General features: G+C 73.6%; 55 protein-coding genes, 1 tRNA gene and 1 pseudogene (1 of these 57 only partly in view). 25 read left to right on the forward strand and 32 right to left on the reverse strand.

Going from position 1 to position 57,032, the window contains the following annotated elements; genetic code table 11:
* Positions 1-272: the beginning of a prephenate dehydratase gene (gene pheA, locus AB0J24_RS12340; RefSeq protein WP_358679574.1), read on the reverse strand. The gene continues 721 nt to the left of window position 1, outside the view; 272 of the gene's 993 nt are visible here — the first part of the coding sequence; its start codon is at positions 270-272; its stop codon lies beyond the left edge, outside the window.
* A gap of 3 nt (positions 273-275) precedes the next feature.
* Complete coding sequence (locus AB0J24_RS12345; protein ID WP_358680015.1) at positions 276-1,184, reverse strand: hypothetical protein; 909 nt, start codon at positions 1,182-1,184, stop codon at positions 276-278.
* A 138-nt stretch (positions 1,185-1,322) separates the two neighbouring features.
* Between AB0J24_RS12345 and AB0J24_RS12350 the strand changes: the two genes are divergently transcribed.
* Positions 1,323-2,105 carry a DUF2470 domain-containing protein gene (locus AB0J24_RS12350; RefSeq protein WP_358679577.1) on the forward strand — a complete coding sequence of 261 codons (783 nt, stop codon included), beginning with the start codon at positions 1,323-1,325 and terminating at the stop codon, positions 2,103-2,105.
* A 9-nt stretch (positions 2,106-2,114) separates the two neighbouring features.
* Here AB0J24_RS12350 and AB0J24_RS12355 read toward each other — a convergent pair whose 3' ends face one another.
* Both AB0J24_RS12355 and AB0J24_RS12360 read right to left on the reverse strand, forming a co-directional pair.
* The gene (locus AB0J24_RS12355; RefSeq protein ID WP_358679580.1) at positions 2,115-2,438 is read right to left on the reverse strand and encodes a DUF3817 domain-containing protein; all 324 of its coding nucleotides are present in this window, start codon (positions 2,436-2,438) and stop codon (positions 2,115-2,117) included.
* Positions 2,435-3,013: a hypothetical protein gene (locus AB0J24_RS12360; RefSeq protein WP_358679583.1), complete on the reverse strand. Its 579-nt coding sequence runs from the start codon at positions 3,011-3,013 to the stop codon at positions 2,435-2,437. The genes AB0J24_RS12355 and AB0J24_RS12360 overlap by 4 nt, the downstream gene beginning before the upstream one ends.
* 57 nt (positions 3,014-3,070) lie before the next feature.
* Here AB0J24_RS12360 and AB0J24_RS12365 point away from each other — a divergent pair, with 57 nt between their 5' ends.
* Together AB0J24_RS12365 and AB0J24_RS12370 are read left to right on the forward strand one after the other, a co-directional pair.
* Complete coding sequence (locus AB0J24_RS12365) at positions 3,071-3,895, forward strand: CPBP family intramembrane glutamic endopeptidase (RefSeq protein ID WP_358679586.1); 825 nt, start codon at positions 3,071-3,073, stop codon at positions 3,893-3,895.
* Positions 3,896-3,901: 6 nt separating this feature from the next.
* Positions 3,902-4,447: a hypothetical protein gene (locus tag AB0J24_RS12370; RefSeq protein ID WP_358679588.1), complete on the forward strand. Its 546-nt coding sequence runs from the start codon at positions 3,902-3,904 to the stop codon at positions 4,445-4,447.
* On the opposite strand, the gene AB0J24_RS12375 is transcribed toward AB0J24_RS12370, so the two are convergent.
* Positions 4,345-5,226, reverse strand: coding sequence for a pyridoxal-phosphate dependent enzyme (locus AB0J24_RS12375; protein WP_358679591.1), 882 nt, complete (start codon positions 5,224-5,226; stop codon positions 4,345-4,347). The genes AB0J24_RS12370 and AB0J24_RS12375 overlap by 103 nt on opposite strands.
* A gap of 72 nt (positions 5,227-5,298) precedes the next feature.
* Between AB0J24_RS12375 and AB0J24_RS12380 the strand changes: the two genes are divergently transcribed.
* The gene (locus tag AB0J24_RS12380) at positions 5,299-5,787 is read left to right on the forward strand and encodes a hypothetical protein (protein WP_358679593.1); all 489 of its coding nucleotides are present in this window, start codon (positions 5,299-5,301) and stop codon (positions 5,785-5,787) included.
* A 73-nt stretch (positions 5,788-5,860) separates the two neighbouring features.
* Entirely contained in the window at positions 5,861-6,397 is a 537-nt protein-coding gene (locus AB0J24_RS12385; protein WP_358679596.1) for a ferritin, read from the forward strand.
* A gap of 62 nt (positions 6,398-6,459) precedes the next feature.
* On the opposite strand, the gene AB0J24_RS12390 is transcribed toward AB0J24_RS12385, so the two are convergent.
* The gene (locus AB0J24_RS12390) at positions 6,460-7,392 is read right to left on the reverse strand and encodes a DUF5926 family protein (protein WP_358679599.1); all 933 of its coding nucleotides are present in this window, start codon (positions 7,390-7,392) and stop codon (positions 6,460-6,462) included.
* 21 nt (positions 7,393-7,413) lie between these two features.
* Here AB0J24_RS12390 and AB0J24_RS12395 point away from each other — a divergent pair, with 21 nt between their 5' ends.
* The 3 genes from AB0J24_RS12395 (at position 7,414) to AB0J24_RS12405 (ending at position 10,044) form a co-directional block, all read left to right on the forward strand.
* On the forward strand, positions 7,414-8,703 hold the full coding sequence (locus AB0J24_RS12395; RefSeq protein ID WP_358679602.1) for a cytochrome P450: 1,290 nt from the start codon (positions 7,414-7,416) through the stop codon (positions 8,701-8,703).
* A gap of 148 nt (positions 8,704-8,851) precedes the next feature.
* Entirely contained in the window at positions 8,852-9,472 is a 621-nt protein-coding gene (locus AB0J24_RS12400) for a hypothetical protein (protein WP_358679604.1), read from the forward strand.
* 143 nt (positions 9,473-9,615) lie between these two features.
* Positions 9,616-10,044, forward strand: a complete 429-nt coding sequence (locus tag AB0J24_RS12405) for a hypothetical protein (protein ID WP_358679607.1) — start codon at positions 9,616-9,618, stop codon at positions 10,042-10,044.
* A 941-nt stretch (positions 10,045-10,985) separates the two neighbouring features.
* Here AB0J24_RS12405 and AB0J24_RS12410 read toward each other — a convergent pair.
* The 13 genes and pseudogenes from AB0J24_RS12410 to AB0J24_RS12470 all read right to left on the reverse strand — a co-directional run bounded on the left by AB0J24_RS12410 (position 10,986) and on the right by AB0J24_RS12470 (position 25,059).
* Positions 10,986-12,023, reverse strand: a complete 1,038-nt coding sequence (locus tag AB0J24_RS12410) for a DUF4328 domain-containing protein (protein WP_358679610.1) — start codon at positions 12,021-12,023, stop codon at positions 10,986-10,988.
* Between the two features lie 4 nt (positions 12,024-12,027).
* Positions 12,028-12,357 carry a rhodanese-like domain-containing protein gene (locus AB0J24_RS12415; protein WP_358679613.1) on the reverse strand — a complete coding sequence of 110 codons (330 nt, stop codon included), beginning with the start codon at positions 12,355-12,357 and terminating at the stop codon, positions 12,028-12,030.
* Positions 12,358-12,758: 401 nt separating this feature from the next.
* Positions 12,759-14,336: pseudogene (locus AB0J24_RS12420) on the reverse strand (cation acetate symporter); the annotation flags it as partial.
* An 11-nt stretch (positions 14,337-14,347) separates the two neighbouring features.
* The gene (locus tag AB0J24_RS12425) at positions 14,348-14,704 is read right to left on the reverse strand and encodes a DUF485 domain-containing protein (RefSeq protein WP_358679616.1); all 357 of its coding nucleotides are present in this window, start codon (positions 14,702-14,704) and stop codon (positions 14,348-14,350) included.
* A 203-nt stretch (positions 14,705-14,907) separates the two neighbouring features.
* Positions 14,908-16,665, reverse strand: coding sequence for a cation acetate symporter (locus tag AB0J24_RS12430; protein WP_358679619.1), 1,758 nt, complete (start codon positions 16,663-16,665; stop codon positions 14,908-14,910).
* Entirely contained in the window at positions 16,662-17,870 is a 1,209-nt protein-coding gene (locus AB0J24_RS12435; RefSeq protein WP_358679622.1) for a hypothetical protein, read from the reverse strand. The genes AB0J24_RS12430 and AB0J24_RS12435 overlap by 4 nt, the downstream gene beginning before the upstream one ends.
* Positions 17,871-19,078: 1,208 nt before the next feature.
* On the reverse strand, positions 19,079-19,924 hold the full coding sequence (locus AB0J24_RS12440) for a LytTR family DNA-binding domain-containing protein (protein WP_358679624.1): 846 nt from the start codon (positions 19,922-19,924) through the stop codon (positions 19,079-19,081).
* A 171-nt stretch (positions 19,925-20,095) separates the two neighbouring features.
* Positions 20,096-20,992, reverse strand: coding sequence for a S49 family peptidase (locus AB0J24_RS12445; protein WP_358679626.1), 897 nt, complete (start codon positions 20,990-20,992; stop codon positions 20,096-20,098).
* Between the two features lie 101 nt (positions 20,993-21,093).
* On the reverse strand, positions 21,094-22,344 hold the full coding sequence (locus tag AB0J24_RS12450) for a histidine kinase (protein ID WP_358679628.1): 1,251 nt from the start codon (positions 22,342-22,344) through the stop codon (positions 21,094-21,096).
* A 21-nt stretch (positions 22,345-22,365) separates the two neighbouring features.
* Positions 22,366-23,241, reverse strand: coding sequence for a DNA-formamidopyrimidine glycosylase family protein (locus tag AB0J24_RS12455; protein WP_358679630.1), 876 nt, complete (start codon positions 23,239-23,241; stop codon positions 22,366-22,368).
* Positions 23,242-23,251: 10 nt separating this feature from the next.
* Entirely contained in the window at positions 23,252-23,692 is a 441-nt protein-coding gene (locus AB0J24_RS12460) for a hypothetical protein (protein WP_358679632.1), read from the reverse strand.
* A 104-nt stretch (positions 23,693-23,796) separates the two neighbouring features.
* Entirely contained in the window at positions 23,797-24,390 is a 594-nt protein-coding gene (locus AB0J24_RS12465) for an N-acetyltransferase (RefSeq protein ID WP_358679634.1), read from the reverse strand.
* 54 nt (positions 24,391-24,444) lie between these two features.
* Complete coding sequence (locus AB0J24_RS12470; RefSeq protein WP_358679636.1) at positions 24,445-25,059, reverse strand: cupin domain-containing protein; 615 nt, start codon at positions 25,057-25,059, stop codon at positions 24,445-24,447.
* Between the two features lie 434 nt (positions 25,060-25,493).
* On the opposite strand from AB0J24_RS12470, the gene AB0J24_RS12475 reads away from it, so the two are divergent.
* Entirely contained in the window at positions 25,494-26,192 is a 699-nt protein-coding gene (locus tag AB0J24_RS12475; protein ID WP_358679639.1) for an alpha/beta hydrolase, read from the forward strand.
* Positions 26,193-26,400: 208 nt separating this feature from the next.
* Here AB0J24_RS12475 and AB0J24_RS12480 read toward each other — a convergent pair whose 3' ends face one another.
* Positions 26,401-28,206 carry a gamma-glutamyltransferase gene (locus AB0J24_RS12480; protein ID WP_358679641.1) on the reverse strand — a complete coding sequence of 602 codons (1,806 nt, stop codon included), beginning with the start codon at positions 28,204-28,206 and terminating at the stop codon, positions 26,401-26,403.
* A gap of 10 nt (positions 28,207-28,216) precedes the next feature.
* The gene (locus AB0J24_RS12485; protein ID WP_358679644.1) at positions 28,217-29,953 is read right to left on the reverse strand and encodes a TM0106 family RecB-like putative nuclease; all 1,737 of its coding nucleotides are present in this window, start codon (positions 29,951-29,953) and stop codon (positions 28,217-28,219) included.
* Positions 29,954-30,120: 167 nt separating this feature from the next.
* Between AB0J24_RS12485 and AB0J24_RS12490 the strand changes: the two genes are divergently transcribed.
* Positions 30,121-31,008, forward strand: a complete 888-nt coding sequence (locus AB0J24_RS12490; protein WP_358679647.1) for a DUF6474 family protein — start codon at positions 30,121-30,123, stop codon at positions 31,006-31,008.
* Between the two features lie 6 nt (positions 31,009-31,014).
* Here AB0J24_RS12490 and AB0J24_RS12495 read toward each other — a convergent pair whose 3' ends face one another.
* Genes AB0J24_RS12495 through AB0J24_RS12505 form a run of 3 tightly spaced genes read right to left on the reverse strand, consistent with a single transcriptional unit; the run spans position 31,015 to position 33,608 of the window.
* Entirely contained in the window at positions 31,015-32,436 is a 1,422-nt protein-coding gene (locus tag AB0J24_RS12495; protein ID WP_358679649.1) for an NAD(P)/FAD-dependent oxidoreductase, read from the reverse strand.
* 31 nt (positions 32,437-32,467) lie between these two features.
* Positions 32,468-33,130, reverse strand: a complete 663-nt coding sequence (locus AB0J24_RS12500; protein ID WP_358679652.1) for an NAD(P)H-binding protein — start codon at positions 33,128-33,130, stop codon at positions 32,468-32,470.
* A gap of 25 nt (positions 33,131-33,155) precedes the next feature.
* Complete coding sequence (locus tag AB0J24_RS12505; RefSeq protein WP_358679655.1) at positions 33,156-33,608, reverse strand: DUF4442 domain-containing protein; 453 nt, start codon at positions 33,606-33,608, stop codon at positions 33,156-33,158.
* Between the two features lie 237 nt (positions 33,609-33,845).
* Between AB0J24_RS12505 and AB0J24_RS12510 the strand changes: the two genes are divergently transcribed.
* The 3 genes from AB0J24_RS12510 (at position 33,846) to AB0J24_RS12520 (ending at position 36,795) form a co-directional block, all read left to right on the forward strand.
* Positions 33,846-34,874, forward strand: coding sequence for an NAD(P)-dependent alcohol dehydrogenase (locus tag AB0J24_RS12510; protein WP_358679657.1), 1,029 nt, complete (start codon positions 33,846-33,848; stop codon positions 34,872-34,874).
* Positions 34,875-34,954: 80 nt separating this feature from the next.
* Positions 34,955-36,022, forward strand: coding sequence for an amidohydrolase family protein (locus AB0J24_RS12515; protein WP_358679660.1), 1,068 nt, complete (start codon positions 34,955-34,957; stop codon positions 36,020-36,022).
* Positions 36,022-36,795 (forward strand): iron-sulfur cluster assembly protein, encoded by a 774-nt coding sequence (locus tag AB0J24_RS12520; RefSeq protein WP_358679663.1) that lies wholly within the window; start codon positions 36,022-36,024, stop codon positions 36,793-36,795. The genes AB0J24_RS12515 and AB0J24_RS12520 overlap by 1 nt, the downstream gene beginning before the upstream one ends.
* A 178-nt stretch (positions 36,796-36,973) precedes the next feature.
* Here the strand turns inward: AB0J24_RS12520 and AB0J24_RS12525 are convergent, their stop codons facing one another.
* From AB0J24_RS12525 to AB0J24_RS12540, 4 genes are all read right to left on the reverse strand, one after another.
* On the reverse strand, positions 36,974-37,741 hold the full coding sequence (locus AB0J24_RS12525) for a class I SAM-dependent methyltransferase (RefSeq protein WP_358679666.1): 768 nt from the start codon (positions 37,739-37,741) through the stop codon (positions 36,974-36,976).
* 34 nt (positions 37,742-37,775) lie between these two features.
* On the reverse strand, positions 37,776-38,117 hold the full coding sequence (locus tag AB0J24_RS12530; protein WP_358679669.1) for a TfoX/Sxy family protein: 342 nt from the start codon (positions 38,115-38,117) through the stop codon (positions 37,776-37,778).
* A gap of 39 nt (positions 38,118-38,156) precedes the next feature.
* Complete coding sequence (locus AB0J24_RS12535; protein ID WP_358679672.1) at positions 38,157-39,329, reverse strand: 5-methyltetrahydropteroyltriglutamate--homocysteine S-methyltransferase; 1,173 nt, start codon at positions 39,327-39,329, stop codon at positions 38,157-38,159.
* Between the two features lie 86 nt (positions 39,330-39,415).
* Entirely contained in the window at positions 39,416-40,198 is a 783-nt protein-coding gene (locus AB0J24_RS12540) for an IclR family transcriptional regulator C-terminal domain-containing protein (protein WP_358679674.1), read from the reverse strand.
* 51 nt (positions 40,199-40,249) lie between these two features.
* Between AB0J24_RS12540 and AB0J24_RS12545 the strand changes: the two genes are divergently transcribed.
* Positions 40,250-40,876, forward strand: coding sequence for a uridine kinase (locus AB0J24_RS12545; RefSeq protein ID WP_358679677.1), 627 nt, complete (start codon positions 40,250-40,252; stop codon positions 40,874-40,876).
* A 156-nt stretch (positions 40,877-41,032) separates the two neighbouring features.
* On the opposite strand, the gene AB0J24_RS12550 is transcribed toward AB0J24_RS12545, so the two are convergent.
* Positions 41,033-41,115 (reverse strand) — tRNA-Leu (locus tag AB0J24_RS12550).
* Between the two features lie 218 nt (positions 41,116-41,333).
* Here AB0J24_RS12550 and AB0J24_RS12555 point away from each other — a divergent pair.
* From AB0J24_RS12555 to crgA, 9 genes are all read left to right on the forward strand, one after another.
* Positions 41,334-42,668, forward strand: a complete 1,335-nt coding sequence (locus tag AB0J24_RS12555; protein ID WP_358679679.1) for a DUF3662 and FHA domain-containing protein — start codon at positions 41,334-41,336, stop codon at positions 42,666-42,668.
* Positions 42,669-42,779: 111 nt separating this feature from the next.
* Positions 42,780-43,250, forward strand: a complete 471-nt coding sequence (locus AB0J24_RS12560; protein ID WP_358679682.1) for an FHA domain-containing protein — start codon at positions 42,780-42,782, stop codon at positions 43,248-43,250.
* A gap of 137 nt (positions 43,251-43,387) precedes the next feature.
* Positions 43,388-44,737: a PP2C family serine/threonine-protein phosphatase gene (locus tag AB0J24_RS12565; protein ID WP_358679685.1), complete on the forward strand. Its 1,350-nt coding sequence runs from the start codon at positions 43,388-43,390 to the stop codon at positions 44,735-44,737.
* On the forward strand, positions 44,737-46,206 hold the full coding sequence (locus AB0J24_RS12570) for an FtsW/RodA/SpoVE family cell cycle protein (RefSeq protein WP_358679687.1): 1,470 nt from the start codon (positions 44,737-44,739) through the stop codon (positions 46,204-46,206). Before AB0J24_RS12565 ends, AB0J24_RS12570 begins: the two co-directional genes overlap by 1 nt.
* Complete coding sequence (locus AB0J24_RS12575) at positions 46,203-47,672, forward strand: penicillin-binding protein 2 (protein ID WP_358679690.1); 1,470 nt, start codon at positions 46,203-46,205, stop codon at positions 47,670-47,672. Before AB0J24_RS12570 ends, AB0J24_RS12575 begins: the two co-directional genes overlap by 4 nt.
* 49 nt (positions 47,673-47,721) lie before the next feature.
* The gene (locus AB0J24_RS12580) at positions 47,722-49,317 is read left to right on the forward strand and encodes a protein kinase (protein WP_358679693.1); all 1,596 of its coding nucleotides are present in this window, start codon (positions 47,722-47,724) and stop codon (positions 49,315-49,317) included.
* Between the two features lie 163 nt (positions 49,318-49,480).
* Positions 49,481-51,460 carry a Stk1 family PASTA domain-containing Ser/Thr kinase gene (pknB, locus tag AB0J24_RS12585; RefSeq protein ID WP_358679696.1) on the forward strand — a complete coding sequence of 660 codons (1,980 nt, stop codon included), beginning with the start codon at positions 49,481-49,483 and terminating at the stop codon, positions 51,458-51,460.
* A 28-nt stretch (positions 51,461-51,488) separates the two neighbouring features.
* Positions 51,489-52,124, forward strand: coding sequence for an aminodeoxychorismate/anthranilate synthase component II (locus AB0J24_RS12590; protein WP_358679699.1), 636 nt, complete (start codon positions 51,489-51,491; stop codon positions 52,122-52,124).
* 188 nt (positions 52,125-52,312) lie between these two features.
* Positions 52,313-52,573, forward strand: coding sequence for a cell division protein CrgA (crgA, locus tag AB0J24_RS12595; RefSeq protein ID WP_085914109.1), 261 nt, complete (start codon positions 52,313-52,315; stop codon positions 52,571-52,573).
* 118 nt (positions 52,574-52,691) lie between these two features.
* On the opposite strand, the gene AB0J24_RS12600 is transcribed toward crgA, so the two are convergent.
* Both AB0J24_RS12600 and AB0J24_RS12605 read right to left on the reverse strand, forming a co-directional pair.
* Positions 52,692-53,423 (reverse strand): rhomboid family intramembrane serine protease, encoded by a 732-nt coding sequence (locus tag AB0J24_RS12600; protein ID WP_358679703.1) that lies wholly within the window; start codon positions 53,421-53,423, stop codon positions 52,692-52,694.
* Between the two features lie 319 nt (positions 53,424-53,742).
* Complete coding sequence (locus AB0J24_RS12605; protein ID WP_358679706.1) at positions 53,743-54,288, reverse strand: peptidylprolyl isomerase; 546 nt, start codon at positions 54,286-54,288, stop codon at positions 53,743-53,745.
* Between the two features lie 41 nt (positions 54,289-54,329).
* Between AB0J24_RS12605 and AB0J24_RS12610 the strand changes: the two genes are divergently transcribed.
* A complete protein-coding gene (locus AB0J24_RS12610; protein ID WP_358679709.1) occupies positions 54,330-54,692 on the forward strand; it encodes a hypothetical protein in 363 nt (120 codons plus the stop codon).
* A 12-nt stretch (positions 54,693-54,704) separates the two neighbouring features.
* Here AB0J24_RS12610 and AB0J24_RS12615 read toward each other — a convergent pair whose 3' ends face one another.
* On the reverse strand, positions 54,705-55,850 hold the full coding sequence (locus AB0J24_RS12615; protein WP_358679712.1) for an alpha/beta fold hydrolase: 1,146 nt from the start codon (positions 55,848-55,850) through the stop codon (positions 54,705-54,707).
* Positions 55,851-56,087: 237 nt separating this feature from the next.
* On the opposite strand from AB0J24_RS12615, the gene AB0J24_RS12620 reads away from it, so the two are divergent.
* Positions 56,088-56,921 carry a hypothetical protein gene (locus AB0J24_RS12620; RefSeq protein WP_358679715.1) on the forward strand — a complete coding sequence of 278 codons (834 nt, stop codon included), beginning with the start codon at positions 56,088-56,090 and terminating at the stop codon, positions 56,919-56,921.
* The last annotated feature ends 111 nt before the right edge of the window (positions 56,922-57,032 follow it).

The following is a 57,032-nucleotide window of genomic DNA, read 5'->3' on the forward strand; positions in this document are numbered from 1 at the left end:
TCCCGGGTGACGACCAGCGGCGGGTCGGCGACCAGGCCGTCGAGCACCGGGGGCACCGCGCCCTCGACGGTGTTCTCGATCGGGACGCAACCGGCGTCGACCGAACCGTCGCGGACGGCGGCGAGCACCGCCGGTGCGCCGGGGAGCGGCACCAGTTCGGCGTCCCGGGACTCGGGCAGGGTGTGCAGGGCCTGCTCGGTGAAGGTGGCGTGCGGGCCGAGGAACCCGATCCGCAACGGAGTCGGCTGCTGGGTCGGCTGCTGGGGCGACACTGCTCAGTCCAGCAGCCCGAGGGCGACGAGATCGGCGATCGGCACCGGGTCCGGGTCGACGCCGCACCGCGGCAGAACGCTGCGGACCTGCTCGACGGCGGCCGGGGGCAGCTCGTCCAGCTCGCGGGCGAGCTTCTCGCCGTCGGTGCACTCCAGTGCGTCCGGCACCGGATCGGGCGAGGCGCTGACACCGGTCATCCGGGCGACCGCCGCGATCAGGTTGAGCAGACCGTGCCTGCCCCGGGTGAACGTGCCGGACGGTTCCTCGCGGACGATCCGGTCGACACCCTGCGCCGAGATCCCGCCGGCACCGCTCTCCAGACCCGCCTGCAGGAAGGCGTACACGTCCTCGACCTCGGGCACGTCCGACGGCCGCGGGCCGCCCATCCTGATCTTCGGCGTGCAGCCGTGCTCGGCGACCTTGCGGACCGCCGCCAGCCAGGCGACCGTGCCCTCCGCGTCACCGTCGACCGGGCGGCGCGGTTCGACGACCGGGGTGACCTCGTCGGGGACGAACTCGGAGACGCGTTCCAGCCAGATCCCGTCGACGTCCGGCGGGGCGGCGCACTCGACGGTGCTCGGTGTGAGCAGGCTGGACCGGGAGAACACCGTGGACAGGGCCTTGGGGACCGCGCCGAGTCCGGTGTCCACGACGAGCGCGAGCTCGGCGGGTCGGTTCGGGGCGGACCGGGCCAGCTCGGTGACCACGGCGGGCAGCTGCGAGGCCGGGCAGACCAGCCGGCCGACGAGGCCTCCGTAGTGACCGTCGCGAGCGGCCAGGTAGCGCGACACCACGGCGTCGACACCCGGTGCGACGGCCCGCGGCTGCAGCAGGCTGGTGTCGTCGACCAGCGCAGCCAGCAGCGGACGGATCGGCCACGGGTCGGCAGCGGAACCCGAGGGCACGGTCATCACGCCGACAGACGCTAACGGTCGGGTCACGACGGGTAGACAACGGGGGTTTGCGGCCCGGCCCAACGGCACCTCACCCAGCACTGGACAGGGAACACTCACACCTGATTAGGTAAGGGTTACCTAATGGAGGTGAGAGTGGGAACCACCCGCACGCGACGCCCGCCGACGCCAGCCGTCGCCGAGCGCGCCCGCAGCCTGGTCACCCGCGGCGGTCGCGCCGCACTCGTCGGGACCGGCGAACCGGAACCGTGCGCGCCACTGATGCACCACACGTGGCCGGACGGCACGACCGACCTGTTGCTGCCCGACGACCACCCGGTCCGTGAACAGACCCGGCTCGCCGTCGACGGCCTGCCGGTGATGCTGGAGCTGACCGGCGCGACGCCGGTCCCGCTGCCCGAGCCCGTGCGCGAGCTGCTCTGGCTGCTGGGACACCTGCGCGAGCCCGACCCGAGGACGGGGCGGGACCGCGCGCTGCGGCTGGCCGAGCGGGCGCCGCACCCGAACCTGCTCGACGCCGGGCGGGGCGCGACGTTGCTGCGGCTGCACCCGTCGTCGGTGGTGTACTCCGACGCCGAGGGCTGCGCACCCGTCTCACCGGTCGAGCTGTCGGCCGCTGAACCGGACCCGTTCTGCCGGGTCGAGCAGGCGTGGCTGGAGCACCTGGACCGGGCGCACCCCGACATGCTGACCGCGCTGCGCAGGCACCTGCCCCCCGCGCTGCGGTCCCCGGGCGGTGCGACCGGGCGGATCCGGCCGATCGGCGTCGACCGGTTCGGGCTGCGGGTGCGGGTTCCCACGACGGGAAACGGCACGCAGGACGTCCGGCTGGCGTTCTCGGCCGAGGCGACCACCCCGGCCGAGCTGCAGAAGCGGTTCACCGAGCTGGTCGGCTGCCCGGTGGCGCACCAGCCCTGAGCCGGGGCGTCAGGTGTTCGCTGCGGCGAGGTGCTCGGCCTGCACCTTGCGGGTCACGTGCCGCTCCGCGACGAACGACGCCACCGGCACGGTCCCGGCCGCCAGGACGACCACGGCGAACACCGGCTTCCAGCGGCACCGCTCGGCCAGTACCAGGGTGCACACGATGTAGATCATGTACAGGAAGCCGTGCACCATGCCGATCAACGCGACCGGCCGCGGGTCGCCGAAGACGTACTTCGCCGGCATCGCGTAGAAGGTCAGCAGCAGCAGGCCCACCCCGGTGATCCAGGCCGAGATCCGGAAGGCCTTCAGCGCGGTCGCGACGGTCACGGGGTGGCCTCCTCGTGCTGGGCCGCGAGGCGGGCCAGCTCCTCGTTGTAGGCCCGCAGCTGGGGATCCGCGGGCGGGGGTGCGGTCACGCCGGCGGGCCGCGCGGTGAAGGGCGAGGGCCGGGGTGCGGGAGCGGCTGTGGCCGGCGCCGTGGCCCGCTCGGCCACAGCGGTGGCCGGCCCACCGGCGGCACGCTCAGTGGTGACCGGCCCGGCGGTCGCCCGCTCGGCGGCGGGCTGCGTGCCCGAGGTCCGCTCGGCGGTGACCGGATCGGTCGCCGCCCGCTCGGGCGCCCCCGCGGCGGGGACGGACGCCGGCGGATCGGCTGCGGCCTCCTCGACCGCCTGGGCCGCCCTCAGGTCGTTGATCTCCAGCCGCAGGAACCGCCACCACATGATGCCGAAGAACAGGGCGAACAGCGGCCACTGCAGGCCGTACCCGATGTTCAGGGCGGAGCCCATCGCCGAACCGGCCCGGCCCCACTGCCAGGCGGCCAGCCAGCCGCAGGTGACCATGGCACCGAGCGTGAGCACGTGCCAGGCCATCCACTTCGGGGACAGCAGCAACCGCAACACGCCCCCAGGGTACGCACCGCCGCGGGGCGGAGCACCGGGCCTGCGAGGATCACCACCGTGACGAGGGCACCGGCCACCGCGGGTGGTCTGCGCGGATGGCTGCGCCCGGCGGCGCCGGCGGACCCGGCCGTCGTCACCGACCGCCGGGAACGACGGTTGATCGGCCTGGAGATCGCCGTCGTGCTGACGGTGACACTGGGGCTCTCCGGGCTGCGCAGCGCCCTGTCCCTGCTGGAGGCGCTGCTCGCCCCGGAGCCGTTGACCGACCAGCAGGTCGCGCTGAACGCGCCCGCCTCCACCGACGCCTGGATCGACCTGGCGTTCCAGCTGGTCCGGGCGCTGCAGCTGGCCGGGTGGGGTGCGCTGGCCGCGTACCTGCTGCTGCGCGCCGGGTTCGCGCTGCGCCGGGTCGGACTGGACGGACGCCGGCCGGGACGCGACACGCTGCACTCGTTCGGGCTGGCCGCTCTGATCGGGATCCCCGGGCTCGGACTCTACCTGGTGGGCCGGGCCGCCGGGATCACCCTGGACGTCGCACCCAGCACGCTGGCCGACGACTGGTGGCGGATCCCGATGCTGATCCTCTCGGCGGCCGCGAACTCCTGGGCCGAGGAGGTGGTCATGATCGGCTACCTGCTCACCCGGTTCCGGCAGCTCGGCTGGTCGGAGAACCGGTCCGCGCTGGTGGCCGCCGTCGTCCGCGGGTGCTACCACCTGTATCAGGGGGTCGGGGCGTTCGTCGGGAACGTCGTGATGGGTCTGGTCTTCGCCCGGTACTGGCAGCGGACCAACCGGCTGTGGCCGCTCGTCGGGGCGCACCTGGTGATCGACATCGTGGCGTTCGTCGGTTACGCGCTGCTGGCGGACGTGCTGCCGTTCTGACCGCGGGTGTGGCTGCTGAAACTGAGCACGGCCGCCGCTGCGGCGGCCCCGGTGGCCGGCCCCGGCCGGGACCGTCCGTCGCTCTCCCCGGTGGCCGACCTCCGCGGCGCCTGGACCAGCCGCTACGGCTACCCGAGCACCAGCCGGGGTGAGGACTTCGAGTCGGTGCACGTGGTCGATGTGGACAACCGGGACGGTCGACTGGTCGCGACGAGCCGGCAGGACGGGTCGGGCGGCACTCTGACCCTGTCACTGGGGACCGAAGGCGCCCTCGTCACCGGGACCTGGCGGGAACGGACCTCACCCACGGGCCACTACCGCGCCGCCACCTACCACGGTGTCGCCCAGTTCGTGCTCGATCCGACCGGTACCACGCTCACCGGCCGCTGGCTCGGCATCTCCAAGCGGCACACGATCAAGACCGGGCCGTGGGAGCTGACGCGGCTGGTTCAGCCCGCCCCGGGGCCGGACACGATCGCCACGACCGTCTCACCGTCGAACTCTCCTGCACCGGTGAGCACCGACAGCCCGAGCAGTGCCTTCCCGACGTAGACCGGGTCCGGTGCCCAACCGTGCCGATCGCCGAACCGGGCCAGGAAGGTGTCGAGTCGGGCGTCCCGCCGGGCGAAGCCGCCGCAGTGGAACCGGTGGTCGATCGTCCAGTTGTCCAGCGGGTGACCGAGCACCGACCGGTGCAGCGCCGCCACCTCGGCATCGAGCGACCACGCTCCGCGCAGCACGCTGATGCCGATCGCCCGCCGGCCCGCCGGCAACGCCGCCGCGATTCCGGCGAGGGTGCCACCGGTCCCGACGGCGCACACGACCGCGTCGTAGGGCCGGTCGAACTCGTTCACCAGTTCGGCGAGCCCGGGGAACGCCAACGGTGTCGTCCCGCCCTCCGGCACCACGTACGCCCCGCCGAACCGGTCGTGCAGTGCCGCCAGCACGTCCGGGTCGCTCTTGCGCCGATAGGTCGCCCGGTCCAGGTAGTGCAGCGTCATGCCGCGCTCCTGGGCGCGACGAAGACCGGGGTTCGTCGGCCGTTCCTCGCCGCGGATGACGCCGACCGTCCGGAAGCCGAGCCGCTCCCCCAGGGCCGCGACGGCCCGGACGTGGTTGGAACGGGCTCCGCCGAAGGTGAGCAGGGTGTCGGCCCCACGGTCGCGCGCGTCCCGTACGAGGTACTTGAGCTTGCGCCACTTGTTCCCCGGCACGTCGGGATGGATCAGGTCGTCGCGCTTGAGCAGCACCCGGCAGGTGCCGAACAGCGGATCGCGCAGCTCGACCAGCGGCGTCGGCAACCGCAGTTCCGCCTCCCACACCCGGTCCACGTTCCGAAGGGTAGGCGCCCGATGTCCGGCCGATCGTTGCGCTGGGGAACGCTACCCGCCACGATCATCGGCATGGGGCCTCGGGAGTGGTGGCGGTTCCGGTCCTCGGGGCTCAGCGGCGTGTGGCTCAGCCGGTACGCCTACGTCAGCACGTCGATGGGGCCGATCGACCGCTGCCACCACGTCGTCGTGCGGTCCCGTGGCGTCCGGGTGGAGATCAGGAGCATCCCGGGATCGAACGACTCGCGTCTCGAGCTCCGGCTGACCCGGGACGGTCGGGCCCTCACCGGCACCTGGACCGAGTACACCGCTGTCGACGGTCACTACCGCGGCGCCCGCTACCACGGCGCGATCCAGCTCGTCGTCGATCCGACGGGTCGCTCCGCGCGGGGCCGCTGGGTGGGTTACGACCGGTCGGGCGAGGTGGACTCCGGCCCCTGGGAACTCACCCTCCTGACGACCGGTTCCGGGCCCGGCGTGGTCCGCGAACACGCCCGCCCGGCGACCCCGCGCAGCTCAGGCGATGCATCACGAAAGGGCCCCTCACCTGGAGAAAGGTGAACCTTTCCAACTGAGACAGACCTCAAATCTGGAATGCCTCAAGACAAGGTGGATCGGCGCTAATCTGGATCTCATGACCGACGAGACCAAGTTCCACGCCCTGCTGCGCGACCAGATCCGCAGCGAGTTCACCGCCAGCCAGCAGTACACCGCGATCGCCGTGTGGCTCGACGACCAGGACCTCCCGCAGCTGGCCGCGCACTTCTACGCGCAGGCCATCGAGGAGCGCAACCACGCGATGAGCATGGTCCAGTACATGCTGGACAACGACCTGAAGGCCACCATCCCCGGCGTCGACGCGGTCAACAACGACTTCGCCTCGGTCGAGGACGTGGTGTCGCTCGCGCTGACCCAGGAGAAGCACGTCACCGAGCAGATCACCACGCTCGCCCGGACCGCCCGCGACGAGGGCGACTACCTCGGCGAGCAGTTCATGCAGTGGTTCCTCAAGGAGCAGGTCGAGGAGGTCGCCTCGATGACCACGCTGCTGACCATCGTCCGGCGCGCCGGTGACGACCTGTTCCACATCGAGGACTTCGTCGCCCGCGAGCTCGCCAAGGGCGAGCCGGCCGACCCCACCGCTCCGGCCGTCGCCGGCGGCCGCCTCTGACGGACTCCCCGTCGGTCCGCAGCGACTCCGGTGCCGCTCGGGCACCGGAGTCCGCTGCCCTGCTACCGCAGCGTGATCTGCTTCCCGGCGAGCACGTCGCGCGCCCGGTGTTCGGCGTCGGTCAGCGGCTTCTCGGCCAGCCCCGCCAGCGCCTCGTCCAACCGCTTGGCGAAGTCGCCGGCGGGACCCGCCCACTCCGACGAGTGCATGTCGCGGTCGACGTCCCAGACCGGCACCAGCAGGCCGTGCGCCCGGAACGACCCGGCATAGCGGGACCCCTCGCCCAGCTCCAGACCGCCCTGGTCGGACAGCCGGGCCAGTGCCGCCATCAGCTGCGTCTCGTCCTCGGTCCGCACCCAGCGGACGTGCGCCTTCGATCCGGTGTCCACCCAGTACGCGCCCCGCACGCCCGGCGCGACGACCGCCTCGGTCGGCATGATCACCGAGTTGGCGCGCTCCAGCATCGCCGCCGCCTCCGGGTCCGGGCTCTCCCCGGGCAGCCACCACGCGAAGTCGGTGTGCACCGTCGGCTCCAGCGGGGTCTCCGGCTCGAGCACGTCCTGCAGCCGCTCCCCGGTCCGGCGGTCCGGCCCGACCACCGGAAGCGACGAACCGGGCTCCGCGGAGCGGGCCCAGGCCAGCGCACCGGCGAGATCGGCGGACAGGTCCCCGGACCGGGTCTGCACCTGCATCCCGAGCAGGATCTCGCCGTTGTCCCGGACCAGCGCCGCCGAGGCGCCGGGCAGCACCGACGCCAGCGTGACCGGCCCGCCTTCGCGCACCGGCAGCGCGGCGGTCGCCGAGGGAAGGAACTCGCGCATCGCGACGAGATCGGGCTCGGCGGCCAGCCCTTCGAACGGCCGGACGACGATCATGTCGTCACCGGCGCCGTGGCAGGCCTTGTACCGCTTCCCCGAGCCGCACGGACACGGCCGGCGCGGGTTGTCGGCGGCCGCCTCGGAACGGTTGGCACGGTTACGCGTCTTCTTGCCCATCACCCGGCAAGGTAGCGGGTGATGCATGCGTCCGACTCGCCAGACCCCCGGTCCGGCCCCGCCCCGTCGCCGTTCGACACCGCGGACCCGGACTTCCTCGACGATCCCTATCCCGACTACGCCGCGCTCCGCGCCGCCGGCCCGGTGCACGATCACCCCGGGCTCGGCCTGCCGGTCGCGGTCACCCACGCGGCCTGCTCCGCGGTGTTGCGCGACCGCGGTCTCGGCCGGGTCTGGACCGACGCCCGCCCCGAGGCCGAGCTGGCCGCGTTCAACCTGCTGCACCGCAACTCATTGCTGGAGCGGGAGGGCGAACCGCACACCCGGTTACGCCGGCTGGTGGCCGCCGCGTTCGCCCGCGGGCACACCAGGCGGCTCGCCCCGCTGGTGCGCGCCCGCGCCACCGCACTCGTCGAGGAACTCGTCACCCGGGTGCGCGACGGCGAACCGGCCGACCTGGTCACGCTGGTCGCGGAGCCGCTGCCGGTCCAGGTCATCGCCGACCTGCTCGGCGTGCCGGAGAACCGGCGTGCGCCGCTGCGCGAGTGGTCGGACGCGATCGTCGCGATGTACGAGCCCGATCCCGGGCCGGACGCGCGCCGTGCGGCCGAACGGGCGGCCGCGGAGTTCGTCGTGATGCTGCGTGACCTGGTCGCCGAACGCACCCGGCACGGATCCGGGGCCGGGCCGGACCGGACGGCGGAGGGCACCGGCGACCTCATCGGCGACCTGCTGGTCGTCCGCGACTCCGGGGACCGGATCGGTGCCGACGAGCTCGTCGGCACCGCAGCGCTGCTGTTGATGGCCGGGCACGAGGCGACCGTCAACGTGATCGGCAACGGGGTGCACGCGCTGCTGCGGCACCCGGCTCAGTGGCGACGCCTGCTCGCCGATCCGGGGCTGATCGGTACGGCCGTCGAGGAACTCATCCGGTTCGACGCCCCGCTGCAGCTGTTCGAGCGGACCGCGGTGGTGGACACGACGGTCGCCGGGTACCCGGTCGCGGCCGGCGGCCGGATCGGGGCGCTGCTCGGCGCGGCCGGCCGGGACCCCGCCGTCTTCGGTGCCGACGCCGACCGGCTCGACGTCGGCCGGTCGCCGAACCCGCACCTGGGCTTCGGCGCGGGTGTGCACTACTGCCTCGGGGCCCCGTTGGCCCGCCTCGAGATCGCCGAGGTGCTGCGCGCGCTGCTGTTCCTGCTCCCCGACGCGGCACCGGACGGTGCCCCGGTCCGCAGGCCCCGGTTCGTCATGCGCGGCTGGTCGGAACTGCGGCTCACCACCTCGACCGAACGGCCCTCGTCGTGCTGAGCCGAACGAATCATCGTCGAGCGCCATCCGAAGAATTGCGTTGAGCGCACCCGAAATGACCCCGAGGGTGGTTCGAAGAATTGCCGGTGCGCCGTCGACCACATCCGGCGGGCGTGCTGGAATCACCCCGGTGGAATCGTGGTCGGAAGTGCTCAGGGACGCACTCGACGCACCCGGTGTCCGGTATGCCTGCGTGGCCGACCCGGGCACCGGACAGGTCGTGGCCGCACACGTGGCGGCGGCGACCGTCGCGCGCACCCCGGCCGACGGCTCGGCGCCGGCCGTCGAGGCCGCGGGGCCGGCCGAGGGTGTCCCGGGAGGGGTCGCGGTGGTACTCGGCTGGGCCGGCGCGGAGACCGCGACGCCGGCCGGCGCGCGCTTCGAGGACGCCGTGATCACCACCGGCGCGACCTACCACCTGGTGCGCACGTTGCACCGCGACGGCGCGACCCTACTGGCGTATCTGCAGGTGGACCGGGTGCGCGGCAACCTCGCGCTGGCCCGGCGAGCGCTGCTGGCGCTCCCGTCGAATCCGACGACGGTGCCGGTGCAGGGCTCCGCCCCGGCTGCCGAGCGGATCCCACCGGCCGCGATCCCGCTCCCCCGCCGGGCCCCGGCCGGGCAGCCCCCACCGGCGCCGGCCCCGACGAGCACCGCGACCGAACCACCGGACCGGCCGGGCAGTCGCTGGTCCGACGACCTGCGCACGATGGCGCGGATCCTCACCGGGCTGCGACGCCTCGACCGGCCGTCCGCGACGGAGAGTTGACGTATCGTGATTCAGGGTTATTGTTATGCACTCGCCGGGACATTTCGATGACGATCTTTCCGTTCCTCGCGGAGAGCTTCCCGGTGCCCGCTCCCTGATCATTGAACACGGCCGCGTCGATGCGCCGTGCGGAGGCAGACCACATGAACAACATCGATCGTTCACTGGACATGGCGGCCAACATCAAGGGCGCCTTCGCGGTCGCGATCGTCGACTACGACAGCGGCATGACGCTGGGGTCGCGCGGCGGCAGCCCGGAGTTCGACCTGGACGTCGCCGCACCCGGCAACTCCGAGGTCGTGCGCACCAAGCTCGAGGTCATGCAGAAGCTCGGGCTCCGGGAGGGCATCGAGGACATCCTGATCACGCTGGACAGCCAGTACCACCTGATCCGGATCATCCGCGGCACCGACGAGCAGCTGTTCTTCTACCTGGTGCTCAACCGCGCCCAGGCCAACCTGGCGATGGCCCGGCGCGACCTGCGCGTCATCGAGCAGCAGTTCACGATGTCGTCGCCGCAGGCGGCCCCGCAGCAGTCGGGCCAGGCGTTCTTCCCCGCGCAGCAGCGCTGAGCCGCCCGACCGCGTGGGACGTCACTGGCATTCGGTCACGGTCCGGACCGACGGCCTCGCCGCGGTGCTCGGGCCGCTGCTCACCGACCCCCGGATCCGGTCCGCCGCGTTGATCGACGTCGACAGCGGGATGGTGCTCGACGTGTGCGGGCCGGACACTTCGGCCGGTCGGTTCGGGCTGGGCAGGCCCGCCGAGCACGACCACCGCGACGAGGTCCGCGGGGCCGCGCACGCCGAGCTGGTCCGGATCGGGCTCGCGCTGGCGCCCGGTTCCGGCGGGTTGATCACGCTGGTGCTGGAGGCCGGGCCGGACCGGCACGTCCTGCACACCGTGGCCGATCCGCACGGCGGCCGGCTCGCGCTGTCGGTCGTCGTGCGCGGGTCGGACCGGACGGTCGCAAAGGTGCGCAAGCGGCTGCGCGCGATCTCGGAGACCGCCCTCACCGCGGGGCCGTCGGTCGCCGTGCGACCGGGCTCCGCGGGGTGGCGGGTGCCCGGTCGGGCGGGCACCGCTCCGGTGGACCCGGGAAGCGCCGGCCCCGGCCGGCCGGGTGCGGCACCCGCCCCCGGCCGGACCGGTGCAGGTCCGGCAGCACCCGACCGGGCCGGCCCGCGACCGGGCGGCCCCGACCTGGCCGGCCCGGGATCGGCGGGACCCGGATCGGCCGGCCCGGGATCGGCGGGACCCGGGCCGGGGAACTCCGGCCCGGTGACGTCGGGGCGGGCCGGACGAGGGTCGGCCGGGCCCGGCGAACCCACGCTGGGCGGCCCGCCCCCGGGGCCGGGCGCACCCGGGTACACCGGAGCACCGGCCGTCGCGCTCCCCGCGCCGCGCTACGCCGGGCGACCCCCGGTGCACGCCGACCCGGCCTCACCGGGCACCGGGGCGTCGACGACAGGCGCCCGGCCCGAACCCCGATCCGAGGGCGGTCACGCCGAGGTCACCATGCCGTCCCGCCCGATCGTCCCCGCCAGCCCGGCCGCAGCACCGGGCCCGACGCCGGATCCGGCTCGGGCCGCTGCGGCGTCGACGCTGCCGGAGCGCCCGGACCCGGCCGCACGAGAATCTCCCGAGGACCACGCGGCCCCGGCTCCAGCAGACCGGTGATCCACCGGACGACACGGATCGTCCGGTACGCGGTCACCGCGGCGAACGCGTCCGCCCAGGCGTGCAGCACCACCCCGTCGGCGAGCGCCTGGGTGCCGCTCCGGAAGCGGCCGAGGAACGCGAGCGCGGCGAGCAGCACGCAGACACCCCACAGCACCCACCAGACCAGGATCTCCCGCGACGGGGTGGGCCGCCGGTCGGCGGGCAGCCCCAGCGCGGCGTGTTCGGTCTCGGCGAGCAGGGAGCCGGGTGCCGTGAGGTTCCACCCGGGCACCACCCAGCCCGCGACGATCCGGCGTCGGCTGCGCCACGGCCGCAGTCCTGCCTGCTCGGCGGCGGCCCGGCAGGACCAGAGACTCCACGAGATCACCAGCACCCCGGCTGCGATCACCGCCGCCACCGCGGACCAGCCGCCGAACCAGACCATCGCGTCCGACCAGGCCACGACACCCGGGGACAGCGCGTCCGACCGGCTCTCCAGGAGAAGGGCGTACCGCCAGATCTCGGCGGCGGCCGCGACCGCGCTCATCACGACGACCACCCACAGCACCGGGATGAGCTGCCCGGCCAGCCAGCGGACCCGGTCGAGCGGGCCAGGCGGGTCGGCCGCGCCGGCCGGCGGCCGCCACGGCCCGACCGGGAGACCCCAGCGGGGCACCGATCGGTAGCGCGGCGGCCCGGTGTAGCGGACCGGGGCCGGCTCCGGGCCGCGGGGGCGCAACGAGTCCGGCAGGACCGCCGGATCCGGTGGCGTCGCCACCCAGTCCAGTGCCGCCAGGTAGCGGCCGCACCAGGGGCAGAAGGCGCCGCTGCCCGGCCCGGCCTGCCGGCCGCACCGTGGGCAGGGCGGCGGTGCCGCTGGGGACGCCAAGGCCTCAGGCGATCCGGGGCGCGCTGCCGTCGTCGGTGATCACGTCGCGACCGGCGGCGGCCCAGTCCTGCATGCCGCCCGCGACGTTCACCGCGGGGAAGCCCTGCTGGTTGAGGTACGCGACCACCCTGGCGGAACGACCGCCGGAACGGCACACGACGTAGAGCGGATCATCGCCCGGAACCTCGGCCACCCGGCCCGCCAGCTCGGACATCGGGAGGTGACGGGCGGACGGGGCGTGTCCGGCCGTCCACTCGTCGAGCTCACGGACGTCCAGCATCGGGGCGTCGGCAGGAAGGTCGGACACGCTGACGGTGGGCACCGGCTCGGACATGCCCGCCATCCTGCCACGCCGCACCGTCAACCCCCGGTGAGCCGGGACCGCTCAGCGCACGCCCGGCGGCGTCACGACCGGGGGTCGTCGCGGTAGAGCGACCCGTGCGGGATCGTCATCTCATTGGCGTCCAGCGGCGGTTCGCCCGGCCCGGTGCTCGCCGGGGCCGGACGCTGCTCGCTCGTCCCGCGGATGCCTGACGGCGGCCGGTACGCACCGGTCACACCGGACCCGCCGAACAGGTCCCCGGCCTGCCTGCCGGTCGGCTGCCGACGATCCGGCGCCGGGGTGGTCGGCGCCCATCCGGGACGGGTGCTGCGGTCACCGCGGTAGGCCGGGACGGCGCCGACCGACGTGGTGGTCACGGGCGGCCGCTTCGGCTGCTCCTTCGGGGCGGTCGTGGCACGGACCGCGCCCGCGCCGGTCAGCGACCGGACCTCCATCTCCGCGTAGCGGGCGGCGCCGAACCGCTCGGTGCCACCGAGGAACGTGCCGACGGCCCCGAGCAGGAACGAGGCCGGGATCGAGACCAGTCCCGGGTTCGACAGCGGGAAGACGGCGAAGTCGGCACCGGGGATCATCGAGTTCGGCGAACCGGACACCGCGGGCGAGACCACGATCAGGCCCACGCAGATGAGCACACCACCGTAGATGCTGCACAGCGCCCCGGTGGTGTTGAACCGCTTCCAGAACAGCGAGAACAGGATGGTCGGCAGGTTCGCCGAGGCCGCGACGGCGAACGCCAGCGCGACGAGGAACGCCACGTTCTGACCGTTGGCGACGATGCCGCCACCGATCGCGACCAACCCGATCACCAGCGCGGTGGTGCGGGCGACCCGTACCTCGGCGTCCGGCGTGGCGTTGCCCCGGCGGAGCACGCCCGCGTACACGTCGTGCGCGAACGAGGCGGACGCGGTGATCGTCAACCCGGCGACGACGGCGAGGATCGTCGCGAACGCGACGGCCGCGATCAGACCGAGCATGATCTCGCCACCGAGCGCGTAGGCCAGCAGCGGCGCCGCGTCGTTCTGGTTCTCCCTGGTGACCGCGCCGGGCGGGAGCAACGCCATGGCGCCGTACCCGAGCACCAGCGTGAACAGGTAGAACGTGCCGATCAGCCAGATCGCCCAGACCACCGAGCGGCGGGCTTCCTTGGCCGAGGGCACCGTGTAGAAGCGCATCAGGATGTGCGGCAGGCCGGCGGTGCCGAGCACCAGCGCCAGCCCCAGCGAGATGAAGTCGACCTTGTTCGTGTACTGCAGGCCCGGTTCGAGCACCGCCTCGCCGTGCTCGGAGTTCTCGGTCGCGCGGTCCATCACCGTGGACAGGTCGAAGCCGTACCGGCCGAGCACCCAGGTCGTCATCACGGCGGACCCGACGAGCAGCAGGCCGGCCTTGATGATCTGTACCCAGGTGGTGCCCTTCATCCCGCCGAACAGCACGTAGACGACCATCAGCCCGCCCACGACGACGATCACCATCGCCTGCGAGAACGAGTCGTCCTTCGGGATCTGCAGCAGCAGCGAGATCAACCCGCCGGCGCCCGCCATCTGGGCCACCAGGTAGAACAGCGACACGACCAGGGTGGACGTCGCGGCGGCCGCGCGGACCGGGCGCTGGCGCATCCGGAAGGCCAGCACGTCACCCATCGTGAAACGGCCGGTGTTGCGGAGCAGCTCGGCGACCAGCAGCAGCGCCATCAGCCAGCCGACCAGGAAGCCGATCGAGTAGAGGAACCCGTCGTAGCCGTAGAGCGCGATCGCACCGGCGATCCCGAGGAACGACGCGGCGGACAGGAAGTCCCCGGCGATCGCGGTGCCGTTCTGCGGGCCGGTGAAGGCGTGCCCACCGGTGTAGTAGTCGGCGCGGGTCGCGTTGGTGCGGCTGACCCGCAGCACGATCAGCAGCGTCACGATCACGAACAGCAGGAAGAACCCGAGATTGGCCGTGACGCTGCCGACGGACTCGGCCTGGGCCAGCGCGGCGCCGGTCACGCCCGCACCTCCGTCGTCCCGGCGAGACCGGTCTCCACCCGGGCCCGCAGCTCCGCGGCCGGCCCGTCGATCTCCCGCTCGGCGAACCGCACGTACAGCGTGGTGATCACGAAGGTGCTGACGAACTGACCGAGGCCGATCAGCAGGCCGATCGTGACCGTGTCACCGACGCGGATCGACATGAAGCCGGGGGCGTAGCTGGCGAGTACGACGAAGGCCAGGTACCAGGCCAGGAAGATCGCGGTCATGGGGAACACGTACCGGCGCAGCCGGGTACGGAACGCCCGGAACTCGGGGCTGGCCTGGACCTGTTGGTACACGGTCCCGGCCGGCCCCCCTGCAGGGCTGCTCATGGCGCCGTTCACCGGCCTTTCGCATCGTGCTGAAGGGGGTGCGGGGCGCCGCGGCCGGTGAGCCGCGGGACACCCTTACCCCGCACAACGACGACGGGCGCCAGGAGCGACGATCGAACGTCCCGAACGGCGGAAAGTTGCCCGGTCCGGACCAACCGTTCGGCCGATCCGGTTACTCAAGGTAGTTGCTTTGCGGGCCTATATCAGGTCCGGTCGTCGAGCCTGTCACGCATAAGGCCCAACCTCTCGGGTGCGTGGAGTCGCAGCATCACCTGGCCCGCGTCCTCCGGCCTGCGGGACCGGGTGAGCAGCGAGAGGGCGACCATCGTGGCGAACGCGAGCGGCACGCTCACGATCGCCGGGCGGTACAACAGCATCTCGACCCAGCCGGCGGCCGGCCCGAGGAAGGCGGTGTCGAGCCGAGCGAGGGCGGCCACCACGGCCGCGGCCGACGTGACCCCGCCGACCAGGACGCCGCCGATCGCGCCGACGTCGGTGAGACCGCGCCACCAGATGCCGAGCACGAGCAGCGGACAGAAGGTCGACGCGGCCACCGCGAAGACGAGCGCGACGGCCTCGGCGAAGTTCAGCCCGGTCGGGATGAGTGCCACCACGGTCGGCGGCAACCCGGCGATCACGGTGGCCAGCGGGAACTGCCGGGTCACCCGTCCCTTGCCGGGCAGCACGTCGGTGGACACGACGCTGGCCAGGCTCACCAGCAGGCCGGACGCGGTCGAGAGGAACGCGGCCCACGCCCCGGCCGCGACCAGCCCGGCGACCAGCGCACCGAGCAGCCCACTGCCCAGGATGGCGGTGGGCAGCAGCAGCACCGCGGCGTCCGACCGCCCGGTGACCAGCAACTGCGGGGTGTACACCCGGGCCAGCACACCCATCAGCGTCACCAGGATGTAGAAGCCGCCGAGCATGGCCAGTACGACGACCGCGCTGCGCCGGGCCGCCCGCCCGTCGGAGTTGGTGTAGAAGCGGCCCAGCACGTGCGGCAGGCCCATCGTGCCGAGGAAGGTGGCCAGGATCAGCGAGTAGGTGCCGAGCAGCTGATGCTCCCCGGAGCCCGCGAAGGGACGCAACCAGCTCTCGTCGTCGGTGGGCGCACCGCTGGTGACCGGCACCGGGTCACCGGCCGCGAAGGCCAGCTCGGTGCCGGCTGCGACGTCGTGCGAGGACCCGGCGACCCAGCGCAGCGGACCGTCGACCGGTACCCCGTTCACGATGCCGCGGGCCGTCACGTCGACCGAGAGCCGGACGTCCAGCGTCACCGGCGTCGTCACCGAGACGGTCGTCGGCTCACGGAACTCGGGCGGCTCGTCGCGGGAGAACGTGTGGCCGTCGCCGAACCAGATCACCAGACCGATCACCGCGGGGACGGCCAGCGCGGTCAGCTTGAACCAGTACTGGAACGCCTGTACGAACGTCACCGAGCGCATGCCGCCGAGCGCGACGGTGGCCAGCACGACGACGCCCGCGCCGGCCGAGCCGATCCAGTCCGGCAGGCCGGTGACGATGCCCAGGGTCAGTCCGGCCCCCTGCAGCTGCGGCAGCAGGTAGAGCCAGCAGATCACGATGACGACGGCCGCGCAGACCCGGCGCAGAGCCGGCGAGGCGAGCCGGGCGTCGGCGAAGTCGGGCACCGTGTAGGCGCCGGAGCGGCGCAGCGGGGCCGCCACGAACAGCAGGAGCAGCAGATAACCCGCGGTGTAGCCGACGGCGTACCAGAGCCCGTCGACACCCTCCACCAGGATCAGCCCGGCGATGCCGAGGAACGACGCCGCGGACAGGTACTCGCCCGAGATCGCCCCCGCGTTCAACCGGGACGGCACGGTACGCGAAGCGACCAGGAAGTCCGAGGTCAGCCGGGTACGGTGGGCGATCGAGCCGATGACCGCGGACACCACGGCCACCAGGACGATCGCGACCAGCGACGCGACGGCCGTAGCGCTCACCGATCCGCCACGTCGTCGGCGAAGTCCTGCTCGACCGACTCGGCCGAGCGCACGTACCACCAGCCCAGACCGAGCAGGAACGGGTAGACGAGCAGGCCGAGCAGCAGCCAGGGCAGCCGGATCCCGGCCACCTCGATCTCGCCGAGCACCGGCAGCGCCATGAACAGCACCGGCAGCATGCCCAGGGTGAACAGCGCGACCAGGCTCACCCGCAACGCGAGCAGGAGCTGGGTCCGGACCAGCGAGTTGCGCAGCAGCGTGCCGACCGCGCCGGGGTCCTGCACGTCGGACAGTCCGCGCGACGAGTGCGCGGTCGACCGGCGCTCGGACAGCACGATCCGCACGCGGTTGCTGCCCGGGCCGTCGTCGGAGTCGGCGGCCTCCTGCACCGGTACGTCGGTCGGTGGAGCGGCGAACCGGCGGGGCCGGGCACCGGTGTAGGGAGCGAGCGAGGTGGCCAGGAGATCGGCACCCGGCTCCGGGAGCGGGGCCGGGGCGACCGGAGCGTCGAGCCCCGGGGCGCGCCAGATGACCTCGGTGCGCTCGGCGGCGGGGCCGCGCAGCTCGTCGTGCGGATCGCCCGGGTCCTCGTCGTCGTGGGCAGCGTCGTCGTGGGCAGCGTCGTCCGGGGCGTGCTCGTGCAGGTCACCGCCGTACGGGTGATCACCATGCAGGTCACCGCCGGGCAGGTCACCGCCGGGCAGGCCACCGTCCGGGGTGCCCTCGTCCGGGTCGGCGGCATAGCGGCCGCCGTACCGGTCCCGGTTCAGGTCCTCGTGCGAGGCCGTGCCCGCGTCGCCGGACCGGGCGGCCCGCAGGTCCGGGTCCGCGGGATCGGCAGCCCCGGCGGGGGACGCGCTGCCGGCCGGGCCCGCGGGCACCTCGGGTGCGCTGCGGCGCCCCGCCGCGGTCCAGCGGGTCGGGACAGGCTTGGTCTCGGGGTGCTCCTCCACCCCGGTGCCGGCTCCGACGTCGGCCGAGCTCGCGTCGGCAGCGGTCTCGCCGGCCACGCCGAGCAAGGCGCTCCGGTCCGGGGCCCAGCCGCGACGCCACTCCGTCGTCGCACCCGGGATGCGCCGCGGCAGCCCGGCCGCACCGGTGACCGGGGGCCACTGCTTGCCGCTGTCGGTGGGCCCGGCCGCGGCGGACCAGCCACCGGACGCGGCCGGGTCCCGCACGCCGGCCGGGGCGTAGGGGTCCGGCATCAGCGTGGAGCGCGGACGTGGGTGTCCGGAACGCGCCCGGGGCCGCCGCGGCCCGCGAGGGTCGTCGTCGGCCCCCGGGTCGCGTTCCACCTCCGGCCCGTCCCCGGCTCGGGGCCCGTCCTCGGCCCCGGGATCGGACTCGGGTTCGGACGGCCCGTCCTCCTGCGACGGTGACCCGCCCGGGCCCGCGGCAGCGCGGCGCAGCGGCGCAGCATCCGCAACCGCGGGGCGCGGCGGCGCAGCGGCGGGAGGTGGCGTGGCGGCGTCCACAACCGAGGGAGGCGGCGGCGCGACAGGGCCCGCCACCGCGTGAGGCGATGGCGCAGCCGGATCCGCCACCGCGTGAGGCGGCGGCGCGACAGGGTCCGCAACCGCGGGGCGCGGCGGCGGCGCGGGCTCCGCAGCGGCGGAGGGTGGCGCCGCAGACTCGACTCGGGCGTGTCTGCCCGACCCACCGGCGCGGTCCGCGACCCGGCGTGCGATCTCCTGCTGCAGCCAGCCCGGACCCTGGGTCCCGGTCTCGTCGGCTCCGGTCCTCGCCTCGCGCCGGGAGCGGCGTCCCGGCCGGTCCACGGCCGCCGGGGCGGACCCGGCGACCGCACCACCCTCGGCTCCGGCTCCGGCTCCCGCTCCGGCTCCGGCCCGCTCCGCGGCCGACCCCCCGGCGGGCCCCGCAGGCGGATGTCCGCTCCCGGCCGACCCCCCGGCGGGCCCCGCAGGCGGGTGTCCGCTCCCGGCCGTCTCCGCCACCGCGGGCCCCGCAGGCGGGTGTCCGCTCCCGAGCGTCTCCGCCACCGCGGGCCCCGCTGCGGGGGCTCCGCTCCCGGCGGCGGAGCCGGGGGGCCGCCCCGCACCGGCGTCTCCGACCGAGCGCTGCTCCCCGCCGGTGGGCGGCCGCGGGACTCCACCGGAGAACGCCGGACTGCGCGGCCGCGGCGCGACCGGGCCGGCCGCCCCGGCACGTGGGTGCTGCCCCTCGATCTGATCCGGCCCCGGCGCGTCCGGCTGCCCCGCCGGGGTGGAGCCGTGGCGGGACGCCCCGCCCGGGGCGCGAGCGGGGCCTGCCGCGTCACGGACCGCGCGGTTGGGCCACACGGCAGGCTCGCGCGGCGCGGCGGGACCAGGGGCGCCGGAACCGTCGTGATCGTCCGGCGTCTGGTGCTCGGACGTCGGGCGCACCGACGGCTGGAGGCCGCCGGTGGACCTGCTCACCTCTGGCTCCACGCCTGCTTGGTCGCGCGGACGAGGCGGTCCTTCAGTTCACGGGTGTGCCGGCGGCTGACCGGCAGCTCGGCGGTCTCCGGCCCCGAACCGATCCGGACGACGTAGCCCGAGCCCGCCAGCCGCAACTCGGTGACCAGCGGCAACGCGACCAGGAACGAGCGGTGGATACGGACGAAACCGGCGTCGCGCCAGCGGTCCTCCAGCACCGACAGCGGGATCCGCACGAGGTGGCTCCCGTCGGTGGTGTGCAACCGGGCGTAGTCCCCCTGGGCCTCGACATAACGCACCGCGGAGCGCGGCACGAGCTTGGTGGTTCCGGCCAGCTCGACCGGGATCACCTCGTCGTCACCGGAGTCGTCCCGGGCCTGCTCGACGGGCCCGGTACGACGGGTGGACAGGATCCGGTCCAGCGCAGCGGAGAGCCGCTCGGTGCGCAGCGGCTTGAGCAGGTAGTCGATGGCGCCGACGTCGTAGGCGTCGACGGCCCGGTCGTCGTGCGCGGTGACGAACACGATCGCCGGCTGGACCGCCATGTTCTTCAGGACCCGGGCGAGTTCCAGACCGTCCAGCCCGGGCATCCGGATGTCGAGGAACACGGCGTCGATGTCGGTCTGCTCGGCGATGTCACCGGCACCACCGGACGGCCCGCCGGCCGGGGCGCCCGCCCGGCGACCGTTCAGGATGCGCAGCGCCTCGGTGGACTCACCGGCCTTGAGAACGGTGGAGACCCGCGCGTCCTCGTTCAGCAGGAATGCCATCTCCTCGAGCGCGGGCTGCTCGTCGTCCACCGCGAGCACGACCAGTCCCCGAGTGGTGTCGTTGCTGTCCACGATCTCCTCATCCTGCTTCCGGTCCCGGACCGGGATCGCACCGATCTCGATGATCGCCCGGCACCGCGACCATGGTGACGTGCCGACGCGCTGAGTGCCAGGGCACGAACCGGATCGGTGACCGTCCGGACACGCGGCGGCATCCCCGCACGAGTGCGGCAGCTCGTTGTCTCACAACCCGAACCGCGCCCAGGTGGCCCTCGTCTCGACCGCCGCCAGCAGCTCCGACCCGAGCGCCGCGGGATCCACTCCCGGGTGACCGAGGGACACCGCACCACCCGCCCCCAGCCGGGCGAGCAACGGCTTGCGCGCCTCGACCGGTCGCTGCTCGGCGTCCGGGAACCGCTCGGTGAGCACGTCGTGCGCGGTGCCGATCCCGTCGATCAGGCCGAGCTCGCGGGCCCGGTCACCCAGCCACACCTCGCCGTCGAACAGCTCGGTGTCGCTCGCCAGCCGGTCCCCGCGCCGCTCCCGGACCCAGGCCACGAACCGCTCGTGCAGCTGCTCCTGCAGCGCGGTCAGCCAGGCGACGTCCTCCGGCTTCTCGGGCAGGAACGGATCCAGCCGGGCCTTCGACCCGCCCACGGTGTGCAGCCGCCGGGTCACCCCCCAGCGGTCGATCAACCCGTCGAGCCCGAACCCGGCGCTGACCACGCCGATCGAGCCGACGATCGAGGTCGAGCAGGCGTAGATCTCGTCGGCCGCGCAGGCCAGCCAGTACCCGCCGGACGCCGCGACGTCCTCGCAGAACGCGAGCACGGGCACGTCCTTCTCCGCGGCCAGGCCGCGGATCCGGTCGCCGATCAGCTGCGACTGGGTCGGTGACCCGCCGGGTGAGTTGATCACCAGGGCGACAGCGGCGAGCCGGTCCGGGGCGAACGCCCGTTCCAGCACCTTCTCCACCGAGGCGGCGTTGAGGACCTGGCGGGGGACCGGGGCTGCCTGGGCGCTGATCACGCCGTGCAGCCGCGCCACGGAGACCACCGGGGAACCGGTCGCACCGACGGTCTCACCGAGTCTGCCCGGCAACCGTGAGGTCACGGCGGCGGGGATGCGCAGGACGTCCATGCGGTCCCACCGTACGCGGGAGCCGTCCGTGACGTGGCGTGACCGGGTCGGCACATCGGGGCGTGTTGCCGCTCACCCGGGTGGCGTAGCGACGCGGGCGCTCAGGCGCGGATCCCCGCCCGGAACTTCGGGACCCGCAGGGTGATCTTCATACCTGCGCCGATGTTGGTGTCGACGACCAGGCCGAAGTTGTCCCCGAACGCCGACCGCATCCGGTCGTCGACGTTGCCCAGGCCGACGTGCGCGCCGGAGAGATGGGCGTCGTCGAGGTCTTCGTTGAGCCGGGCCGGGTCCATACCGACGCCGTCGTCCTCGACGACGATCACGCACTCGGATCCGGCGTTCTCCGCCCGGATGGTGACCGTCCCGCCGTTCGGCTTGCCGGACAGCCCGTGCCGCACGGCGTTCTCCACCAGCGGCTGCAGAGCGAGGAAGGGCAGCACGACGTTCTGCACCTCGGGGTCGATCTGCAACCGGATGTTGAGCCGGTTCCCGAACCGGGCCTTCTCCAGGCGCACGTACCGCTCGATGTTGTTGAGCTCGTCGGTCAGCGTCGTGTACTCACCCGCCGACCGGAACGAGTACCGGGTGAAGTCGGCGAACTCGATCAGCAGCTCCCGGGCCCGGGTCGGGTCGGTCCGGATGAAGGACGCGATCGTGGTCAGTGCGTTGTACACGAAGTGCGGTGAGATCTGGGCCCGCAGCGCACGCACCTCGGCCCGGTTCAGCCGGGCCCGGGAGTCGTCGAGCTCGGCGAGCTCCAGCTGGCTGGAGACGTAGCGGGCGACCTCGCCGGTCGCCCGGAGCACCGGCGGCCCGGCGGTCGCCGGGGTGAGCGCGGCGAGGGTGCCGATGATGTTGCCGTCGCTCTCCAGCGGCACCACGACGATGCCGCGCACCTCGCAGCCCGGCTGGTTGCACTTGATCGAGGTGTGGCTCATCAGCTCCATCCGGCCGGTGGAGATCACCCGGTCGGCGAGGGTCTGCACGTCCTGCTGGTGCTGGTCGGCGCTGCCGTCCCAGCCCAGCACGGTGGCGCGGGAGTCGGTCATCGCCATCGCCGTGCTCTCCAGCAGCTGACGCAGGTAGGGCAGGGCCTGCGAGGCGGAGCGCTGGGACAGCCCCTCCCGCAGCACCGGGGCGGCGAGCGCCACCGTGTGCAGCGCGGAGAAGGTGGCCTTGGCCAGCGGCGAGACCATGTTGTTGCGGCGGTTGCGCTGCCACAGGAACACGAACACGGCGATGACCAGTACGACGACCGCGACGATCAACAGCAGGACCAGGGACGGGGTGAGCCCCGTCTGCCCGTCGACGACGGCGAGTCGCACCGCAACCCCGACCGTCCTGATCACCCTTGCGCCTCCTGGGACGACCTACCTCACCAGCCGGGACAACCGGCGGTCCGCAAGCGGCTTGCCACCAGTCTGACAGGTCGGACAGTACTGGAACGATCTCTCGGCGAACGACACCTCCCGGACGGTGTCGCCGCAGACCGGGCAGGGGAGCCCGGTGCGGGCGTGCACCCGCAGACCGGACCGCTTCTCACCCTTCAGCTCGGCGGCGCCCTGTCCAACCGACCGCTCGACGGCGTCGGTCAGCACCCCGCGCAGTGCCTCGAACAACCTGTCCCGGGCGGCCTCGTCGAGCCGGGAACCGACGGCGTAGGGCGAGAGCCGTGCGGTGTGCAGGATCTCGTCGGAGTAGGCGTTGCCGATCCCGGCGAGCGTCCGCTGGTCGGCCAGCAGTGTCTTGAGCCGCCGGTTGTCGCCGTCGAGCACTCCGTCGAGCCCGGAGCGGGTCAGCTCCAGCGCGTCCGGCCCCAGCCGGGCGATCCCCGGCACCTGGGCCGGGTCCGGCACCAGGTACACGGCGAGCCGCTTCTGGGTGCCGGCCTCGGTCAGGTCGAAACCGGGGCCGCCGACGGTGTCGAGGTGCACCCTCAGCTGCAACGGGCCCCGGCCCGGCTTCGGCGGGGTGCTGCCTGCGGTCGAGTGCCAACGCAGCCAACCGGCCCGCGACAGGTGGGTGACCAGGTGCAACGGCTCACCGGGCCGGTCGGCGAAGTCGACGGAGAGGAACTTCCCGAACCGGGACGCACCGGTCACGATCCGGCCGGTCAGCGCGGAGACCGGCGGGTCGAAGGTCTTCAGCGCACTCATCGACGCCAGGTCCACCCGGGCCACCGGGCGGTACACGGCGTGCTCGCGCAGGTGATGTGCGAGGGCCTCCACCTCCGGCAGTTCGGGCACGGCGCGACTCCTAGTTGATGGGTTGCAACGGACTGTCCGCGTGGCCGGGCGTCGAACGGTTCTTCAGGCTGCGGATCACCACCTTGGTCTCCTCGCGGGCGGTGGCGAGGCCACGGACCATTCCGGTCCACTTCTCCGGTGGCAGGTCGTAGCCACCCTGGGTCTTCGCGGTGATCGTGAACGGCCGCCGCAGCAGCCAGCGGACCGGGAAGAAACCGAGACCGATGATCACCACCAGCCAGTAGAACCAGGGGAAGACCACACCGCTGGGCGCCCAGACCAGCAGGACCAGCCAGAACAGGCCCAGTGTGGACAGAATGAGCACGACCGCGCCGTTGCCCGCGTCGACGTCGTGCTCGAACTCGTCGCCCACGGCGGGCGTGGTCCACTCGATCCGCCGCTGCACCTGCCACTCGCGGTAGTCCGCCGCGATGACCGTCTTCGTCGCCATCCGTCCCGTCCCGGGGTGTCCGCTCGCCCGCCCCTACCGCGATCGATGCTCCCACAGCGCACCGACAGAACCGAGCGCCCGCGCGGGGGTGCCACGACCGTGCGTCAGGCGACCGGCCGGACCATCGCCCAGGTGCGCGGGCCCCCGTGCGGCAGGTCGATCTCGGCGACGACGCCGAAGCCCATCCGCCGGTAGATCTCCACGTTCACCGGGGACGAGGTCTCCAGGAAGGCGGGGAGCCGCTCGGCGTCCGCGGCCGCCAGCCCGGGGGCGAGCACAGCCCGGCACAGTCCGCTCCCCTGCCGCGCGGGCCGGACCCCGACCGGCGCCAGGAACCAGAACGGTCCGGGTGGTCGCAACCGCGCCAGTGCGTCCTCGACGTCGGCGGCCACCGCGGCCCGGTCCCCGGCCAGCTCGGCGAGCCGCGGCGCCACCCGGACCAGTGCCTGGTCCACCACCGGGCCGGAGACGGTCCAGACCGCGACGGCGTCGATGCGCTCCGGCCCGTCGATCACGTGCACCCGCCCGTGCGGCAGCCCGACGGCGCGCAGCAGCAGCTCGTGGCAGGAACGCAACCGCCGGGCGTGATCGTCCCCGGCGATCGTGTGCCGGGTGAACGGGTAGTCGGCGAAGGCGGCGGACAACACGTCCGCGCAGTCGTCGACGTCGGCGGGCGTGGCGTCACGAACGGCGTTCACGGCTGAGCAGGCTACGAACTCCGGGCACCGGTTCCCAGCGCGTTCCGGTCCGTCTCAGCAGGCGGGCTCGACCGTCTCCCGCTCGACGGCACCGGGAGCGAGCAGCTGCGACCGGGTCAGCACGACCGGTTCGGACCCGTCGTTGCGCAGCTCGTTCGGCTCACCGTCCCCGAGGAAGAACGCCTCACCGGTCCGGAAGGTCTGTGGTTCACAGCGCCCGGCCCGCTGCACGGTGAGCTCGCCGGACCGGATCGCGGAGATCGCCGTACCGGGGTGCCGGACCCAGCCGCTGGCCTGACCGGGTTGCAGCACCTCGGTGCGCACCAGCAGCTCCGCGGGCCCGGGGGTGCTGATCTCGACCGGCCGGTCGAGGGTGGCCCGGGTGTCCGATCCGGCCTGCGCGACCGGAGCCCCCGGCGCCCCGGGCAACGCGGCGGCGGTCGGGTCCTGTGGGGCAGTGTCCTGAGGGGCGGAACCCTGCGGGTCAGGGGCACCCGGGCCGGGTGGTGCGGGTTCGGTCGTGCCGGGAGACGCCGGGGCCCCGGCCTCGGGCGCACCGGGATCGGACTCGTGACCCAGCTGACCGGGCTGCGCGCACCCGGCGAGCAGGGCCGCGACGACGACCAGCAACGCCGGTCCGGCGAGAGCGTGACGGGGGCGGGTGCGCACGGCGGTCCTCCCGGGGAGCGAGGCGGATCGCCGCGAGGTTAGTGCCCGTCACCCGGCGGTACCGAGGCAGACCCCGCGCGGTGCCTCATGGCCTCGAAGTGCCCGCGAGATCGAGGGGTCACAGGGACACAGACACAGGGACACGGGGACAGGTGTGCGCGCGTCTGCTCCGGGCGCCGAGCAGGTGCCGCACGAACACGGAGGGCAGGAATCCGGACGGCCCTGTTCGTCCGAGCGTTCCTGCACCGAGCGCCGCGCGGCGGCCCGGACAGGCACCGCACCCACCGGGTTCGGCGGGACCGGTGCAACCCCTCGGTCCGCACCGATGCCGACAGGCATCGGCCGACCGGGTGCGGGCGGGGCCGACGGGCGGAGTGTTGCCTCCACCACATCGCGCCGCCATGATCGGCGGAGGTCTCAGAGAGGACGGACACATGAGTAAGCCCGTGCTGCTTGTCCACGGCGCGTTCACCGGGGCGTGGGCATGGAACGGTGTGATCGACGAGCTCGGAAAGCAGGGTGTCACCGCGACGGCGATCGACCTGCCCAGTCGCGGCCCCCAGGGCACGCTCGCCGCCGATGCCCAGGCGGTCCGCGAGGCACTGAAGAACCTGGGTGAGCCTGCTGTGCTGGTCGGCCACTCCTACGCGGGTGCGGTGATCACCGAGGCATCGGTCGACAACGACGACGTGGCACACCTCGTCTACGTCTGCGCGGCCCTGCCGCAGGCCGGCGAGTCCGTCGCCGCGCTCCTGCAACGCGACCCCGAACCCGGCCAGCTCGGCACCGCCATGCAACCCGCCGAGGACGGCACGGCGACCCTCGACCGTCAGGGCGCCAAGGACTACGTGTTCAACGACGCGACCGAGGCCCAGGCCGCCCCGGTCCTCGACGCCATGGGTTCGCACGCCCTGGTCACGCTCGGGGAAGCCGTGACGGGACTCGGATGGACCCAGCACCCGTCCACCTACGTGGTCTGCACCCTGGACAAGTCCTTCTCCCCGGCGCTGCAGCGTGAGTTCGCCAGCCACACCAGCTCGGTGGTGGAGATCGAGGCCGGCCACGGCCCCATGCTGACCAAGCCTGCCGAGCTCGCCGACGTCATCGCCACCGCAGCGCGGAGCGACGCCTGAGATCCGTGGACGGCCGACGAGGGGTCGCACCCTTCCGCTGACCTCGTTCCCACGAGGTCAGCGGTCGCGGAGCACAGGAGCAGACTCACCGGCGGGCGTCCGCGGCGCCGGCCACAGCACCGCCGGACCACAGTGCCGCCGGGGGCCGCTGCCAACCGGTCACGGTGCCGCCGGATCACAGTGCCGCCCGGGGGCCGGTGCCAACTGGTCAGAGCGCGATCGCGGCCGCCACCCCGGACCGCGGATCGGCGGCGGCATGCAGCGCCCCCGCCCCTCCCCCGCCCGGCAGCACCGCACCGCGCCCGACCGCGCACATCCGGCCCAGCGACCAGGGGCCCGCGTCGTCGACGACATGCCCGCGCCGGGACAGCTCGGCAAGGGTGACCGCACCGAGCCGGGACTCCACGACCAGGCCGTGCGCCTCCCAGCCGCGCGGCGCGAACGAACCGGGGAACGCCGTCGAGTGCCAGGCCGGTGCGTCGATCGCGGCCTGCAGGTCCAGCCCGCCGTGGATCATCGCGAGCAGGAAGCACAGCTGCCACTGGTCCTGCTGATCGCCTCCCGGCGTGCCGAACGCGGCGGCCGGCTCACCGTCGCGGAAGGCCAGCGACGGGCTCAGTGTGGTCCGCGGCATCCGGCCGGGGCGCAGCGAGCTGGGCAAACCCTCCTCCAGCCAGAACATCTGGCCGCGGGTGCCGAGGCAGAAGCCGAGCGAGGGCACGGTCGGCGAGGACTGCAGCCATCCGCCCGACGGCGTCACCGAGACCATGTTCCCCGCGGCGTCGACGACGTCGACGTGCACCGTGTCCCCACGGGTGACGCCCTGCCTGCTGACCGTCGGCTCCCCCGAGCCGGGGCCCTCGGTCCCGGTCGAACGGCCCGCACCCGGGGCGGCCGCGTAGGCCGCGATCCGGGGCTGCCGGCCACCGGGCGAACCGGGCCGCAACCGGCCGTCGGAGACCGGACCGATCAGCGCGCGCCGGGCGTCGGTGTAGGTGTCGGAGAGCAGCTCGTCGAGCGGGACCGGTGCCGAGTCGCCGTACCAGGCCTCGCGGTCGGCGAAGGCCAGCTTCGCCGCCTCGGCCGCGACGTGCACGGTCTCCGCGGTGGCCGTCCCGCCGGGCAGCTCCAGATCCAGTCCGGACAGCAGACGCAGCTGCTGCAGCAGCACCGGGCCCTGCGACCAGCCCGCGCACTTGGCGACCGACCAACCGTTCCCGGCGTCGGCGACCACCGCCGGCTCATAGTGCGACGACCACGACGCCAGGTCGTCGGCGCTGAGCAGCCCGGCGTGGTCACGACCGGTCTCGTCGCGGGCCGGGGTCGCCACGAAGCGCTCGATCTCCTCCGCGACGAACCCGCGGTACCACGCGTCGCGGGCGGCGTCGATCCGCGCCTCGCGGGACGGGCCGGTCGCCGCGCCGAGCAGCCGCCGCCACGTCGCGGCGAGCGCGGGGAGCCGCACGATCTCGCCCGGGCCGGGGATCCGGCCCTCGGGCAGCCAGGTCGCGGCCGAGCTCGGCCAGTGCGTGCTGAAGTGCTCCGCGACCGCGGACAGCACCTCGGGAACGCGTGGGAGCAGCGGGAACCCGGACGCGGCATACCCCAGCGCGGGTTCCAGCACGTCGGCGAGCTCCCAGGTGCCGTGGTCGCGGAGCAGGGTCAGCCAGCCGTCCCACGCACCCGGAACGGTCGCCGGGAGCAGCCCGGTGCCGGGGACGATCTCGCACCCCTCGGCGCGCAGCCGCTCGGGCGTGGCCGCGGCCGGGGCGACCCCCTGCGCGCAGAGCACCACCGGTGTCGGGTCGGACGCGGTGACGAACACGGCCGGCAGTTCACCGCCCGGCCCGCACAGGTGCGGCTCGACCACCTGCAGGACGAACCCGCACGCGGCGGCCGCGTCGAAGGCGTTGCCGCCGCGCGCGAGCACGGAGGCCGCGGCGGCGGTGCCGAGATGGTGGGTGCTGCTGACCGCGCCGCGCGGGCCGATCCGGTCGAAGCTACGGGGTGCCACACCCGCATCCTCACACGGCGGGCGGCGCCAGCTCGCTCACCAGGGGCACCTCCAGCACCCGGTCCGACGACATCCATTCCCGCAGCACCTGCGTGGCCAGCACGTCGTCGGTGTTGTAGACCAGCAGCCGCTCCCGCTGCACCGGATCGGGCTCGCCGCCCTCCATCGCGACGGCGTCGCGGTACCAGCGCATCGAGTTCTCGCCACCGGCCTCCGCGTCGCGCCAGGCGAACCCGGCGGCGGGCGCGATCTTCTTCAGGCCCTTGCCGTGCGCGCACAGGAACCAGCTGGAGACCACGCCGTAGAGGTCCACCCAGGACGGGTCGGAGATGAACTCGCGCACCTCACGCTCGGTCGGCACACCGGGGGCCCCGGCGAACCGCTGTGCCGACGCCAGCATCCAGCGGTTCTCGGCCTGCTCGTTGTAGCAGTACGCGGTGAACGAGCGGCCCGACCCGGCCGCGAGCGCACGGATCCCGGACAGCCAGGTCCAGAACTCGCCGAACGAGCGCCCCTCGTCCGCGGTGGGCAGCGGCTCCCAGGTCGCGAACGCCCGGTAGCCCGGCTCCGGATCGCCGTCGCGCCGGCCACCCGGGTAGGACAGCAGCACGCCCCACAGGTAGGCGCCGGCCTCACCGAAGCTCTCCATGTCGATGTCGACCTCGACGTCTCCCCGGGGGACCGGCACTCGGGGCACCCGCCGGACGACCGCGAGCCCCCGGCCACGGGCCCTGGCGAGCGCGACCAGGTCGGTGAAGGGCGGCCCGGGCAGCGGGACGGCGAGCGCGGGCGGTGGCGTGGCCGGATCGAGCGCGGCGAGATCGGCGACGGTCCGCACACCGGCCTCGCGCAGCAACCGCGCGGTCTCCCCGTGCGCGACCAGGCTGACGTCGTCGCGGACCGACAGCTCCGACTCGCAGGTCGGCCACCACGGGCAGCGGCGGCATTCGGTGATCCGGGACGGCTCGGCGAGGGCGGGACCGCCGGTGGCGGCCGACCGGGCCACCGCCGACCGGTCGGCGAACCGGGCGTCGTACTCGTCGAGGGTGTGCCGCCCGCCCGGCCAGTGACCGGCCCGCAGGTCGTGCCACACCACGACGTCGGCGTCGAGCCCGATCACCCCGCCGAGCCGCGGGGCCGACTCGGGCGGCGCCCAGCCCGCCGCCTCGAGCAGCCGGGTGAGCTGGGCGAGTGCGAGCAGGTCACGCGGCTGGGAGCGGACCTTGCGATCCGGGTCGTGCCGGGCGCGCTGCGGCCACGGGTCGGTGACCGCGGTGGTGCGGGCCCCCTCACCCGGGTCGGTGATCCGGCGCCGGACCACGAGCACCGGGACGTATCCCCCGCCGGGTGCGCGGACCAGCAGCTCGGCGCCGCCCCGGCGGTCACCGTCGGTCGGGAGGACGGCACCCCAGATCATCGGTGCCCCGGCCGCGACCAGCTCGGCGGTGCGCGCGGCCCGCTCGGCGCGGTCGGCGCCCGGGCCGCCGGGCGACTCCGGCCCGCTCGCACCCCCCGGCCAGGCGCTCGCCCAGTCGGCCCGCCACACCCCGGCGAGCAGCTCACCGATCCGGGCCCGGTGTGCCGCTGCATCCGCCCGGCGCTGCTCGATCGCCGGGTCGGGCAGCGCGCGCGGGGACCGGGCCGCAGACGGGTCGTGGTCGAGGTGCACCCGGCGGCGGCACCCGCTGAGCGCCGCGGCGTCGAGCAGGACGCGCGGCGCGGTACGGGATCCGGTCGAGGTGCTCACGGTCGTCGAGGGTAGAGACCACCCCCGACAGTTCCGACGGGTGCCGATCGGCCCACCGGTCACGTCACCCACCGGTGTCGGACCTGCGCGCCCGGTGGCGCGGGCCCTAGGCTGCGACGACGATAATCCCGATCACGTGCGGTGGATCGAGACCTGGAGGACACGACATGGGACTGCTGCGCAGGAAGCCGAGCGCGGGCGAGCGGGCCGCCGCGGCGACCAGGGAGGCGGCGGTCGACGCGTCGGAGTGGGTCCAGGAGGCCGCCGGGTACACCCGCGACACCGCGGACCGGGCGGCCGAGAAGCTCCACCACAAGGCCGTGAAGGCGCGCCGCCGGGCGGAGGCCGCGAGCCGCCGCGCGGACAAGGCGGGCCGCCGGGCAGCCCGCACCACCCGCCGCGCCGTCGGCAAGGGCGGTGACCGGGTGGCCTCCGCCGCGCAGGGTCTGCTCAGCGAGGCCGACCTGAAGGCCCGCTCGGCGGACCGCAAGGTCACCAAGGCCGCGGCGAAGGCCGACATGAAGGCCCGCAAGGCCGAGGCGAAGGCGTCGCTCGTCGCGGAGAAGGGGCGCCTCAAGAGCGAGGCCCGCGCCGCCAAGGAGGCCGAGCGCGCCCGCATCGCCCGCGAGTGGAACGCCAAGAAGGTCCAGCGCTACCTCGGGATCGCCAAGTTGCTGGCGCCGCTGCTCGCGCCGTACGCGATGGCGGCTGCCGGCTCGCTGCGGCACCGGCTCGACGACCACCGCTCGCGCCGGCTCGGGGTCTCCCCCGACGAGCTGGGCGGCTACTCCGGGCCGGGCGGCAAGCTGCACGCGCGGTTGTCCCGGATCTCGCGCACCATCGCCGAGCTGCGCGCGGACGGCACCACCGGGTCCGACCCCGGGGCCAAGCGGTTCGCCGACGAGACCGAGCCCCGGCTGCACGATCTCGCGGCCGCGGTCCGGGCCGCGGAGAACATGCCGGCCGCCCGCCGCAAGGCGGCGTACCGCACGATCTCGCGCGACCTGGACCGGATCGAGGTCGAGCTGCTGGACCACCTGGGTGTGCGGGCCTGAGCGCGCTCAGCCGGCCCGGTAGGCCTCCAGCAGCCGCAGCCAGACCTCGCTGAGGGTCGGGAACGCCGGCACCGCGTGCCACAGCCGCCGCAGCGGTACCTCGCCGACCACGGCGACCGTCGCCGCGTGCAGCAGGTCGGCGACACCGGGCCCGACGAACGTCAGCCCGACCAGCACCTCGCGCTCGGTGTCGACGACGGCGACCGCCCGGCCGGAGAAGCCGTCCGCCCGTAGCGACGAGCCGGCCACCGCGATCTCGATGTCGACCACCCGGACGGGCAGCCCCGCGGCCCGCGCGGCGTCGGCGGTCCGGCCGACCCAGGCCACCTCGGGATCGGTGAACACCACCTGCGGAACGGCGATGTGGTCGGCGGTGGCGACGTCCGCGCCCCAGGGGCCGGTGTCGAGCGGGCGACCGGCGGCCCGCGCGGCGATCGCGTGCGCGGCGATCCGCGCCTGGTACTTGCCCTGGTGGGTGAGCGGTGCCCGGCCGTTGAGGTCGCCGACCGCGTAGAGCCAGTCGCCGCCGTTCTCGACCAGCCCGGTGTCGTCGACCGGTACCGCACCGCGATCGGTGGTGGCCACCCCGACGGAGTCGAGGCCCAGCCCGTCCGACCTCGGCCGGCGACCGGTCGCCACCAGCAACCGGTCCACCTCGACGACGTCCCCGCCACCGTGCAACCGGACCGCGTCGCCGTCGCCCCCGGCCGGTTCGACCGAGTCCAGGCCGGTGTCGGTCCGCAGGTCGACCCCCGCCTCACGCAACCCGTCGGCGACCCGTTCCGACGCGACCGGCTCGGCGTTGGGCAGCACCCGCGCGCCGTGCTGGAACAGCGTGACCCGCGACCCCAGCCGGGCGAACGCCAGCGCCATCTCGCAGCCGACGACGCCACCGCCGAGCACCCCGAGCCGGGCCGGGACCTCCTTCGCCGACGTCGCCTCGCGGGACCCCCAGAACGACACCGTGTCGAGGCCGGGGACCGGCGGGGTGACCGGGACGCTGCCGGTGGCGAGCACGACGGCGCGACGGGCGGTGACCGTGGTGCGGGTCCCGTCGTGCCCGGTGACCTGGACGGTCCGCTCGCCGGTGAGCCGCCCGCGGCCGCGCAGCACGGCCGCACCGGCGCCCCTGGCCCATTCCTCCTGGCCGGCGTCGTCCCAGTCGGCGGTGAAGGCGGTCCGCCGGTCCAGCACCGCGGCCGGGTCGAAGTCCGCGGTGACGCCCGGCAGCCGGCGCGCGTCGGCGACGGCCTGCGGGGTGCGCAGCAGCGCCTTGGACGGGATGCACGCCCAGTAGGAGCACTCGCCGCCGATCAGCTCGTCCTCCACCAGGGCGGCGGAGAGTCCGGCGGCGACCGCGTACCCGGCGGCGTTCTCACCGACCGGGCCCGCCCCGACCACGACGACGTCGTACTCGTTCTCTCTCATGGCGCCAGCATCCCCGCTCGGGCCCGGTTTCTCACCCGCCGAGTGCCGCCACCGCGTCGGCGGCCGGGACGTCACCCGAACGAAGCTCCAGGGTCGACCCGATCGTGTGGTCCGCGGTGAGCAGCGCGGCCAGGACGGCCGCGGTGTCGTCGCGGGTGATCTCACCCCGGTCCAGCGGCGGCGGTACCAGCGTCACCTTCCCGGTGCCGGGGTCGTCGGTGAGCCGGTGCGGCCGCAGGATCGTGGCGTCCAGCCTGCGGTCGGCACGCACCACCTCCTCGGCGGCCTTCTTCGCCCGGATGTAGGCCACCCACACCTCACCGAGCCCCGGGTCCGGCTCGTCGTCCACGCCGGTCGCGGAGACCAGCAGGTAGCGCCGGATCCCGGCGGCCGCGGCGGCGTCGGCGAGCAGGGTCGCGCCGTCCCGGTCGACGGTCTCCTTGCGCGCCGCGGTGCTGCCCGGTCCGGCCCCGGCGGCGAACACGACGGCGTCGGCACCGGTGAGGTGCTCGGCGAGATCGGTGGCCGACGTGGCCTCCAGGTCGGCGAGCACGCCGCCGGCGCCGGTGGCGCGCACGTCGTCCAGGTGGTCGGGGTTGCGCACGATCGAGCGCACGGTGTGTCCCTGCCCGGCGAGCAGGGTGGACAGCCGCAGTGCGATCTGCCCGTGTCCTCCGGCGATGACGACGTCCATACCCGGTGACGCTATCCGGATCGAGCTACCGGCGCGGCTTGAGCGTCCAGACGATCGTCATCGCGCCGGTCTGCACCCCGTCGGCGTCGGTGATCGTGACGTCCACGGTGAACTCGGGGCGGGTCCCCGCGTCCAGCTCGGCCAGCACCTCACCCGCCGGTCGGGTCAGCACCGCCTCGGCGCTCAGGTCGCCCTTGGCGAGCGCGAGGTAGGTGATCTCGGACCGGACGACCAGCGGCACCGCCCGGTCACCGGCCCCCGCGAACGCGGCGAGCCCGACGGCTCCGGACGCCGTCTCGCCCAGTCCGAACATCACCGCCGCATGCGGGCCGCCGACGTGGTTGTGCTGGTCGGGGCGGTCGGGCAGGAACGCCACCACCCGTTCGGTGCTGATGTCGCCGAAGGTGATCCCGGCCGTGGTCACCCACGGCACCGCCTGTGCCATCGCCGCAGGCACCCAGCTCACGTCATCTGCCATTCCGGCAGGCTACTCGTGGGTAACAATCGACGGAAGTGATCCGATTTGTCCCGATTATCGATGAGTGAGAAGGGACCCCCTTGTCCCCCTGGGAGGACGGGGTTCGAATCGCTGTGACGGGAGGCACAGGCGGTCTGCCGCATTGCGCTCCGCCCGGCCACAGCAGAACGACGCGAACGCCGCGAGACCCACCACGCCGACGCGCGCCGACGCGCGTCCGACACAGGAGGTACCCGAGTGAAGGCCGTGCGGGTGCACGCGTACAAGCAGGACCCCCAGATCGACGACATCCCCGAGCCCACCCTCCAGGGACCGCTCGACGTCATCGTCAAGATCGGCGGCGCCGGGGTGTGCCGCACCGACCTGCACATCGTCGACGGCGACTGGGCCGACATCCAGAACCCCGAGCTGCCCTACGTGATCGGGCACGAGAACGCCGGATGGGTGCACGCCGTCGGTGACGCCGTCACCAACGTCCGGGTGGGCGACACCGTCATCCTGCACCCGCAGCCCTCCTGCGGACTCTGCCTGGCCTGCCGGGCCGGGCGCGACATGCAGTGCACCGGTGACGCCTTCTTCCCCGGCCTGTCGAACAACGACGGCGGCATGGCCGAGTACCTCCGGACCACCGCCCGGGCCTGCGTGAAGCTCAACCCGGACACCAACCCCGCCGACGTCGCCGCACTCGCCGACGCGGGCATCACCGCTTATCACGCCGTCCGCAAGGCGGTGCCGTTGCTGTACCCGGGCACCACCGCCGTCGTGCAGGGTGCGGGCGGCCTGGGCCACATCGGCATCCAGGCACTCGCCGCGCTGACCGCGACCAGGATCATCGTGGTCGACAAGAACCCGGCCGCGCTGGAACTCGCCAAGAAGATCGGCGCCGACGAGACCGTGGTCGCCGACGGCAACCACGTCGGGGCCGTGCAGGAACTCACCGGCGGCGGCTCGACCGTCACCTTCGACTTCGTCGCCGAGCAGGGCGCCGAGCTCGACGCCTGGGCGATGACCGGGCCCGCGGGCCACTGCTTCGTCCTCGGCTACGGCGGCGAGTTCCGGGCCCCGACGCTCGACTTCGTGGCCGGCGAGAAGAACGTGATCGGCAACATCGTCGGCACCTACAACGACCTCGCCGAGCTGATGGTCCTGGCCCAGGCCGGGAAGGTCACCCTGCACACCGCGCAGTACCCGCTCGACCGGGCGATCGACGCGCTGCACGACCTGGACGCGGGCAAGGTCCGCGGCCGGGCGATCCTCGTCCCCTGACCACCGTTCACACGTACGTACAAGACGGACGTCTTTCCTGACCACCACCGATCGGCGGCGACGCCGGCGCAGGAGGAATCATGTACGAGAAGGATGGCGAGAAGTACTTCGTCGTCGACTCCCACTGCCACTTCTGGGACGCCTCCCGGGAGAACTGGCGGGAGGGCCGCGAGCAGTACGCCAAGGGCTGGATCGACTGCTTCTACGGTTACCACCAGCTCGGCCCGCCCGAGACGCACTGGGACTGGGAGCGCTACCTCAAGGTCTCGATCGACGACTTCGAGCGCGACATGTTCATCGAGGGCCACGTCGACTACGCGATCTTCCAGTCGACGTACCTCAAGGAGTGGTACACGAAGGGCTTCAACACCACCGAGCAGAACTCGGCGCTGCTGGAGCGCTTCGGTGACCGGGTCATCGTCAACGGCCGGTTCGACCCGCGCGAGGGCGACGCCGGGCTCAAGCAGCTCGAGGCGGACGCGAAGCAGTTCAACCTCAAGGGCGTCAAGCTCTACACCGCGGAGTGGAACGGCGACTCCCGCGGCTTCAAGCTGACCGATCCCGAGGCCTACCGGTTCCTGGAGGCCGCCCAGGAGCTCGGCATCAAGAACATCCACGTGCACAAGGGCCCGACGATCTGGCCGTTGGACAAGGACGCGTTCGACATCGCCGACGTCGACCACGCCGCGACCGACTTCCAGGGCCTGAACTTCATCGTCGAGCACGTGGGCCTGCCGCGCATCGAGGACTTCTGCTTCATGGCGGTGCAGGAGCCCAACGTCTACGCCGGCCTCTCGGTCGTCGTCGGCGGCCTGATGCACGCCCGCCCGAAGTTCTTCGCCAAGGTGATGGGTGAGCTGCTCTTCTGGGTCGGCGAGGACAAGATGACCTTCGGCGGCGACTACAACATCTGGACGCCGAAGTGGCAGGTGGAGGGGCTCGTCGACTGGCAGATGCCCGACGACGACCAGTTCGCCGACTACCCGCGCCTGACCACCGCGTCGAAGAAGAAGATCCTCGGCCTGAACGCCGCCAAGCTCTACGACATCCCGGTGCCCGCCGGCCTGGAGCTTCCCGACACCTCGGCCGACGAGCCGATGGCGCCGGGCGAGGAGCTCGTCGAGAACAAGGCCGGGGCTCAGGCGTAATGGCCGGCGGACCTGCTGGTACCACCGCCGGCACCGACGGTGCCGTCGATCGGCAGGCCGTGTGGTCCGCGCTGGGGACGGTGCTCGACCCGGAGCTGGACGAGCCCATCACGGATCTCGACTTCGTCGAGTCCTGCACCGTCTCGCCCGACGGTCACGGCGGCAGCGTCGTGACCGTCGGGCTCCGGCTGCCGACGTTCTTCTGCGCGCCGAACTTCTCGTTCCTGATGGTCGCCGACGCCTACGACGCGGTGACGGCCGTCCCCGGAGTGAGCAGGGCGCAGGTGACGCTGGCGGACCACCACGCCTCCGAGGAGATCAACGGCGGCGTCGCGGCACACGCCGGGTTCGTGAAGTCGTTCGAGGGGTCGATCAACGGTGAGGCCGCCGCCGAGCTGGACGAGCTGCGGCACACCTTCCTGGCCAAGGCCGCGCTGGCCGGCCAGGACCGGGTGGCCCGGCCGCTGGTCGACGCCGGCCGGACCCCGGAGGAGCTCGCGGCGCTCACCCTCGGCGAGCTCGCCGGGACCGAGGCCGACACCGACGAGCTCACCCGGATGCGCCGCCGCCGGGAGACGATCGGTCTTCCGGCCACGGACGACGCCCCGCTGCTGGTGCACTCCGACGGGTCGCCGGTGACGGTCGAACAGGTCCCGCTCCACCTGCGCCGGGCGCGGCTGCAGCGGGTCGGGATCGAGACCAACGGGGAGTACTGCAAGTCCCTGCTCAAGATCCGCTATGCGGATCGGGCCCCGGCAGCCGCCGGGAGCTGAGCGGGCAGCGGGACCGGACCCTGCCGGGACCCGCAACGACGTGGGCCGTGCCTCGCCGCCGGGGGCACGGCCCACGTGCGTGCCCGTCCTCCCGCCGACCATGATCCCTGTTTCGGGAGTGTCGGTGCCGGGTCCGGCACTCCGCGCTCCCGAAACAGGGATCATGGACCGAGGCGGCTCAGCCCGGGGTGGCGTCGAGCACCCGGACGGTGTCGACCAACCGGTAGCCCTCCCCCACCCGGAACGGCTCCAGGGCCGCCAGCAGAGCCTCGCGCACCGCGCCCGGTCCGGCCGAGCGGGCGGCATGCCTGCCCGGCCCGGACGCCAGCACCCCGGCGACCAGGTCGTCCGGATCGGGATGGTCGGTCGGCACCCGGACGACGGCGATCTCTCGCACGGCCAGTCCCGCCGCGCCGGCGAGTTCCGCCAGCCGATCCGGGTCGGTCAGCGCCGGCGCCCCGGTGCCGCTCCGATCGGGCCCCGGACCTACCGCCCCCGCACGGGGCCGGTCCTGCGGTGGTGCCGGTGCGGCCGCGGTCAGCGGCGCCAGTGCCGCACCGATCACGGCCGCGTCGCACTCGTCCGGTGCTCCCCAGACGCTGGCCCGCACCCCGCCACCCGGGACGCACACCCGCCCGGCCTCGCGCAGCGCCAGTACCGGGTCCGTCAGGTGCTCCAGTACCTGGACCAGCGCGACCAGGTCGAACACGTCGTCGTCGAACGGGAGATCGTGTGCGTCGCCGGGACGCAGGTCCGCGGCCGGTGCGGCCCGCTCCGCCGTCGCCAGGGCACCACGCGCGACGTCGACACCGGACCCGGTGAGCCCGGCCGAGAGCGCCGCCACCAGCAGCTCACCGGCGCCACAACCGACGTCGAGCACCCGGGCGCCGGGCGCGGCCCCGGCGAGGACGCGCTGGTACAGGGGGGACGGAGCCGTCGTCGTCACGGTCGGACGGTAGCGGCCGGCACCGCACCCCCGCTCATTTCGGCGGCAGAGTGCGCACGAACGCGACGCCCTCCGCCACCCAGCTCGCGAGCTCGGGCCCGTCCAGATCGTCCGGGGCGGGTTCACCGACCACCCGCAGCCAGCCCGCGAGCTCGCGACCGTTCATGACCATCCGGGACGCTCGGGGCCTGCCCAGCAGCTCCTCCGAGCGCTGCGGATCGACCCGCACCATGAGCCCGCCGGCACCGGTGACGGCCACCGCCATGTGCCCGTCCACGAGGAACGCGAGCCCCCCGAACATCCGGCGCTCCGCCACCCGGGGCTCGGCGGCCAGGCCGGTGCGGATCCGGGCGGCGAGTCCCTCGTCGTAGGGCATGGGCCGAAGTATGGCGCGACCCACCGACAGCAGCCAGGATCAGCGGCCCCAGACGTTCTCGGCGACCGAGACGATCAGCTCCAGCTTGCGCTTCTGGTCGTCGACGGTGAGCTCGTTGCCCTCGACGGTGGAGGAGAACCCGCACTGCGGGGACAAGCAGAGCTGCTCCAGCGGCACGTGCCTCGCCGCCTGCTCGATCCGCCGCTCGAGCTCGCCGGCGTCCTCCAGGTCGCCGGTCTTGGTGGTGACCAGCCCGAGCACCACCTTCTTGCCCGGCGGGACGAACCGCAGCGGCTCGAAGCCGCCGGAGCGTTCGTCGTCGAACTCGCAGAAGAAGCCGTCGACCGCCAGCTCACCGAACAACGCCTCGGCGATGTGGTCGTAACCGCCCTCGGCGGCCCAGGACGAGCGGTAGTTCCCCCGGCACATGTGCGTGGTGACCCGCAGGTCGGCGGGCCGGTCGGCGATCGCCGCGTTGATCTGGCGGATGTAGCGCAGGTGCTGGGTGTCGGGATCGTCGCCCTTCGCGGCGAGCTCGGCACGGTGGTTCGGGTCGTTGAGGTAGGCGAGCGCGGTGTCGTCGAGCTGCAGGTAGCGGCAGCCGCGCTCGTACAGCGCGCGGAGCTGCTCGGCGTAGGCCGCCGACAGGTCGGCCCAGAACGCCTCGATGCCCTCGCTGCCCGGGTAGACGTCCTCGTCGATGACGGCGCGCCCGCCGCGGGCGTAGACCATGCTCGGCGACGGGATGGTGAGCTTCGGGGTCGCGGTCGTGACCTGCGACGCGAGGTAGTCGAACGCCGTCGCGAAGATCGGCTCGGCGAGGTGCACCCGGCCGTCGACGGCCATCCCCGCGGAGGTGAAGTTGTTCTGGCCCGAGGTGTTGCGCATCTTCACCTCGACCCGGCCGTCGGTCTTGGTGACGCCGCCGAGCGCGTAGATGAAGTCCATGTGCCACGAGGTGCGGCGGAACTCGCCGTCGGTGGCCGAGCGGAGCCCGACCGACTCCTGGAGGGCGACGACGTCGGTGATCGCCGCGTCCTCGGCGGCGCGCAGACCGGCGTCGTCGAGCGTCCCGGCGGCGTGCTGCTCGCGGGCCGCCAGCAGCTCCCGCGGGCGGAGCAGGCTGCCGACGTGATCGGCGCGGAACGGCGCGAGGTCGTCGGCGGTGGATGCCTGCGAGGACTGCTGCGAGGACTGCGCTGTCTCCGTCATGCCCGCGAACGTATCGCCGGGGACGCACGCCCACCGACCCGTCTTCCGGCATGTGGAAGCCCGGCCGGCCCGGTGGCGGTCCGGTCTCAGCCCGACGCCGCGATCCCCGGCGCCGCGGCGAGGTGCCGGGCCAGCGGCCCCGCCGCCTCGCGCACCGCCTGCTCCAGCGCCCAGCGCCGCTCGGCGAAATCGGCCCGGCTGACCAGCACCGCGAGCGCTGCCGTCCGCCCCCCGGGCACCACGACGGCGAGCCCGGCTCGGCCGCGGGCGTGCTCCTCCAGCTCGACCGCGACACCGGCCGAACGCACCCGCAGCAGCTCCCGGTCGAGCAGCCTGCGGTCGACCAGGGTGTGCGGGGTCAGCGGAGCGAGCGGCCCCGGCCCGAGCACGTCCGCGAGCCGGCCCGGGTCGAGCGCGGCGAGCAGCGCCTTGCCCGGTGCGGTCGCGTGCGCGGGCAGCAGCTCGCCCGGCATCGCGCCGGGGCCGGGGTGCGCGGCACACGTCTCGGTGTGCGCGACCACGACGTCGTCGGACCGCAGCACGGTCAGCACCGCCGCAGCGCCGATCCGGGTGTGCAGCTCGGCCAGGATCTCCCTGGCCGGCGCGGGCGGCACGATCCGGTCGGTCATGCCGCGGTACAACCCGACCACCCGGTAGCCCAGCCCGTAGCCGCGGGCCGCGTGGAACCGGACCAGATATCCTTCCTCGACCAGCGTCCCGAGCAGCCGGTACGTGGTCGGCAGCGGCAGTTCGAGGCGGCGGGCGAGCGCCTTGGCGGTCACCCCGTCGCCCGCCTCGGCGACCGCCTCCAGCACCCGCAGCGCGCGGCGCAGGGCCGCCCCGCCCGCGGTGGAGGAATCGGACACCACCGACCTAGTCTCGCCGCCGGGACCGATCGGCACCAGCGACCGGGAGGACGAGTGGCGGGTGGTTTCCGCCCGGTGGGCCCGGACGGGCTCGCCGGGCACCTGGTGGACCGGATCACCGAGCACACCGGACGGGTGCGGGTACTCGTGGACGGCCCGCCGCCGACCGGTCCGCTGCCGCTGGCCCGCACGGTCGCCGAACTGCTGCGGGCCCGGGGCCGCGATGCCCTCGCCGTCGACGCCGACGACTTCCTCCGCCCGGCATCGGTCCGGCTCGAACGTGGCCGCACCGACGTCGCCATGTTCCTGGACGGCTGGCTCGACGAGCCGGCACTGCGCCGTGAGGTGCTCGTACCCGGCGGCCCGGGCGGCTCGGGCCGGGTGCTGCCCCGGTTGCGCGACCGGCGGCGGGACCGCGCGTTCCGCGACGAGCCGGTGTCACTGCGAGCGGATGCCGTCGTGCTGCTGGCCGGTGGGCGGCTGCTCGGCCGCGGCCTGCCCGCGGAACTGACCGTGCACCTGCGGATGAGCCGGGCCGCGCTGGAGCGGCGGCTGGATCCCGACGAGAGGTGGACCGCGGCCGCCTACGCGCGTCACGACGACGAGGGCGACCCCGGTGGGTACGCCGACGTGCTGGTGATGGCCGATCATCCGGACCGTCCGGCGCTGCGGGACGCCTGATCGGCGCACGACCCGGGCCGACACAGGGCCGACACAGGGCCGAGCCGGTTCGGGTCCGGATCGGACGGAGACACCGTCGGGTGGCCCTGCACCACCGATCGCGCGGTGGCGATCCTGACGGCCGGGGAGGAAGATCTCCACCAGGAGGTGAAAGTGTGGGCGAGGAGGGAGTTGAACCCTCACGTCCTTTCGGACACACGGACCTGAACCGTGCGCGTCTGCCATTCCGCCACTCGCCCGGAGCGACGAAGAAAAGTTAGCACCCCGCCCGGAGGGCCCGCGCAGGGGGGTCCGTGCAGGGACGGGCGGATGCGCGATGCAAGCAACAGGGGTACATCGGAGAGGGGACACGGTGAGGTGGCGGGCCGGTTCGGTCGGGCGCCGCCAGGTCCCCCGGATAGCACAGATACGATCGGCGACACATCACCGACACGCCGATGCGGACGGAGGAGATCATTTGGGCCGCGTGGATCGCTTCGAGCGCCGTCTTCAGGGGTTCGTCGGCGATGCGTTCGCGCGGGTCTTCGGAGGCAGCGTCGTCCCACAGGAAGTCGCACAGGCGCTGCTGAGGGAAGCCGAGGACAACGTCGAGCAGCTCGCCGGGGGTCGCCTGCTGGCACCCAACCGGTTCACTGTGCTGCTCAGCCCCAGCGATCTCGACCGGATGGCTGGCGACGAGGACGGGGTCGTCCGATCCCTGTCCTCGCACGTGGCGAAAGAACTCACCGACCAGGGATGGGACACCTACGGTGAGGTCGTAGTCTTCCTGGAGCGCTCCGAGGCGCTGCACACGGGACAGTTCCGCACCCGCTCCGCTGTCGATCCCGACGCTTCCCGTCGGGCCGCCACCGGAGCACGCACCGCAGGAGAAGCACCCATGAGCCAGCAACCGGGCCACCCCGAGGACAACGGGCAGTACGGATACGACCGGGGCGCCCCCGGCGGATACGGCCAGCAGACCTACGCGCCTCCGGGGTACGACCAGGAGCAGGGTCAGCAGGGCGGCGCCCAGTACGGCCAGCAGCAGGGCGGGTACGACCAGTACGGCCAGTACGGCCAGCAGGGCGGCTACGGCCAGGCCCCGCAGCCGGGTTACGACCAGTACCAGCAGCAGGGCGGCGCGCAGTACGGCCAGCAGCCGGGCGGGTACGACCAGTACGGCCAGCCCGGCCACCCGCAGCAGGGCGGCTACCCGCAGCAGGGCGGTTACGCGGACCCGAACCAGCCCGGGTACGCCGACCCGAACCAGGGTTACGGCGGCTACCCACAGCAGCCCGGCTACCCGCAGCAGGGCTACGAGCAGGGTTACGACGGCTACGGCCAGCCCCAGGGCTACGCCCAGCCCGGCTACCCGCAGCAGGGCGGCTACGACCAGGGCTACGACGGCGGCTACGGCCAGCCCGGATACGGCCAGCAGCCGGGTTACCCGCAGCAGGGCGGTTACGACCAGGGTTACGACGGCGGCTACCCGCCGGCCCAGGGAGGCTGGGGCGCCCCGCAGCAGCTGACCGCGATGCTGATCCTGGACGACGGGTCGAACCGCAACTACCAGCTGACCGAGGGCACCCACGTCATCGGGCGCGGCCAGGACTCCAACTTCCGGCTGCCCGACACCGGGGTCTCCCGCCGGCACCTGGAGGTCACCTGGGACGGGCAGGTCGCGACCCTGAACGACCTGGGTTCGACCAACGGCACCACGGTCAACAACTCGCCGGTCCAGTCGTGCCAGTTGACCGACGGTGACGTCGTCCGTGTCGGGCACTCCAGCCTGGTCTTCCGGACCCAGGGCTGAGCGCGCCGCGAGGGCACGTCAGACTGGACCACAGACGGCATCGGCCGCCCGCCCGGTGATCACCCGGGCGGGCGGTTCGTGCGGGAACCGCGAGAAGGGCGAACGGGCTACGTGCCGGAACTGGTGCTCCAGCTGACCAGAGGTGGGTTCCTGGCTCTCCTCTGGTTGTTCGTCCTGCTCGCACTGCAGGTGGTCCGCTCCGACCTGTACGCGGCGTCCGGGCTCAAGGCGGCGGTCCCCGGCCGGATCGGGGGCAGGGCCGGCCGGGCACGGGGCGCCGGCCGCGGCAAGGTCGCCCGGCAGCTGCTGGTCACCCAGGGCCCGCTGGCGGGCAGCCGGATCACCCTCGACTCGCGGCCGATCCTGATCGGCCGCGCCGATGACTCCACGCTCAAGCTCGACGACGACTACGCCTCCACCCGGCACGCCCGCATCTCCCAGCAGGGCGACGACTGGTACGTCGAGGATCTCGGGTCGACGAACGGCACCTATCTGGAACGGGCTAAGGTCACCGGGCCCACCCGGGTCCCTCTGGGGACGCCGGTCCGCATCGGCAAGACGGTGATCGAGCTCCGATCGTGACGCGCTCGGACTGCAGATGAGCGAACGACCATGACGAACCCGCCGCGACCGCCCGCTCCCCCGGTGCCGCGGCCGCTCGACCGGTCCCGCGGCGCGGGATCGCCCCGACGTGCCCCGACCGAAGCCGGAGCCGCCCCGTGACACTGGTTCTGCGCTACTCGGCCCGCAGCGACCGCGGACTCGTCCGGCAGAACAACCAGGACGCCGTCTACGCCGGTCCGCGGCTGCTCGCGCTCGCCGACGGCATGGGCGGGCACGCCGCAGGCGAGGTCGCCTCGTCGCTGGTGATCTCCGCCCTGGCCCCGCTCGACGACGACGTACCCGGTGACGACCTGCTCGCCGACCTCCGCGACGCCACCCACGACGGGAACGACGCGATCTCCCGGCACGTCGCCGAGGCGCCCGATCTGGAGGGCATGGGCACCACGCTGACCGCGATCCTGTTCGCCGGATCGCGGCTGGGCATGGTGCACGTCGGTGACTCGCGCTGCTATCTGCTGCGCGGCGGCGAGTTCACCCAGATCACCAAGGACGACACGTTCGTCCAGTCGTTGATCGACGAGGGCCGGATCACCGAGGAGGAGGCGCACACCCATCCGCAGCGCTCGCTGCTGCTGCGCGCCATCACCGGCCAGGACGTCGAGCCGGCGCTGTCCATCCGCGAGGCCCGCGACGGGGACCGGTTCCTGCTCTGCTCGGACGGCCTGTCCGGGCCGGTCAGCGACGAGACGCTGCGGCAGACGCTGGAGGACTACCCCGACCCGCGCGAGTGCGCCGACCGGCTGATCGAGCTGGCGTTGCGCGGTGGCGGACCGGACAACATCACGTGCATCGTGGCGGACGTGGTGGACGTGGACTACGCCGACGACGCCCCGATCATCGGCGGCTCGGCCGGGCGCAACCCGCGCGCCGGTGACGGCGACTACCAGCGCGACGAGCGGGTGCCGCACACGTCCGCGCAGCGTGCCGCCGCGACGACGCTGCCGCGGACCGAGCCGGTCCGGCTGGAGCCGGCCCGGGCCGAACAACCGCGGCGCCGCCGCGGCCTGCGGACGGTGCTGGCGGTGCTGACGGTCCTCGCCGTACTGGTGGCCGGCCTGTTCGTCGCCCGGGCGATGGTGCTGCAGCAGTACTACGTCGCCGTCGACCAGGGGCAGGTCGCGATCTACCAGGGGGTGCGCGGCAACGTGCTGGGCGTGCCGCTGCAGCGGGTCGCGGAGCGCTCGGACATCGCGCTCGACGACCTGCCCCAGACGGTGCGCGGCCAGGTCTCCGACGGCATCCTGTCCGACGACGGCGAGGCCGGGGCGCGGGAGACCGTGGACCGGCTGCGTGAGCGGATGCTGCCGCTCTGTTCCACGCTCAACCCGCCGCCCGCGCCGGTGGTCGTCGCCCCGCCCCCCGAGCCGGGGGCGCCGCCGGTGACCACCACCCCGCTGCCGACGGTGACCCCCGAGCCGGGCCGGAACTGCCGGCTCGACGGCTGATGGTCAGGGAGGGCTCCGCCGCGGAGCCGACCACCCCGACCGGCCGTGGGATCGAGCTGCTCATGCTCGGTCTGGCGGCGGTGCTGACGACCGGGGCGCTGGTACTCGTCGAGGCGAACCAGGAGCAGTCGCTCACCACCGACCTGCTGTTCGTCGGGCTCGCCTACCTGGTGCTGTTCGCGCTCGCGCACGTCGCGGTGCGCTGGCTCGCCCCGTACGCGGACCCGCTGATCCTGCCCTCGGTCGCACTGCTCAACGGCATCGGGCTGGTCATGATCTACCGGTTGGACCTGGCCAGGGCGGCCCGCGCCGAGCTGCTCGGCCGCGAGGCCCCGTCCGGGTTGATCACCGCGCAGATGACCTGGACGGTCGCCGGGCTGACCCTGTTCGCGCTCGTCCTGTACTTCCTGCGCGACCACCGGACCCTGGCCCGCTACGGCTACACGGCCGGGTTCGTCGGCCTGGTGCTGCTCGCGCTGCCGGGGGTGCTGCCCTCGTCGATCTCCGAGGTCAACGGCGCGAAGCTGTGGATCCGCATCCCGGGCGGCCCGGGCATCCAACCGGGTGAGTTCGCCAAGATCCTGCTGTTGATCTTCTTCGCGGCCTACCTGGTCCAGAAGCGCAACCTGCTCTCCACCGCGGGCCGCCGGTTCCTCGGGATGGAGCTCCCGCGCGCCCGTGACATGGCGCCGCTGCTCGCCGCCTGGGGGCTGTCGGTCGGCGTCCTGGTGTTCCAGCGTGACCTGGGCAGCTCGCTGTTGATCTTCGGCCTGGTGCTGGTGCTGCTGTACACCGCGACCGAGCGGGTGTCCTGGATGGTCATCGGGCTGACCGCGTTCGCGGCCGGAGCCGTGATCGCCTACCAGCTGTTCGGCCACGTGCGGGTCCGGGTACAGATCTGGCTGGACCCGTTCGCCGACTACGAGGGCGGTGGGTTCCAGCTCGCCCAGGCGTTGTTCGGGCTGGGTACCGGCGGGGTCGGCGGGACCGGGCTGGGCGCGGGCCGACCCGACCTGGTGCCGTTCGCCGAGTCCGACTTCATCTTCTCCTCACTGGGTGAGGAGCTGGGCCTGATCGGGCTGGCCGCGATCCTGATCGTGTATCTGGTCCTCATCACCCGCGGCCTGCGTACCGCGCTGGCGGTGCGCGACTCCTACGGCAAGCTGCTGGCGACCGGATTGTCGTTCTCGGTGGCACTGCAGATCTTCGTGGTGATCGGCGGAGTGACCAAGCTGATCCCGTTGACCGGGCTGACCCTGCCGTTCCTGTCCTACGGTGGGTCGTCGCTGCTGGCGAACTACGCTCTGGTGGCGATCCTGCTGCGCATCTCGCACGTCGCCAGGGCGCCGCTGCCCAAGCGGCCCGCGCAGCCGCGTGCCCCGATCGCCGAGGCCAGCACCGAGCTCGTGGCGCGGCCCGGCGGCGGCACCGGCCCCGCACCCGTACCCCCGGAGAGGAGCGACCCGTGAACCGCCCGGTCCGCCGTGTCGCCCTCGCCGTGATGGTCATGGTCGTCGCGCTGCTCGCGAACCTCACCTACGTGCAGGTGGTGATGGCCGGCCAGTACCGCGACGACCCGCGCAACCAGCGCTCGCAGATCGACGAGTACTCGCGCCAGCGCGGCCAGATCACCGCGGGCAGCGAGGTCCTCGCGCGCAGCGTCGAGTCGGACGGCAGGCTGCGCTACGCCCGCGAGTACCCGGCGGGCCCGGCGTTCGCCCCGATCACCGGTTTCCTGTCGACGGTCTACGGCAAGGGCGCCCTGGAGCGCTCCGCCGACGAGGTGCTCAACGGCACCGACGACCGGTTGTTCGTCCGCCGGATGTCGGACCTGATCACCGGCCGCGACCCGGCCGGCGGCAATGTCGTCACCACCATCGACCCGGACGTCCAGCGGGTCGCCTACGACCGGCTCGACGCCCAGGGTTTCACCGGCGCCGTCGTCGCGCTGGAGCCGCAGACCGGTGCGATCCTGGCGATGGCGTCCACCCCGTCGTTCGACCCGAACCGGCTCGCCGATCCCGACGCCGACCAGCAGCAGGCGGCCTGGCGCGAGTACAACAACGCCGACCCCAACCCGCTGACCAACCGGGCGATCAACGAGATCGAGCCGCCCGGCTCGACGTTCAAGCTGGTCACGACGGCCGCCGCGCTGCAGAACGGCTACACCCCCGACAGCCGGCTGACCGCGGCCCGCAACATCCAGCTCGCCGACTCCACCACGACGCTGGAGAACTACAACGGCTCGGCCTGCGGCAGCGGCGACACCGCGTCGCTCGCCGAGGCACTGGCCCGCTCCTGCAACACCGCGTTCGCCCAGCTGGGCCAGGAGCTCGGCGCGGACACCCTGCGCGCCCAGGCAGAGGCGTTCGGGATCGGCGGCTCCAACCTGCAGATCCCGATGCCGGTGACGGCATCCCAGGTCGGCCCGATGGAGGACGTCCCCTCCACCCAGCAGTCCGCGATCGGTCAGCGCGACGTGCGGCTCACGCCGATGCAGCTGGCGATGATGGGCGCCTCCATCGCGAACGGCGGCCAGACGATGGCGCCGCACCTGGTCCGGGAGATCCAGAGCCAGTCCCTCGACACCGTGGACACGACCCAGCCGGACCGGCTGGCCCGCGCCGTGCCCGCCGACGTCGCCCGGACCCTCACCGAACTGATGATCGGCGCGGAGGACCGGACCCAGGGCGGCGGCAAGATCACCGGCGTGCAGATCGCGTCCAAGACCGGCACCGCCGAGCACGGCACCGACCCGAAGAACACCCCTCCGCACGCCTGGTACGTGGCGTTCGCCCCGGCGGAGAACCCGCGGGTCGCGGTCGCGGTGCTGGTGGAGAACGGCGGCAACCGCGCGCAGGAAGCGACCGGCGGGTCGATCGCCGCGCCCATCGGCCGGGCCGTGATCGCCGAAGCGCTCCGGGACGCCCAGTGAGCCCGGGGCGCACCGGGCGCCCGGTCCGGCGCAGGCCCCCGGCGGCACCATGAGCGCGCTGGCAGCCGGACAGCTGATCTCCGAGCGGTACCAGCTGGACAGGCGGATCGCGGTCGGCGGGATGGGTGAGGTCTGGGAGGCCTCGGACACCCGGCTGGGCCGGAGCGTGGCGGTCAAGGTCCTCAAGTCGGAGCTGTCGGACGATCCCGAGTTCCTGCACCGGTTCCGGATCGAGGCGCGCACGGTCGCCTCGCTCGACCACGGTGGCATCGCCTCGGTGCACGACTACGGCGAGGACGACGCCCCCGACGGTGGCGGGCGCACCGCCTACCTGGTGATGGAGCTGGTCCGCGGCGAGCCGCTGTCGACCCGGATCGGTCGCGGGCCGATCCCGGCGGACGAAGCGCTCGACATCCTCGAGCAGGCCGCCCGCGCGCTGCACGCCGCGCACGAGCGCGGGTTCGTGCACCGGGACGTGAAGCCCGGCAACATCCTGCTGCGCACCGACGGCATCGTGAAGCTCACCGACTTCGGCATCGCGAAGGCCGCCGACGCCGTCCCGGTCACCCGCTCCGGGATGGTCATGGGCACCGCGCACTACATCGCGCCGGAACAGGCCTCCGGCGAGGAGGCCGGGCCGTCCGGGGACGTCTACTCGCTCGGCGTCGTCGGGTACGAGTGCCTCGCCGGGGTCCGCCCGTTCCGCGCGGAGAGCGCCGTCGCGGTGGCGATGATGCAGGTGCGCGACGAGCCGCCGCCGCTGCCCGGCGAGATCCCGGAGCGGGTCCGCGAGCTGATCTCCTCGGTGCTGGTCAAGGACCCCGCCGAGCGCTACGCCGACGGTGCCGAGTTCGCCGACGCGGTCGCCGCCGTGCGCCGCGGGCACCGGCCGCCACCGGCCGGGATCCCGGCTCCCACCGGTGACGCCCCCGGCTTCCGTCGTGACGACGAGGAACGGTCCGATCACCGGTCGCGACGCGGGCCCGACAGCGGCCGGATGCCCCGTTCACCCCGGCACGGCGCCGACCAGGGTTCCGCGGCCGAGGGGTCGCGCCCGGAGTCCGGGCCGCGTCCGCTGACCGGGCAGCCTCCGTCCGGGCCGCAGCGCCGCCCGGGCGCCGACCTGCCGGCCCGCCCGTCCGGGCCGCTCCCGGTGCCCCCGCCCGCCCAGCCGGGCTCACCTCCGTACGGGGCGCCGGCCCGCGGACCGCAGCACGCCGCGCGTCCGGGTGGCGCCGGCCGGCCCGGGTCCCCCGGCCACGACCTGCCGGGGCGACCGGGACCGGCGGCCCCGGGGTTGCAGCGTCCGGTGCCCACCCGGCCGCCGGTGCGCAGGCACGAGGCGGCGGACCGCCCGGTCGAGCAGCACCCGTCGGGACCGCTGGACCTCACCCCGCGCCGCTCCGGCCGGGTGAAGGCGTGGCTGGCGGTGCTGTTCGTGCTGCTGACCCTCGCCGCCGTGCTGATCGCGATCATGATCCTCCGCGAGACGTCGCCGGGTGGCGACCGAACCGAGCCGCTCGGCACCGGGCCGGGTACCGTCGCCGAGGCCGCCGGGCCGGTGGCGGAGCGGCCGGGGCCGGCGGGCGGCCGGGCCCCGCTCACCGTCACGCCGTCCCTCGGGGGACCGGAGGTCCCCCGGTGACCCCACGGAACGGGCGGTCCGGCGCATGTGACGACCGCACCACGATGATCGGCTCCGCCGACCTGCATGATGAGTACGTCTCCGGCGGCTCACCGACTCCCCGGCGGCACCCCGACGGCCCACTGATCCCCCGACGGCCCACTGACTACGGGAACCTCAACCGATGACGACACCGCGACTGCTCTCCGAGCGCTACGAGCTGGGCGACCCGCTCGGCTACGGCGGCATGTCCGAGGTCCACCGCGGCCTCGACACCCGGCTCGGCCGGGACGTGGCGGTGAAGGTCCTGCGCGCCGACCTCGCCCGTGACCCGCAGTTCCAGCTCCGGTTCCGGCGCGAGGCGCAGAACTCGGCGTCGTTGAACCACCCCGCGATCGTCGCCGTCTACGACACCGGTGAGATCGAGTCCGAGTTCGGGCCGCTGCCCTACATCGTCATGGAGTTCGTCGACGGGCAGACGCTGCGCGAGATCGTCAAGACCACCGGTCCGATGAGCCAGCAGCGGGTGGTCGAGGTCATGGCCGACGTCTGCGCGGCGCTCGACTTCTCACACCGGCACAACATCATCCACCGGGACGTGAAGCCGGCCAACGTCATGATCAACGGCGCCGGCGCCGTGAAGGTCATGGACTTCGGTATCGCCCGCGCGCTGGGCGAGGGCCAGAACGTCACCCAGACCGCCGCGGTGATCGGCACCGCCCAGTACCTCTCCCCGGAACAGGCCCGTGGTGAGGCCGTCGACGCCCGCTCCGACGTGTACGCCGCGGGCTGCGTGCTGTTCGAGCTCCTCACCGGTGAGCCGCCGTTCACCGGTGACACCCCGGTCGCGGTCGCCTACCAGCACGTCCGGGAGGACCCGCGGGCGCCGTCCGAGCTGAACCCGTCGGTGCCACCGGCGTTGGACGCGGTGGTGCTGAAGGCCCTCAGCAAGAACCCCGCCAACCGCTACCAGTCCGCCGCCGAGATGCGGGCCGACCTGATCCGGGTGCGCAACGGGGAGCCGGTGCACGCGCCACTGGTGATGAGCGAGTACGAGCGCACCCAGATGATGGCGCACGACGACGCCACCGCCGCGATGGCGACCCGGCGTCTCGACGGCGGTGGCGGGCCGCCGACCGGCCGGCACGTCATGCCGGGCGGGTACGCCGACTACGACGACGAACCCCGCTCCGGCCGCGGCCGCAAGGTCGCCCTGTGGCTGGTCGTGCTCGCCGTGCTCGGTCTGCTCGGTTTCGTCGGCTACCAGATGTTCTCCAGCTCCGCGCCGGCCCAGGTCGCGGTGCCGGACGTGCTGGGCCAGACCCCGGACCAGGCGCGCATCACGATCACCAACGCCGGGCTGCTGTTCGCCCAGGAGAACCAGCCCTCCGACGTCGCGCAGGTCGGGCAGGTCGTCCGTACCGACCCCGGCGGCGGCAACCAGGTCCCGGAGAACAGCCGGGTCACCGTGTTCGTCGGGACCGGCCCGGCCGAGGTCACGGTCCCGTCGCTCGCCGGCAGCACGCCGGAGGAGGCCGAGGCACTGCTGCGCGAGGCAGGTCTGCAGGTCGGCGGGCGGACCGAGCAGGACACCTCCGACTCGAGCCAGGTCGGCCGGGTCATCTCCTCCGATCCGGGTCCCGGCCAGCGGGTCCCCGGCAACTCGTCGGTGTCGCTGGTCATCGGGCGCGAGCAGCAGACGATCGCGGTGCCGGACGTGTCCGGCAGCTCCGCCGAGGAGGCCCGCTCCGCGCTGCGCAACGCCGGCTTCACCTCGATCGAGACCAGCGAGGTCGACGGCGGCGGCAACGCGGGCGCGGTGGTGGGCACCGACCCGTCCGCCGGGACGCGGGTGGCCCGGGACCAGACGATCACCATCCAGGTCAGCCGCGGCAACCAGACCCAGATCCCGAACGTCGTCGGGCAGCGGGTGGACAACGCGGTCAACACCCTGCGCGAGGCGGGGCTGTCGTTCTCCATCCAGACCACGGACGTGTCCGACCCCTCGCAGAACGGTGTGGTGCTCAGCCAGGACCCGAGCGGGGGCTCGCAGGCCTCCGACGGCCAGCAGGTGACGCTCACCGTCGGGCGCGCGTCCGGTGGCGACGACGGCGACGGCGGCGGGGACTCCGGTGAGACCTCCCGCGGTTTCCCGTTCGACTGATCCCGGCACTATCGGAGAGGGTGGGACGGTGCGCGTCCTCGTCGTCGACAACTACGACAGCTTCGTCTACAACCTGGTCCAGTACCTGGCCCAGCTCGGCGCCGACCCGGTGGTGCGGCGCAACGACGAGATCGAGCTCGACGAGCTCGACGAGTTCGGCGCGGTGCTCATCAGCCCCGGCCCGGGCACCCCGGAGCGGGCCGGACGCAGCGTCGAGGTGATCCGTCGCGCCGCCGGACGCGGCACCCCGCTGCTGGGCGTGTGCCTGGGCCACCAGGCGCTGGCCACCGCCTGGGGCGGGGTCGTCGAGCGCGCGCCGGAGCTGCTGCACGGGAAGACCTCGCTGGTCTTCCACGACGACGTCGGCGTGCTGCGCGGGCTGCCCACGCCGTTCACCGCGACCCGGTACCACTCGCTGACGATCGCGCCGGACGGCCTGCCCGCCGAACTGCAGGTCACCGGCCGCACCGAGACCGGTCTGATCATGGCCGTACGACACCGGGACCTCCCGGTCGAGGGCGTCCAGTTCCACCCCGAGTCGGTGCTGACCGAGGGCGGGCACCGGATGCTGGCGAACTGGCTCGGGCAGGCCGGGCACACCGTGCCCGAGGAGATCGTGCAGCGGCTCTCGGACGAGATGGCCGGGCTCGTCGCCGACGTCTGAGATCCCTGGGCCGCTACCGGTTCGTTTCGGTCGTGTGACGCAGTCCGGCCGCTATCCGCGCTACCGTGGTGGCGGATCTGTCCGGGTCGGCCGCTCCCCGGTGCGTCACCCCGTCGCAGGTCCCGCCCCCGGCCGGCGCACCGGCCGGACACTGTTGCCCGAGCGACGACGTCCACGAGGTCCGACACATGCCGAAGTCGAAGGTCCGCAAGAAGGCGGCGTACACCCCGCCACCGGTGAGCCGCACCCCGCAGAAGGTGTCCGGCCCGACGCACCCGGCATACCTCGCCGTGATGGTCGCGATGTGGATCCTCGGGCTGGGCTGGCTGGTGGTCAACTACCTCGCCGCGCCCGCCATCCCGTTCATGGCCGCACTGGGGAACGGCAATTTCATCATCGGGTTCTCACTCATCGTGATCGGCCTCCTCATGACGATGAGATGGCGTTGACCTGCAGAAATACAGCCGCGTGAGTTATCCTCACTGTGGATGACAGTTGTGGACAACTCCCGTTCGGCACCCTGGGTGATCAGTTGAGGTGATGCACCCGGCGCCGTCGGTGCCGTACTCAGAGCAGCGCGGCACCGACGGCGATCAGGGCCACGGTGAGCAGGGCGAGACCGCTGACCGCGACCACCTGGACCCGCCGCCGGTTCGGTGAACCCGCGCCGAGATAGAGCAGCGCAGCGGTGACGGCGGCACCGAACAGCAGGCCGCCGAAGTGCCCCTGCCAGGACACGGCCGGGATGACCAGGCTGATCCCGACGTTGATCGCGATCAGCGTCAACACCTGGCCCGCCGGCATCTTCAGCCGTCGCAGCAGCACCACCAGGGCGCCCATGAGCCCGAACACCGCACCCGACGCGCCTGCGGTGAACCCCAACGGGTTGCTGAGCAGCATGACCGCGGCGGAGCCACCGAGCAGCGAGACGCCGTACACGGCGGCGAACCGGGCCCGGCCCAGCACCATCTCGACCTCCCGGCCGATGATCCACAGGGCGAACATGTTGAACGCCAGGTGCAGCGGACCGATGTGCAGGAAGCCGGAGGTGATGATCCGCCAGAACTCGCCCTGCCCGACCGCCGCCGGGACGAGCGCCCCGGCCCGGAACAGCGCCGAGTCGTAGTTGGCGTTGAGGCTGCCGGCCATCGCCACGGTCAGCACGAAGATCGCGACGTTGGCCGCGATCAGACCGGGCACCAGCACCGGCCGGCCGGCGCGGCTGGCACCGGCGACGTTGCGTCCCCGCGGAGCCGTCCGGGCGGAGCCGGCCAGGCAGTCGACGCAGTGCTGACCCACCGGGGCCGGCCGCAGACACTCCGGGCAGGCCGGGCGGTCGCACCGGGTGCAACGCAATCCGGTGGGCCGGTCCGGGTGCCGGGCGCACACCGGAGGGCCACCGTACGCGGGTGGCGGACCGCCCGCAGGTGGCGGCGGGTCGGGAGCACCCGGCCAGGGCGGGCCCTGCCCGTGGGTGCCGGGGCCCCACTGCGGCTGCGGGTAACCCGGCGGGGCCGGGTAGTACGGCTGCCCGCCTGCGCCGGCCGGACCCGGGGGCTCGTGCGGCCCCCGGGACGAACCGGGGCCGGGGGGCTCTGGTCGCTCGGTCAGGGCGGACTCAGCTCCGCTCGATCTCGACCTTCTCGATGACCACGTCGTTCAGCGGGCGGTCGGCCTGCCCGGTGGTGGTCTGCGCGATGGCGTCCACGACGGCCCGCGACTCGGCGTCGGCGACCTCACCGAAGATGGTGTGGCGCCGGTTGAGGTGCGGCGTCGGCCCCACCGTGATGAAGAACTGCGACCCGTTCGTCCCCGGGCCGGCGTTCGCCATCGCGAGCAGGTAGGGCCGGTCGAACTTGAGCTCCGGGTGGAACTCGTCGCCGAACTGGTAGCCCGGGCCCCCGCGCCCGGTACCGGTCGGGTCACCGCCCTGGATCATGAAGCCGCTGATCACCCGGTGGAAGATCGAACCGTCGTAGAACGGTCCGGAGTCGCCGCCACTGGCGTTCGGGCCCGTGTAGTCCTTGGACCCCTCCGCGAGTCCCACGAAGTTCGCCACCGTCTTGGGGGCGTGGTCGCCGAACAGCTCGACGCGGATGTCGCCCTCGTTGGTGTGCAGGACGGCCGTCGTCTTGGCGTTTCCTGGTTCCGTCACGGCTACCATCGTGCCAGTCCGCAGCCGCATCCGTGGGAAGCAGGTCCGATATGAGAGCCGACCGCAAGCGAGCCAGGGCCCGGAAGGACGCCGCCGAGGCCGTGCACACGCTGGCCGACGCGGGTCGCATCGCGGGCGGGGCGGCCGTCTCGACGGCATCGGCACGGGTCGCCGACCTCTCGCACGGGGTGGACGACGCGCGCCGTGCGCTGGCCGCCGCCATCGACCCGGCCCCGGCCCGCACCCGCCGGGCACCGTGGATCCTCGCCGTCGTGCTGCTGAGCGGGCTCGCCGCGTACGCCTGGGCGACGTTGCTGCGCCGCGAGCACGCGGTCGACCCCGGCACACCGGTGCCGACCGTCCCACCCACGGAGTCCCAGATCCACGGCAAGCCGATCGGGCAGGGCGGCTGACCCGGGGCGGGTTCAGAGCACGGAGCGCAGGAAACCCGTGACCGTCGCCTCGTAACCGTCCGGATCGGCGTTCCAGCTGGCGGTGTGCTCGGTCCCGGCGAACTCGCGGTAGGTCACCGGCCAGTCCGCCGCCCGCGCGGCGGAAGCCAGATCCCGGCTGAGGTCGACCGGGACAGCGGTGTCACCGTCGCTGTGCAGCAGCAACGTCGGCGGCCGGACGGCGGGCGGGTTCCGGATCAGGTCGAAGCGGTCGAGGTCGATCCCGATCCGGCGTTCGGTGAACCGGGCCGCGACTCCGGCCAGCGACGGCGGGAGTGCCCGGTTGCGGGCCTGCCGGCGCAGAGTACGCCGCCAGTCGAGCAGCGGCGCGTCCCAGACCACCGCCGCCACCGTGGCGGCGTGTTCGGAGCGGTCCAGGAAGGCCCCGCCGAGCGCCGCGCCCATCGACCAGCCGACCAGCACGAGGCGGTCGGCCCCCGCGGCCAGTGCGTGCTCGGCGGCCGCGGCGACGTCGGCCCACTCGGTGTCGCCCAGGTGCGAGCGGCCGTCCGGGGACGGGGGCGCCGCGCCGTCACCGCGGTAGCTGATCACCAGCTGGCGCAGTCCAGCGGCGTGCAGTGCGGGCAGCACGCGCAGCGCCTCCCGCCGGGCCCCGCCGCGCCCGTGCACACAGATCGCCCAGGTCCGTCCGTCGGACCAGGCCGGCGCCGGGACGTCCCAGGCCGGGGCGGGGCCGACCGGGGTACGCACGACGACGTCGTCGAACGGGAGATCGCGCGCGCTCGGATCCGGATCGAACGGGCCCGCGTCGAGCACCGCCGGCCCGGTCTCCGGGACGGGGCCCGCCCGCAGCTCGCGGGTCACCCGGCGACGGCTCCGGTCGAGCACCGGCCCCACGACGCTCAGGCCGGCCGGCCCCCGCAGGCCCCACACGCCGGGTTGGAGCGACAACCGGTTCGCGGCCAGCTCGACGACACCGGGCCCGGCCCGGAGCACCCGCTCGGGCCGGCCCGGGTGCGCCGACGGGTGCAGCAGGACCGTCGAGTAGTGCCAGCTGACGGCGGCGGCCGCTCCCCCGGCGCCACCGAGGACACCGGCCAGTACGGAGGCCGAGGCGTAACCGGGAACGGGACGGCGGCGGGTCGGGGACGAGCGCACGGGGATCATCCTGCTCCCTCGCCGCGCCGGCGCGCACACCGACCACTCCGGCATTCCGGACACGGAACGCCGCGTGCGATTACCCCCGTACGTGCGAGAGCACTCTCGGGTTGCCACTCGTTCGGGTGATATCCCGTCCATGATCACTGCGTTGCGCAACCGCCTGGTGCGGATCTCGTTGCGCCGTCGGAGGGTCAGCCCTTCGCTCCCCAACACTCCGTACGGAAGGACGTGCGAATGAACTCGCTCGCCCGCAACGCGCTCCGGCTCTCCATGGCCGGTGCGGGCATCGCGGTCCTGGGTGCCGGCGTCGCCGGACACGCCTCGGCCGCCGAGATTCCCGACCTGCCCGGGGTTCCCGACGCCTCGTCGGTGACCGAGGCGCTGCCGGCCCCGGACGGGGCGGGTTCCGTCTCGAACGGATCGACGTCGGTGACGTTCGGTGAGCTCCAGGGTCCCGAGCTGCAGGCGTCCGGGCTGCCGGGGCTCCCCTCGAGCGACTCGCTCGCCGGGCTGCTGGAGCTGCCCTCCACCGACGCCCTGCCCACCACCGACGCCCTGCCGCTGGGCTCCGTTCCGGCCGACGCACCGCTGTCGCTCGACGCCCTCCCGGGTACCGACGCGCTGCCCGGTACCGACGCGCTGCCCGGTGCGGACGCGCTGGGTGATCTGCCGGAGGCGCCCTCGTCCGACGCCGCCCCGGCCGACGCACTCCCCTCCGCCGACGCGCTCCCCTCCGCCGACGCACTGTCCTCGTTGGACACGCTGCCCTCGCTGGACGCACTGCCCTCCGCGGACGCACTGCCCTCGGCGGACGCGCTGCCTTCGCTGGACGCACTGCCCTCGGCGGACGCACTGCCTTCGACCGACGCGCTCGCGGGCGCGGAGGCGTTGCCGGAGCTCCCCAGCGCCTCGACCCTGCCGGCCCCGTCGCTGGACTCGCTGCCGCTGGACGCTCCGGCCGACGCGCTGCCCTCCGCCGACACGTTGCCGCTGCTGAACGCCGAGTCCCTCCCGACGCTGGACATCCCGGGCGTCATGTACATCGAGGCCCCCGGCATCACCATCTGACCGTCGGCATCCCCCGACCGTCGGTCGCCGGGCTCCCCGACCGGCACCGCTGCCGTCCGCACCGACCGTTCCGCCCCTCGGGACGGCGGCGCGGGCGGCCGTGGCCGTCTC

Origin of the sequence: Pseudonocardia sp. NPDC049635 (assembly GCF_040659795.1) — a bacterium.
GTDB lineage: Bacteria > Actinomycetota > Actinomycetes > Mycobacteriales > Pseudonocardiaceae > Pseudonocardia.

Bases quoted from the DNA above. Each gene is read 5' to 3' on its own strand.
- AB0J24_RS12345 (WP_358680015.1), bottom strand. From the start codon at position 1,184: ATGACCGTGCCCTCGGGTTCCGCTGCCGACCCGTGGCCGATCCGTCCG.
- AB0J24_RS12380 (WP_358679593.1), top strand. From the start codon at position 5,299: ATGGGGCCTCGGGAGTGGTGGCGGTTCCGGTCCTCGGGGCTCAGCGGC.
- AB0J24_RS12385 (WP_358679596.1), top strand. From the start codon at position 5,861: ATGACCGACGAGACCAAGTTCCACGCCCTGCTGCGCGACCAGATCCGC.
- AB0J24_RS12390 (WP_358679599.1), bottom strand. From the start codon at position 7,392: ATGGGCAAGAAGACGCGTAACCGTGCCAACCGTTCCGAGGCGGCCGCC.
- AB0J24_RS12395 (WP_358679602.1), top strand. From the start codon at position 7,414: ATGCATGCGTCCGACTCGCCAGACCCCCGGTCCGGCCCCGCCCCGTCG.
- AB0J24_RS12405 (WP_358679607.1), top strand. From the start codon at position 9,616: ATGAACAACATCGATCGTTCACTGGACATGGCGGCCAACATCAAGGGC.
- AB0J24_RS12415 (WP_358679613.1), bottom strand. From the start codon at position 12,357: ATGTCCGAGCCGGTGCCCACCGTCAGCGTGTCCGACCTTCCTGCCGAC.
- AB0J24_RS12425 (WP_358679616.1), bottom strand. From the start codon at position 14,704: ATGAGCAGCCCTGCAGGGGGGCCGGCCGGGACCGTGTACCAACAGGTC.
- AB0J24_RS12435 (WP_358679622.1), bottom strand. From the start codon at position 17,870: ATGCCGGACCCCTACGCCCCGGCCGGCGTGCGGGACCCGGCCGCGTCC.
- AB0J24_RS12445 (WP_358679626.1), bottom strand. From the start codon at position 20,992: ATGGACGTCCTGCGCATCCCCGCCGCCGTGACCTCACGGTTGCCGGGC.
- AB0J24_RS12460 (WP_358679632.1), bottom strand. From the start codon at position 23,692: ATGGCGACGAAGACGGTCATCGCGGCGGACTACCGCGAGTGGCAGGTG.
- AB0J24_RS12475 (WP_358679639.1), top strand. From the start codon at position 25,494: ATGAGTAAGCCCGTGCTGCTTGTCCACGGCGCGTTCACCGGGGCGTGG.
- AB0J24_RS12490 (WP_358679647.1), top strand. From the start codon at position 30,121: ATGGGACTGCTGCGCAGGAAGCCGAGCGCGGGCGAGCGGGCCGCCGCG.
- AB0J24_RS12495 (WP_358679649.1), bottom strand. From the start codon at position 32,436: ATGAGAGAGAACGAGTACGACGTCGTCGTGGTCGGGGCGGGCCCGGTC.
- AB0J24_RS12500 (WP_358679652.1), bottom strand. From the start codon at position 33,130: ATGGACGTCGTCATCGCCGGAGGACACGGGCAGATCGCACTGCGGCTG.
- AB0J24_RS12505 (WP_358679655.1), bottom strand. From the start codon at position 33,608: ATGGCAGATGACGTGAGCTGGGTGCCTGCGGCGATGGCACAGGCGGTG.
- AB0J24_RS12515 (WP_358679660.1), top strand. From the start codon at position 34,955: ATGTACGAGAAGGATGGCGAGAAGTACTTCGTCGTCGACTCCCACTGC.
- AB0J24_RS12520 (WP_358679663.1), top strand. From the start codon at position 36,022: ATGGCCGGCGGACCTGCTGGTACCACCGCCGGCACCGACGGTGCCGTC.
- AB0J24_RS12530 (WP_358679669.1), bottom strand. From the start codon at position 38,117: ATGCCCTACGACGAGGGACTCGCCGCCCGGATCCGCACCGGCCTGGCC.
- AB0J24_RS12535 (WP_358679672.1), bottom strand. From the start codon at position 39,329: ATGACGGAGACAGCGCAGTCCTCGCAGCAGTCCTCGCAGGCATCCACC.
- AB0J24_RS12570 (WP_358679687.1), top strand. From the start codon at position 44,737: ATGGTCAGGGAGGGCTCCGCCGCGGAGCCGACCACCCCGACCGGCCGT.
- AB0J24_RS12580 (WP_358679693.1), top strand. From the start codon at position 47,722: ATGAGCGCGCTGGCAGCCGGACAGCTGATCTCCGAGCGGTACCAGCTG.
- pknB (WP_358679696.1), top strand. From the start codon at position 49,481: ATGACGACACCGCGACTGCTCTCCGAGCGCTACGAGCTGGGCGACCCG.
- crgA (WP_085914109.1), top strand. From the start codon at position 52,313: ATGCCGAAGTCGAAGGTCCGCAAGAAGGCGGCGTACACCCCGCCACCG.
- AB0J24_RS12605 (WP_358679706.1), bottom strand. From the start codon at position 54,288: ATGGTAGCCGTGACGGAACCAGGAAACGCCAAGACGACGGCCGTCCTG.
- AB0J24_RS12610 (WP_358679709.1), top strand. From the start codon at position 54,330: ATGAGAGCCGACCGCAAGCGAGCCAGGGCCCGGAAGGACGCCGCCGAG.
- AB0J24_RS12620 (WP_358679715.1), top strand. From the start codon at position 56,088: ATGAACTCGCTCGCCCGCAACGCGCTCCGGCTCTCCATGGCCGGTGCG.